Origin of the sequence: Winslowiella arboricola (assembly GCF_025527015.1) — a bacterium.
Taxonomy (GTDB): domain Bacteria; phylum Pseudomonadota; class Gammaproteobacteria; order Enterobacterales; family Enterobacteriaceae; genus Erwinia; species Erwinia arboricola.
In genome coordinates, this window is the sequence record NZ_JAODIM010000039.1 from 1 (window position 1) to 53,438 (window position 53,438).

Genomic DNA, 53,438 nt, shown 5'->3' on the forward strand with positions numbered 1-53,438 from the left:
ATCCGGAGATGGTTTGCGATATCAACCCTGCGAGTGCCCACACAGATTGTCTGATAAATTGTTAAAGAGCAGTGCAATCAGCGGTTTAACTTGCTGTTGCGAGGTGGCGTATATTACGCTTTCCTCCCTCAGAGTCAACCCCGTTTTCAGAAGTTTTTCTCCGGCGGTTCAGAACTTCCTGAACCTCCTGAGCCGCCGCTGTGTAAGCCGTTGTTCCGTCTCAGTGGTTGCGCATTATAGGGATCCGGATTTAATCCACAAGCCTTTTCTCGATCTTTTATTCTGGTTGCTGAGATTTCAATCTTTTCGCTGCGATCTCGTTCGATCCGCACATTTTTGCCGCACAATAAACGGCTGAAGTTGATAATAAAGCAACAAGCACACTACCCTTCGATCATCACATCTCAGGAGAATGATTTTATGTCCGCGGTATTACGCCCTTATAAGCAACTATTTCCACAGTCAGGTGAGCGCGTCATGGTAGATGCGTCGAGTGTAGTGGTCGGTGACGTGTCGCTGGCCGATGATGTTGGTATCTGGCCACTGGTGGTTATTCGTGGTGATGTTAATAAAGTCGTGATTGGCAAGCGCAGCAATATTCAGGATGGCAGCGTGCTGCATGTTACACACAAGTCATCGTATAACCCGGAAGGCAATCCACTGATCATTGGCGAGGATGTCACGGTGGGACATAAAGCGATGCTGCATGGCTGTACCATTGGCAACCGCGTGCTGGTTGGCATGGGGTCGATTATTCTCGACGGCGCCATTATAGAAGATGATGTGATGATTGGCGCCGGCAGTCTGGTGGCGCCTGGCAAACGTCTTGAGAGTGGTTACCTCTATATAGGTAGCCCGGTCAGGCAGGCGAGACCACTTAGCGAGAAAGAAATTGCCGGGCTGCTCTATTCCGCGAATAACTATGTTGGCTGGAAAGATGACTATTTAGCTCAGGAGATCCAGAGCCAGCCCTGATCGTCCTCTTGCTGTTGAGCGATCAACTGCTCTGCCTGTTCCTCAAGATCCCAGCGATGTGCTCTGAACAGTTCGATCTCAGACATATCGCTACCATAACGCTGTTGCAGGGTGACACCAGAGATGGCACAGGTCAGATTGATGCCATTTACCTGCGCCGGAAAACAGACGGCGTGGCGATCGCTGTCCCATTCTTCACGATCGGGGAACTGGATCGCCTGATTCATGCCGACAGTTCGCGTTTCAGGATCGCAATCACCGGGGTAATGTCTGGCAAGACGCCATGCCACAGGAGGAAGGCATGTGCGGCTTGTCCCACCAGCATGCCTAACCCATCAGCCATCTGCGTAGCGCCCAGCTGCTGACACCATTTCAGGAAAGGCGTCGGCCCGGGCTGGTAAAACATATCGTAGCAACGCACATCAGCACCAATTAACGAAGCCGGTAATGCCGGGATCTCGCCCGCCACACCGCTGGAAGTGGCATTGATAATCAGATCAAACTGCTGACCATCCAGCTGATCGAGAGCCAGCGCATCCACCGCGCCGCTATCACGGAACAGAGTAACCAGTTCTTCAGCACGGCTTAAGGTGCGGTTGGTCAGCGTGATCGCACAGCCCGCCGACAACAACGGCAGGATCACTCCGCGTGCTGCGCCACCAGCGCCGATCAACAGGATCCGGTCGCCGGTACTGATCAAATTGAGACGCTGAAGATCGGTTAACAGGCCGATGCCGTCAGTATTATCCCCTAACAGATGCCCCTGGTTATCAATCTTCAGCGTATTGACCGCGCCTGCTAATGCCGCACGTTCGGTCAGCTGGTCGGCAAGGGCAAACGCTTCCTGCTTAAACGGCAGCGTGATATTGGCGCCATGCGCGCCCCCGGCAAAAAACCGTTTCAGACTCGCAGCAAAACCATCTACAGGTGCACAAACCGTACCATAAGGATGTTCAATACCGGTCTGCTGCGCAAACAGTTGATGAATGCGTGGCGATTTACTGTGACTAATTGGGTTACCAAATACGGCAAACGTTTCCATACTCTTCCTTTACTGCTGATTACCCCTGACGGATCAGTTCGCCAGTTATCACATCACGGATCTCTGACGGATTTAACCGCCCGCCGGTATTGCCCACCAGCAGCGGAAAGTCAGCACCAAACTGCGCCTGCACTTCAGCCGCCGTGCGACATGGCTCCGCACCGGTTAAATTAGCGCTGGTTGATACCAGCGGCTTGCCGAACGCCCGGCATAATCGCTGCACATCCGGATGATCGCTAACGCGCACCGCCAGCGAAGTGAAACGCCCGGTCAGCCAGCGTGGCGTATTCGCCGCTGCCGGCACAATCCAGCTAACCGGCCCCGGCCAGCTGGAAAACATATGCTGGCGTTGTTTATCCGACAGTAGCTCATCCGCCAGATAAGGTTGCAGCTGCTGATAATCCGCGGCAATTAAAATTAGCCCCTTTTCTACCGGGCGCTGTTTCAGCGCCAGTAATTTCAGCACCGCGCTCTCACTGTCCGGATCGCAACCCAGACCAAATACCGCTTCGGTAGGATAGGCGATGACGGCTTGCTGTTGAAGTTGGGCAACACATGACTCGAGCGAGCCAGCTAAAAGATCATTCTTCACTGCTTATTCCTGCGGTAACCGGCTTACTGCACGCCTTGCTGGCGCAAAAACGCTTTAAGCCTTTGGCGGTTTTTTTCTCAATAAGAAGAGGGAAGTGGCAAAACTCACACTCGCCTTCAACCGGGGTAAAGTTCACGGCAAACTGGCAATCAGGATAACGATCGCACGAGTGGAACGTTTTGCCATAACGCGAACGACGCTGCACCAGTTTGCCCTGCTGACATTGCGGACAGGCGATGGTGGTCTCATCCGGCCGGTCGATCACTTCAGTATGTTCGCACTGCGGGTAGTTGCTACAGGCGATAAACATCCCGTAGCGCCCTTGTCGCAATACCAGATCAGACTGACATGCGGGACAGCTTTGCCCCTCAAGGACTTTCACCACATGGCCGTCGGCCTGGCTTTTAAGCGGACGAATATAGTCGCAGGTTGGATAATCTGAGCAACCGAGAAACGCACCGTGTTTCCCGGAGCGGATAACCAGTTCTGCCCCACACTGAGGGCAGGGTTCATTTTTTCGCACAGCGAAAAGCGCTGTTTTATTCATAGCGTTGTGTACACGAAGGCAATCTTCAGTGCAGCATTCCTTCATTGACTTCGAAAAGTAGCTCTTCCATTTGCTGATAGGCGTTTTCACATCCCGGGATGTTAAACAGCACCATCAACACGACCCATTTAAGATCTTCCAGATCGAACTCGAGGGTATCCAAAGCCATAATACGTTCGATAACCATTTCCCGGGTTTCGAGATTAAGTACCTGAATCTGCTCCAGGAACAGGATGAAACCACGGCAATTGGCATCGAGGCGCTGACTCTCTTCCTCGGTGTAGATACGCATTGACAACGGATCGCTTGCCAGCTGGATCGGTGCGGTTAACCCGTCCTGATAATCAGCCAGTTTTTCCAACCAGTTCAACGCATTATAAATATCTTCACGATGAAACCCTGCATCGGTTAAGTCATCAGTCAATCTATCCTGGTCAACGCGCATTTCTGCTTCGTTGTGGATATAGGTTTCAAATAAGTACATTAATACGTCGAACATGGCATGCCCTCCTCAATCGGACATAGCCGCCGGGTACAGCTGCGATCCACCCTGCTAACTCCAGCTCAAGCAGCTTAGCTACGATGGCTGGCACAGGTTGGCCGGCACGTGCAGCGACGACGTCAACAGGTGTAACCTCATCTCCTACGTTAGCCAACACATCAGCAAATGGCAATGAAACATCAGCATTGTCTGAAGAATATATTGCCTCCGGCGCTAAAAAAGGCAGCCAGTTAAAGTCGCTGGTGATTTGTTCGATAATATTGTTGGGGTGCGCCACTAATAATGCCCCCTGCTGGATCAGCCAGTGTCCTCCCTCGCTGCCGCTATTTCCCAGTGCACCTGGCAGTGCATAAACATCACGGTTTTGCTCCAGCGCATAGCGTGCAGTAACCAGCGAACCGCTACGCAAGGAGGCCTCCACCACCAGTACGCCGCAACTCAGCCCGCTGATAATGCGGTTACGTCGAGGGAAGTGCAGTGCCAGTGGCGCGGCGGATAACAGAAACTCTGACACCAGCGCGCCGCCCGCGGTGATAATTTCGCTTGCGAGAGCGGTATGCTGTCGCGGATAGAGCTTCGTCAGGCCGCTACCTAATACCGCAATAGTCTTACCCTGCACATCCAGCGCCGCGCGATGCGCCACACCATCAATTCCTGACGCCATCCCGCTGGTAATTGTCAGGCCACTCAATGCCAGCGCCTGGGTAAACCAGCTTCCCCACTCACGGCCATAATGGCTGCAACGGCGGCTGCCAACCACCGCCAGCTGCGTTGATGACAATAAAGCAGGATGGCCGGCGACAAATAACAAGGTCGGCGGGCGGGCGATATTTTTCAGCTGCGGCGGGTACAGCGGATGGTCGGCGGTTAACAGATGGTGCTGCGGCTGTTCCAGCCAGTGCAATGTCAGCTCCAGCTCATATGGGTTAAAGCGCAGAAACTGCGCCGCCTGCTCAGCATCCAGTCCGGCGGCCAGCAATGCGTCGGCTGAAAGACTCTGGTTTAAAATCAGCGTGCTGGCGGCCTGTAACAGCCGATTGCCGCGCAGTCCGCGTACGCCAGAGAGCCGAAGCCAGATCTCGGTTGAGGTCACGTTACTTTCCTTGTAAACGTCAGCGTGACAGTACGCTGCTCATCAGCAGGAATGCTGTCAATCAGCGCCTGAAATGTCTACAATAAGAGTAATAATTCTTTTATCCCTTGAACACAGATCTGGAACGATATGTCAGTTTTGCAGGTATTACATTATCCGGACGATCGCCTTCGCATCGTCGCTAAACCCGTTAAAGAAGTGAATGCCAAAATCCAGCGCATCGTGGATGATATGTTTGACACCATGTATGCCGAAGAAGGCATCGGTCTGGCGGCAACTCAGGTTGATATCCATCAGCGTATCATCGTGATTGATGTGTCAGAAGAGCGCGACAAGCGCTTAGTACTGATTAACCCGGAAATGCTGGAAAAAAGTGGTGAAACCGGCATTGAAGAAGGCTGTCTGTCGATCCCGGAACAGCGTGCACTGGTGCCGCGTGCCGAATTTGTCACAGTACGTGCGCTGGACCGTGATGGCAACAGCTTTGAGCTGCAAGCCGATGGCCTGCTGGCGATCTGTATTCAGCATGAAATGGATCACCTGGTCGGTAAACTGTTTATCGACTATCTCTCGCCGCTGAAACGTCAGCGTATCCGCCAGAAACTGGAAAAACTGGCGCGCCTTACCGCGCGTGACTGATAGCTCTGTTTGCGAAGGGAATACTGTGTCCGATTCGTTGAAAATCATATTCGCCGGAACCCCTGACTTTGCCGCGCAGCATCTCGCTGCGCTGTTAACCTCAGAACATCAGGTTGTGGCTGTCTTTACCCAGCCGGATCGTCCGGCGGGTCGCGGTAACAAACTGACGCTCAGCCCGGTAAAAGCGCTGGCGCTGGAGCATGATATTCCGGTGTTTCAACCAAAATCACTGCGTCCTGAAGAGAATCAGCAGCTGGTCGCCGATCTGCATGCCGACCTGATGGTAGTTGTCGCTTACGGACTGATTTTGCCCAAAGCGGTGCTGGATATGCCGCGTCTTGGCTGTATTAACGTGCACGGTTCTCTGCTGCCACGCTGGCGCGGCGCCGCGCCGATTCAGCGTTCACTGTGGGCCGGCGACAGCGAAACCGGCGTTACCATTATGCAGATGGATGTTGGTCTCGATACCGGCGATATGCTGTATAAGCTCTCCTGTCCGATTGAAGCCAGCGATACCAGCGCCACGCTCTATCATAAGCTGGCCCAGCTGGGTCCGACCGGTATGCTCGCCACCATTGAGCAACTGGCTAATGGCAGTGCACAGCCGCAAGTTCAGGATGAAACCGCAGCGAACTATGCAGAGAAGCTAAGTAAAGAAGAGGCTAAGCTCGACTGGTCACTCTCCGCCGCTCAGCTCGAGCGTTGCATTCGCGCCTTTAATCCATGGCCGATGAGCTGGTTCCAGATTGAAGATCAGCCGGTTAAAGTGTGGCAGGCACAAGTGCTGCCACATCAGGCGAACAGCCAGCCAGGCGAAATTCTGCATGCCGACAAAAATGGTATTCAGATCGCCACCGCTGACGGCGTACTGAATATTACCGAACTGCAGCCAGCTGGCAAAAAAGCGATGAAAGCGCAGGATATCCTGAACTCCCGCCGTGAATGGTTCATACAGGGCAATATCCTTGCCTGATTCTTCAGCCCGGCCTCAGGTCGGGCTTTTGTTTATTGATGACTCAAACAATGAAAAAACAGACCAACCTCCGCAGCCTTGCGGCACAAGCTATTGAGCGCGTTGTCGAGCAGGGACAATCATTAAGTAATGTCCTGCCGGCAGCACAGAAATCACTGTCAGAAAAAGACAGCGCTTTGCTGCAGGAACTCTGTTTCGGCGTGCTGCGCACCCTGCCGCAGCTGCAGTGGATTATTAATAAACTGATGTCGCGTCCGATGACCGGCAAACAGCGTACTATCCACTTTCTGATTATGGTCGGCCTGTATCAGTTGATGTATACCCGCATTCCGGCCCATGCCGCCCTGGCAGAAACCGTTGAAGGTGCGGTGGTGCTGAAGCGTCAGGCGCTGAAAGGTTTGATTAACGGCGTACTGCGCCAGTTCCAGCGCCAGCAGGAAGCGCTGATGCTGGAAATGAACGACGGCCCGCATAAATATCTGCATCCGAAGTGGCTGCTGGAACGTCTGCAACGTGCATGGCCAGAGAACTGGCAGCAGATTGTTGAGGCCAATAACCAGCGTCCGCCGATGTGGTTACGCGTTAACCGTCAGCATCACAGCCGCGACGCCTGGCTGGCTCTGCTACAGGCATCGGGTAAAGAAGCTGAAGCACATACTGAACACCTGGACGCGCTGCGCCTTGATGCACCCTGCTCGGTTAATCAGTTGCCCGGTTTCGACCAGGGCTGGGTGACCGTGCAGGATGCCTCAGCACAGGGCTGTATTGCGCTGCTCGATCCGCAGAACGGCGAATCGATCCTCGACCTGTGCGCCGCACCGGGTGGCAAAACCACTCATATTCTTGAAGCCGCGCCACTGGCCAAAGTGATGGCTGTCGATATCGATGAACAGCGTCTGACACGTGTGAATGAGAACCTGGCGCGCCTGGGGATGAGCGCCACGGTGAAAGCCGGCGATGGCCGTTATCCGCAGCAGTGGTGCGAAGGGTTGCAATTTGATCGCATCCTGCTTGATGCGCCCTGCTCCGCAACCGGCGTTATTCGTCGCCATCCGGATATTAAGTGGCTGCGCCGCGACCGCGATATCGCTGAGCTCGCAGCCCTGCAACAGGAAATTCTGGATGCCGTGTGGCCGCAGCTGAAATCAGGCGGCACTCTGCTGTACGCCACCTGCTCGATTCTGCCGGAAGAGAACCATCAGCAGGTTAGCGCGTTTCTCGCCCGCCATGCTGATGCGAAACTGCAGCCGATTGCTGACGACGGTCTGCCAGGTCTGCAAGTTTTCCCGCATCCGCAAGGCGGAGATGGTTTCTTTTACGCAAAGCTGATAAAAAATTGATTACCCGCTCAGGCAATCAGTCACGGGATAAGCTGGAAAGACGATGAAAATAATCATTCTTGGTGCCGGACAGGTTGGCGGAACGCTGGCAGAAAACCTGGTTGGTGAAAACAACGATATAACCGTGGTCGATACTGACGGCGTTCGCCTGCGCCAGCTACAGGACAAATTTGACCTGCGCGTGGTGCAGGGACATGGCTCACATCCGCGTGTATTACGCGAAGCCGGGGCCGAAGATGCCGATATGCTGGTTGCGGTAACCAACTCGGATGAAACCAATATGGTCGCCTGCCAGGTGGCCTATTCGCTGTTCAATACGCCAAACCGTATTGCGCGTATCCGTGCGCCCGACTATATCCGTGACGCCGACAAGCTGTTTATGCCCGAAGCAGTCCCAATCGACCATCTGATCTCCCCCGAACAGCTGGTTATCGACAATCTCTATCGCCTGATCGAATACCCGGGCGCCTTGCAGGTGGTAAACTTTGCCGAAGGGAAAGTCAGCCTGGCGGTGGTGAAAGCCTATTACGGCGGTCCGCTGGTGGGTAATGCCCTGTCAATTATGCGCGAACATATGCCGCATATTGATACACGCGTGGCGGCGATTTTTCGCCAGGATCGTCCGATTCGTCCGCAGGGTTCAACCATCGTTGAAGCTGGTGATGAGGTGTTCTTTATTGCCGCCAGTCAGCATATTCGCGCAGTAATGAGTGAATTGCAGCGACTGGAAAAGCCTTACAAACGTATTATGCTGGTCGGTGGCGGCAATATTGGTTTTGGTCTGGCGCAGAAGCTGGAAAAAAATTACAGCGTGAAACTGATTGAGCGTAATCAGCAACGCGCCGCCGAGCTGGCCGAACATCTACAGGACACCATCGTGTTCTACGGCGATGCTTCGGATCAGGAGTTACTGGCAGAAGAGCATATTGATCAGGTTGATCTGTTTATTGCCGTCACCAATGATGATGAAGCTAACATCATGTCCGCCATGCTGGCGAAGAAGATGGGGGCGAAAAAAGTGATGGTGCTGATCCAGCGTAAAGCCTACGTCGATCTGGTGCAGGGCAGCGTGATTGATATCGCTATTTCCCCCCAACAGGCAACCATCTCCGCCCTGCTGGGTCATGTGCGCAAAGCGGATATCGTCAGCGTATCGTCACTGCGTCGTGGTATCGCCGAAGCGATTGAAGCGATCGCCCATGGCGATGAAACTACCTCGCGCGTGGTTGGCCGCTTAATTGATGATATCAAACTGCCGCCAGGCACCATTATCGGCGCCGTTGTGCGCGGTGATGATGTAATGATCGCCAACGACAATTTGCGTATTGAACAGGGCGACCACGTTATTATGTTCCTGACAGACAAGAAGTTTGTCCCGGATGTCGAGCGCCTGTTCCAGCCCAGCCCGTTCTTCCTTTGATCTCCAGGGGCGGTGCTCTCGCCGCCCGTGCCAATGTTTTACAGGGGAGCTGAAACGGCGCCTCTGCAGGTATTTTCCAGTTATTCCTGTGCAGCGATGGCAAAAGGTGAATCGTTTGTTAGACTTTAGCCATTGGCACAGGAAAGGAGAGAAGAATGAGTTTATTCAAAGAGTTTCGCGAGTTTGCAATGCGCGGCAATGTTGTCGACCTTGCAGTTGGTGTAATTATCGGTGCAGCGTTCGGTAAGATCGTTTCAGCGTTGGTAGCAAATATTATTATGCCGCCGCTGGGGTTACTGATTGGCGGGGTGGATTTCAAACAGTTCGCCTGGGTGCTGAAACCGGCAGAAGGTGAAACTCCCGCAGTGATTATGCAGTACGGCGTCTTTCTGCAGACGGTGTTCGACTTTGTTATCGTCGCCTTTGCCATCTTCCTGGCAATTAAGCTGATGAACAAACTGCATAAAAAGAAAGAAGCGGCTCCGGCAAAAACCCCGGCGCAGGAAGTTCTGCTTACTGAAATCCGTGACCTGCTGAAAGAACAAAACAGCCGTCCTTAACCGCGGCAACGGCGGCGAAAACGGCGCCCGAAACCAGAAGGCCAGTGGTAAATATCCGTTGCGGATACTGACCACTGGCCTCCCAGTTACCTTTCCTTGCGTGTTTGTCTTTACGTCGATAGCTGCCTTTTCCTTTCTGATTGACTTCGATACGCGGTTTAAACAGTGGGTCGTGCAATAGCGCCTCAATGGCGTTGTGCTGTATCTGGCCTTTTTTGTGCTGATAAGCGGTCATCATGATGCTCCTTTGTGATTAACGCGCAGAATATAGACCCGATTGGCGCAATTTTCAATTAGCTTGCGCATTAACGGTGGTCGCACCCTGTTCCAGCGCTTCCAGTATCGAACAGTAAACACTGCTGTGATCGGCGCCACAACAGGCGTCGTTAAGTCGCTGAAGTGAACGCTGCATATGTTGCAACTCCGCAATCATCCCCTCTACTTCATTCAGCCTGTTCTGCACGATGGTTTTAGATTCATGGCAGCTGTGATGCTCTGGATCGACGCGGATCGACAACAGCTCGCGGATCGATTCAAGGGTAAACCCTAGCTGACGACCGTAGCGAATAAATTTAAGTCGCTGCAAATCCTGTTCGGTATACAGGCGGAAGCCGCCTTCGGTTCGCACCTTATGATCCATCATCTGCTGCTTTTCATAGTAACGAATGGTATCTGGCGTCACATCCGCTAGTTTTGCCAGCTGTCCAATGCGAAACATTATTTGTCTCCTGCGAGGCGTTGCTTTACGTGATTACGGTATTCACCGTTAAGAAAAGCGGTACTCAGACCGGCCTGGGTCAGTTTTATTTCCAGCAGCCGCAGACGTTTAACATGCGATTGATAGCGATCGTCGGCAGGATCGAGCGATTGAAGCAGGCAATCCAGCTCGATCGCTTCGCGTTTCATCTCCAGCTCGGGAGGCAGATAGCCGGAGTTCTTCAACAGCCGATATGCTGCACGCAACTCTGGCGCAACATGGCTGTCGTCATCGAGGATAAGCGGCTTTCCCTGACCAGGCAGGTTATCCAGCTCACCACTGGCTTGCGCTTCACGAATGTGTTGTTCAACGAGTTGGTCTATAAACCACATCATCTTCTCCTGTGCGGAAATGAACTATGAATAGTTTAACCAAATGTCAGCGGGGAAGTATGAGGAATTTTGGATATAAAAAAACCGGGCAAGCCCGGTTTTTCTACGTTGCTACAGATTACTCTGCAACAGCTTCTGCTGTCAGCTCTGGACGATCAACCAACTCGATGTAAGCCATCGGAGCGTTGTCACCAGCGCGGAAGCCACACTTCAGAATACGAGTGTAACCACCGGCACGGCTCGCAAAACGCGGGCCCAGCTCGTTAAACAGTTTTGCCACGATCTCGTTATCACGAGTACGGGCGAATGCCAGACGACGATTAGCTACGCTGTCGGTCTTGGCAAGAGTAATCAGCGGCTCAACTACACGACGCAACTCTTTTGCTTTCGGCAGGGTCGTCTTGATGATCTCATGACGAACCAAAGAGCCAGCCATGTTGCGGAACATAGCCTGACGATGGCTGCTGTTGCGGTTCAGTTGACGACCACTCTTACGATGGCGCATGACCTTATCCTTCTCAGTGAAACCTTAACCTGTGATCGGTTTATTCATCAGCAATGCTAGCTGGTGGCCAGTTTTCCAGGCGCATGCCCAGTGACAGACCACGTGACGCCAGCACATCTTTAATCTCGGTAAGAGATTTCTTACCAAGGTTAGGCGTTTTAAGCAGCTCAACCTCGGTACGCTGTACCAGATCACCGATGTAGTGGATAGCTTCTGCCTTAAGGCAGTTAGCAGAGCGGACAGTCAATTCCAGATCGTCAACAGGGCGCAGCAAGATCGGATCGAATTCTGGTTTCTCTTCTTTAACTTCCGGCTGACGTACATCACGTAAGTCAACGAAAGCTTCAAGTTGTTCTGCCAGGATGGTTGCCGCACGGCGGATCGCTTCTTCAGGATCAATAGTGCCGTTGGTTTCCATTTCGATGACCAGCTTGTCCAGGTCGGTACGCTGTTCTACGCGCGCTGCTTCAACATTGTAGGCTATACGGTCTACAGGGCTGTAGCAGGCGTCGACTAACAGACGACCAATCGGGCGCTCATCTTCTTCCGAATGAATTCGGGCAGACGCCGGCACATAACCACGACCGCGCTGAACTTTGATACGCATATTAATAGATGCGTTCTCATCGGTCAGGTGGCAGATCACGTGCTGCGGCTTGACGATTTCGACATCACCATCATGGGTGATATCGGCTGCAGTCACAGGGCCAATGCCAGATTTATTCAAGGTAAGAATAACTTCATCTTTGCCCTGAACTCTTACCGCAAGGCCTTTCAGGTTGAGAAGGATTTCCAGGATATCTTCCTGTACACCCTCTTTGGTGCTGTACTCATGCAGTACACCATCAATTTCAACCTCGGTCACCGCGCAACCCGGCATGGATGAAAGCAGAATACGGCGCAGTGCGTTACCAAGAGTATGGCCAAAGCCACGCTCTAAAGGCTCAAGGGTCACCTTGGCATGCGTCGAACTCACTTGCTCGATATCTACCAGGCGCGGTTTTAGAAACTCTGTCACAGAACCCTGCATTGTGTCCTCTCTTTGGTACTAAGCTTTACTTGGAGTAAAGCTCGACGATCAGGTGTTCGTTAATGTCCGCGGACAGATCAGTACGTTCAGGAATACGCTTGAACACACCTTCCATCTTAGTTGCATCAACTTCCAGCCAGGTTGGCTTTTCACGCTGCTCAGCCAGCTCCAGAGCGGCTTTAACGCGAGACTGCTTTTTGGCTTTCTCGCGGATGCTAACAACGTCATTCGGAGTTACCTGATAAGAAGCGATGCTAACAACGCGACCGTTTACCAGTACAGATTTATGGCTAACTAACTGACGTGATTCTGCACGAGTAGCGCCAAAGCCCATACGATAAACTACGTTATCCAGACGACCTTCCAGCAGGGCCAGCAGGTTTTCACCTGTGTTGCCTTTCAGACGAGCGGCTTCTTTGTAATAGTTACGGAACTGACGCTCCAGAACACCATACATACGGCGAACTTTCTGCTTTTCACGCAACTGCACACCATAGTCAGACAGACGCGGTTTACGCGCACCGTGCTGGCCAGGAGCTTGTTCAATCTTACACTTGGTATCAATCGCGCGAACGCCAGACTTAAGGAACAGGTCTGTACCCTCGCGACGGCTCAGCTTGAGCTTAGGACCCAAATATCTTGCCATTTTCTTTCTCCAACATTCCTAAAAACGAGCGTTATACGCGACGTTTTTTCGGCGGACGACAACCGTTGTGAGGGATCGGAGTCACATCAGTAATATTAGTGATGCGGAAACCAGCAGCGTTCAGAGCACGAATCGTAGATTCGCGGCCTGGACCCGGACCCTTAACCATAACTTCCAGGTTCTTAATACCGTAATCTTTCACGGCTTCTGCGCAACGTTCTGCAGCGACCTGCGCAGCGAACGGCGTAGATTTACGAGAACCACGGAAACCGGAACCACCGGCCGTTGCCCAACCCAGCGCGTTACCCTGACGATCGGTAATAGTCACGATGGTGTTGTTAAAAGATGCATGGACATGAGCCACGCCATCAGAGACTTGTTTTCTTACACGCTTACGTGCACGAACTGGTGCCTTTGCCATTATTCAATCACCCCGATTATTTCTTGATCGGTTTACGCGGACCCTTACGGGTACGTGCGTTAGTCTTGGTACGCTGACCGCGAACCGGAAGACCACGACGATGACGCAAACCACGATAGCAACCAAGGTCCATCAGACGCTTGATGCTCAGGGTGACTTCACGACGCAGATCGCCTTCAACGACGAACTTAGCAACTTCATCACGCAGCGTGTCAATTTGTTCTTCAGACAGCTCACTGATCTTAACATTTTCAGCGATACCCGCAGAGGCGCAGATGGCCTGGGAGCGAGTCTTGCCGATACCGTAGATTGAAGTTAATGCAATCACGGTGTGTTTTTGATCAGGAATGTTAATGCCTGCTATACGGGCCACTATGCACTCCTACTATTTAAATATGCGCCCCATGCCGAAAAGCCCGTTTTCAGGATACTCAAATGGCAGCGCATAGACATACAAAAGATTGGCTGGCTAATCTAGCCAGCTCAACCCGACTTTGCAAGAAAAATATGTGAAAATCAGCCTTGGCGCTGTTTATGCTTTGGCTCGGCACTACAAATCACACGTACAACACCTTCGCGACGTACGATTTTGCAGTTACGACATAATTTCTTGACGGAAGCACGAACTTTCATTTTTTCTCTCCGTAACTTCTTCAAGCGCCTGAATTAACGGCCGTAGCCTTTCAGGTTTGCTTTCTTCAGAGCAGACTCGTACTGACTTGACATCATCAGAGTTTGCACTTGAGCCATAAAGTCCATGATGACCACGACTACGATCAGCAGTGATGTACCGCCGAAGTAGAATGGAACTTTCATCGCATCACGCATGAACTCCGGGATTAGGCAGATGAAAGTAATGTACAAGGCGCCAATTAAGGTCAGTCGAGTCATTACTTTATCGATGTACTTCGCCGTTTGCTCTCCCGGACGAATTCCTGGTACAAATGCACCAGACTTCTTCAGGTTATCTGCTGTTTCACGCGGGTTGAAAACCAACGCCGTATAGAAGAAACAGAAGAAGATGATTGCAGTCGCATAGAGTAACACATACAGCGGCTGACCTGGTTGTAAATACATCGAAATAGTTGTTAACCAGTTCCAACCGGTACCGCCCCCGAACCAGGACGCAATGGTCGCTGGGAACAGGATGATGCTGGAAGCGAAGATTGCCGGGATTACGCCCGCCATATTCACTTTCAACGGCAGATGTGTGCTCTGCGCAGCATAGACACGACGGCCTTGCTGACGTTTCGCATAGTTCACCACAATGCGGCGTTGACCACGCTCAACGAAAACAACGAAGAAGGTCACTGCAAATACGAGAACTGCAACCAACAGCAACAGGAGGAAGTGCAGGTCGCCTTGCCGCGCTTGCTCGATAGTATGGCCAATGGCCGGCGGCAATCCCGCAACAATACCAGCGAAGATAATGATTGAGATACCGTTGCCGATACCTCGCTCAGTAATCTGTTCGCCCAGCCACATCAGGAACATTGTTCCGGTGACCAGACTCACAACAGCGGTAAAGTAGAATGGAAGGCCCGGGTTTAACACCAGGCCCTGCATTCCAGGCATATTCGGTAAACCGGTAGCAATACCGATAGACTGAAATATAGCCAGTACCAGAGTGCCGTAACGGGTGTACTGGCTTATCTTACGACGGCCAGCCTCCCCTTCTTTCTTGATCTCTGCCAGGGCGGGATGAACCACCGTCAGCAGCTGGATAATAATCGATGCCGAAATATACGGCATGATACCCAGAGCAAAAATAGAAGCACGGCTCAGAGCACCACCAGAGAACATGTTAAACATTTCAATGATGGTGCCACGCTGTTGCTCAAGCAGTTTGGCAAGTACAGTGGCATCGATACCAGGGATCGGAATAAAAGAACCAATGCGGAAGACAATCAGCGCACCAATCACAAACAGAAGTCTGCGTTTTAGTTCGCCAAAACCGCCTCTGGCACTTTGAAAATCTAATCCCGGTTGCTTAGCCATCTGCTACTTATTCCTCAATTTTACCGCCAGCAGCTTCGATTGCAGCACGAGCGCCTTTAGTGACACGCAGACCGCGAACCGTTACCGGAGCAGAAACTTCGCCAGACAGAAAGATCTTAGCGAACTCAATCTGAATACCGATAATGTTTGCCGCTTTCAGCGTGTTCAGGTCAACGATTCCGCCTTCAACTTTCGCCAGGTCAGACAGACGAACTTCTGCCGTAACCATTGCTTTGCGAGAGGTGAAACCGAATTTCGGCAGACGACGGTACAGAGGCATCTGACCACCTTCAAATCCGCGACGTACGCCACCGCCAGAACGAGAGTTCTGACCTTTGTGACCACGACCCGCGGTTTTACCGAGGCCAGAACCAATACCACGACCTACACGCTTCGCAGCGTGTTTAGACCCTTCGGCCGGAGACAGAGTATTTAAACGCATCTGTTACTCCTCCACTTTAACCATGTAGGAAATCGCGTTAACCATGCCGCGTACTGCTGGCGTGTCTTCACGCTCTACGGTGTGGTTAATACGACGCAGACCCAGGCCAAGCAGCGTTGCCTTGTGTTTCGGCAAACGACCGATCGAACTGCGGGTTTGAGTAATTTTAATAGTCTTCGCCATGGTCATTACCCCAGAATTTCTTCAACGGATTTACCACGCTTGGCAGCGACCATTTCTGGAGAACTCATATTCGCCAGGCCATCCAGAGTTGCACGAACCACGTTAATCGGGTTGGTGGAACCGTAGGCTTTAGCCAGTACGTTATGAACTCCAGCGACTTCCAGGACGGCGCGCATTGCACCACCGGCAATAATACCGGTACCCTGGGAAGCCGGCTGCATGAACACGCGGGAACCCGTGTGCACACCTTTAACAGGGTGCTGCAGGGTGCCGTTGGTCAGCGCGACGTTAATCATATTGCGACGGGCTTTTTCCATCGCTTTCTGGATTGCTGCCGGAACTTCACGCGCTTTGCCGTAACCAAAACCGATGCGACCGTTACCGTCACCTACCACAGTCAATGCTGTGAAGGAGAAAATACGACCACCTTTAACAGTTTTAGATACACGGTTTACCGCGATCAGCTTTTCCTGCAGTTCGCCAGCTTGTTTCTCGATGTGTGCCATCTTACACCTCTACCTTAGAACTGAAGGCCAGCTTCACGAGCAGCATCTGCCAGTGCCTGGACGCGACCATGATATTGGAAACCGGAACGGTCGAAAGAAACATTTTTAATGCCTTTTTCGATAGCGCGTTCGGCCAGTGCTTTACCCACAGCAGCCGCAGCGTCTTTGTTGCCGGTATACTTCAGTTGTTCAGTGATAGCTTTTTCTACAGTAGAAGCAGCAACCAAAACCTCAGAACCGTTCGGAGCAATGACCTGTGCGTAAATATGACGCGGAGTACGATGTACTACCAGGCGAGTTGCACCCAGCTCTTTGAGCTTGCGACGTGCGCGGGTCGCACGACGGATACGAGCAGATTTCTTATCCATAGTGTTACCTTACTTCTTCTTAGCCTCTTTGGTACGCACGACTTCGTCGGCGTAACGAACACCCTTGCCTTTATAAGGCTCAGGACGACGGTAGGCGCGAATATCCGCTGCTACCTGACCAATCAGCTGTTTATCAGCGCCTTTCAGCACGATCTCAGTCTGAGTTGGACATTCTGCAGTAATACCCGCTGGCAGCGCATGTTCAACAGGATGAGAGAAGCCCAGGGCCAAACTCACCGCGTTGCCTTTAATGGCTGCACGATAACCTACACCAACCAGCTGCAGCTTCTTAGTGAAGCCTTCGGTAACACCGATAACCATTGCGTTAAGCAGCGCGCGAGAAGTACCCGCCTGCGCCCATCCGTCAACAAAACCTTCGCGCGGAGCGAAAGTCAATTTGTTGTCTTCAGATTTAACTTCAACAGCATCATTGATAGTACGAGTCAGCTCGCCGTTTTTACCTTTAATCGAAATTACCTGACCGTTGAGTTTTACCTCTACGCCGGCAGGAATCACGACTGGTGCTTTAGCAACACGAGACATATATTCCTCCGATTAAGCTACGTAGCAGATAATTTCGCCACCAAGACCAGCCTGGCGCGCTGCACGATCAGTCATAACACCTTTAGAGGTAGAAACAACGGCGATACCCAAACCAGCCATAACTTTAGGCAGTTCGTCTTTGCGTTTATAAATACGCAGACCTGGGCGGCTTACACGTTGAATGCTCTCTACCACTGCCTTGCCCTGGAAATACTTAAGAGTCAGTTCCAGTTCTGGCTTGGTGTCGCCTTCGATTTTAAATTCTTCAATATAGCCTTCTTCCTTCAGCACGTTGGCAATTGCCACTTTCAGCTTGGAGGCAGGCATGGTGACCGCAACTTTGTTCGCGGCTTGACCGTTACGGATACGGGTCAGCATATCCGCGATCGGATCTTGCATGCTCATCTGTCTTTACTCCCGTGATTCAATTGGTGACAATTACCAGCTAGCCTTTTTAAGGCCCGGAATTTCACCGCGCATGGCGGCTTCACGGACTTTAATACGGCTCAGACCGAACTTCCGCAGGAAAGCGTGCGGACGACCAGTTTGGCGGCAGCGGTTACGCTGACGGGACGGGCTGGAATCACGCGGCAGAGTCTGCAGCTTGAGAACAGCATCCCAACGTTCTTCGTCGGATGAGTTCACACTAGAGATGATAGCTTTCAATTCTTCGCGTTTTGCGCGAAATTTATCAGCCAGTTTTACGCGAACGACTTCGCGTGCCTTCATCGATTGCTTAGCCATGAAGTAACCCTACCTTACTTGCGGAACGGGAAGTCAAAGGCAGCCAGCAGTGCACGGCCTTCATCGTCAGATTTCGCAGTAGTGGTAATGGTAATATCCAAACCACGAACGCGATCGACTTTGTCATAGTCGATTTCTGGGAAGATGATCTGCTCACGAACGCCCATGCTGTAGTTACCGCGGCCATCGAATGACTTAGCGGACAAGCCACGGAAGTCACGGATACGTGGTACAGCAATAGAAATCAGACGCTCAAAGAACTCCCACATGCGCTCGCCACGCAGAGTCACTTTACAGCCGATCGGATAGCCCTGACGGATTTTGAAGCCTGCAACAGATTTGCGTGCTTTGGTGATCAACGGCTTTTGACCGGAGATTGCTGTCAGGTCAGCTGCTGCGTTATCCAGCAGTTTCTTGTCAGCGATCGCTTCACCCACACCCATATTCAGGGTGATCTTCTCGACCCGAGGGACTTGCATGACAGAATTGTAGCCAAACTCAGTCATGAGTTTTTGGACTACCTCGTCTTTGTAGTAATCATGCAGTTTCGCCATCGTACTACTCCAAATTACTTGATAGTTTCGCTGTTAGACTTGAAGAAACGGACTTTTTTGCCGTCTTCGAATCTAAAGCCTACACGGTCTGCCTTGCCGGTAGCCGTGTTGAAGAGTGCAACGTTAGAAACCTGCAGAGCAGCTTCCTTTTCAACGATGCCACCTGGTTGGTTAGAGGCCGGAACCGGCTTCTGGTGTTTCTTAACCAGGTTGATACCTTCAACAATGACCTTGCCAGAAGACAGGACATTTTTAACTTTACCGCGCTTACCTTTATCTTTACCGGTCAGCACGATAACTTCGTCATCGCGACGGATTTTAGCTGCCATTGCTCGCTCCTTAGAGTACTTCTGGTGCCAGAGAGATAATTTTCATGAACTTTTCATTACGAAGTTCACGAGTTACCGGCCCAAAAATACGCGTACCGATAGGTTGCTCGCTGTTATTGTTTAAAATAACGCATGCATTACCATCGAAGCGAATGACAGAACCGTCCGGGCGACGAACACCCTTCCTGGTGCGCACCACTACCGCCTTCAGCACATCACCCTTCTTAACCTTACCGCGAGGAATTGCTTCCTTGATGGTAATTTTGATGATGTCGCCTACGCCTGCGTAGCGACGGTGCGAGCCACCCAGAACCTTGATACACATTACGCGACGTGCACCGGAGTTGTCGGCGACGGTCAGCATAGTCTGTTCTTGGATCATTTTAGTGCTCCGCTAATGTCAACTACTACTTCGGGACCTGTAAACAGGTCGTTTGAAAGCCCCATAATTGAGGGCGCGGCATTATAACACCGGTTCTCGCATATGGGTAGAAAAAATAAACGGCTCGACTAAGCCGAGCCGTTTATCTTATTTTTTAGAGAGGAGATTCTATTACAGAATCGCTTTCTCTACAACGCGAACCAGCGTCCAGGACTTAGTCTTGGACAGTGGACGGCATTCGCGGATTTCAACCACGTCGCCGATACCACATTCGTTGTTCTCGTCATGTACGTGCAGTTTGGTCGTACGCTTGATGAATTTACCGTAGATAGGGTGTTTCACAAAACGTTCAATCGCCACAACAATGGATTTCTCCATTTTGTCGCTCAGGACACGACCTTGCAGAGTACGGATTTTATCGGTCATTACGCACCCGCCTTCTCAGTCAGTAAAGTCTTAACGCGTGCAACATCACGACGCACTTGCTTCAGAACATGAGTCTGTTGCAACTGGCCAGATGCCGCCTGCATGCGCAGGTTGAACTGCTCACGCAGCAGGTTAAGTAGCTCTGTGTTCAGCTCTTCAACGCTTTTTTCACGCAGCTCTGTTGCTTTCATTACATCACCGTCTTAGTTACAAAGGTGGTTTTGATAGGCAGTTTTGCTGCTGCCAGCTTGAATGCTTCACGGGCCAGCTCTTCTGATACGCCGTCCATTTCATACAGGACTTTACCAGGCTGGATTAAGGCAACCCAATACTCTACGTTACCTTTACCTTTACCCATACGCACTTCCAGCGGCTTCTCGGTGATCGGTTTGTCCGGGAATACTCGGATCCAGATCTTACCTTGACGCTTAACTGCACGGGTCATAGCACGACGTGCTGCTTCGATCTGACGGGCAGTCAGACGACCACGGCCAACAGCTTTCAGACCGAAAGTACCGAAGCTAACATCCGTACCCTGCGCCAGACCACGGTTGCGGCCTTTGTGCACTTTACGGAATTTTGTACGCTTTGGTTGTAACATCAGCGATCTCCTTACTTACGGCCTTTACGCTGCTGCTTTTTAGGTTGAGCAGCCGGTTCCGGTTGTTCAACAGCAGCCATACCACCCAGGATCTCGCCTTTGAAGATCCATACCTTAACGCCGATTACACCATAAGTGGTGTGCGCTTCAGAGGTGTTGTAGTCAATGTCAGCACGCAGGGTGTGCAATGGCACGCGGCCTTCACGGTACCATTCGGTACGCGCGATTTCTGCACCGCCCAGACGGCCACTAACTTCAACTTTAATACCTTTAGCGCCCAGACGCATTGCGTTCTGTACAGCACGCTTCATAGCACGACGGAACATCACACGACGCTCCAGCTGTGAAGTGATGCTGTCAGCAACCAATTTAGCGTCCAGTTCCGGTTTACGGACTTCGGCGATATTGATCTGTGCAGGAACGCCAGCGATATCCGCTACGACCTTGCGCAGTTTTTCTACGTCTTCGCCTTTCTTACCGATCACGATGCCAGGACGAGCGGTGTGAATAGTCACACGGATGCTCTTCGCCGGGCGCTCGATAACGATACGAGATACGGACGCTTTTGCCAGTTCTTTAGTCAGGAACTGACGGACTTTGAAATCGCCGTCCAGGTTGTCAGCGAATTCTTTGGTATTTGCGAACCAGGTAGAGTTCCAGGCTTTAACAATACCCAGTCGAATACCATTAGGATGTACTTTCTGACCCATTGCTAGTCTCCAGAGTCTCAGCGATCGGACACAACCACAGTAATGTGGCTGGTGCGCTTCAGGATGCGATCTGCACGACCTTTTGCACGAGGCATAATGCGCTTCATGCTTGGGCCTTCGTCGACGAAGATTTTCGCGACTTTCAGATCATCAATGTCAGCGCCATCGTTGTGTTCGGCGTTAGCAATGGCAGATTCCAGAACCTTCTTAACCATTACAGCCGCTTTCTTATTGGTGTAGGTCAGAATATCCAGGGCCTGCGACACTTTCTTACCGCGTACAAGGTCAGCCACCAGGCGAACCTTTTGAGCAGAAGAACGAGCGTGGCGATGTTGAGCTATAGTTTCCATCTCTTCCTCCTGCCTTAGCGTTTCTTGGCTTTTTTGTCAGCCGAGTGACCGCGATAAGTACGAGTCGGCGCAAATTCGCCCAGTTTGTGACCAACCATTTCGTCGGAAACAAAGACTGGAACGTGCTGACGACCATTATGGACAGCGATGGTCAAACCGATCATGTTAGGAAAGATCGTTGAACGACGGGACCAAGTGCGCAGGGGCTTCTTGTCACCGCTTTCCACCGCTTTCTCTACCTTCTTCAGCAAGTGCAGGTCAATAAAAGGACCTTTCTTGAGAGAACGTGGCATGGCTTATCCTCTAAAATTATTTGCTACGGCGACGTACGATAAATTTATCAGTACGCTTGTTGCTACGGGTCTTCTTACCTTTGGTCTGAACGCCCCACGGGGTTACCGGGTGCTTACCAAAGTTACGACCTTCACCACCACCGTGCGGGTGATCGACTGGGTTCATCGCAGTACCGCGAACGGTAGGACGAATACCACGCCAACGAGTTGCACCGGCTTTACCCAGAACGCGCAGCATATGCTCAGCGTTGCCGACTTCGCCCAGGGTCGCGCGGCAGTCAAGTTCGACTTTACGCATTTCACCAGAACGCAGACGCAGGGTAACGTAAGAACCTTCACGCGCAACGATCTGCACGTAAGCACCAGCAGAGCGAGCAATCTGACCGCCTTTGCCTGGTTTCATTTCTACGTTGTGTACGGTAGAACCCACTGGAATGTTACGCATCGGCAGGGTGTTACCTGCTTTGATCGCAGCATCAACGCCAGATTGAATCTGGTCGCCAGCTTTCAGGCCTTTAGGGGCCAGGATATAACGGCGTTCACCATCTTTGTACAGAACCAGCGCGATGTTCGCGGAGCGGTTCGGATCGTACTCAAGACGTTCAACAGTAGCAGGGATACCATCTTTGTTGCGTTTGAAGTCAACAATACGGTAAGCCTGCTTGTGACCACCACCGATATGACGGGTAGTGATACGACCATTGTTGTTACGGCCGCCAGACTTGCTGTTTTTTTCAACCAGCGGGGCAAATGGTTTGCCCTTGTGCAGCTCCTGGTTCACCACTTTAACTACGTGACGACGACCCGGAGATGTCGGTTTACATTTAACAATTGCCATTGTTCTTCTCCTCCGACTTACTCAGCGCCGCCTGCGAAGTCCAGATTCTGGCCTTCTTTCAGGGTGACGTAAGCTTTTTTCCAGTCGCTACGACGACCAATACGCTGTCCGTGACGTTTTGATTTACCCTTAACCAGCAGGGTATTCACAACTTCAACTTCAACTTCGAAAAGTTTCTGCACAGCGGCTTTGATTTCTGCTTTGGTCGCGTCTGTCGCAACTTTGAGAACGATGGTGTTAGTTTTTTCCATCGCAGCAGATGCTTTTTCAGATACGTGCGGCGCGCGCAGTACTTTCAGCAGACGTTCTTCACGGATCATGCCAGCATCTCCTCAACTTGCTTAACTGCGTCAGCAGTCATAACGACTTTGTCGAAGGCGATCAGGCTTACTGGATCAATACCCGCTGCATCACGAACGTCAACCTTGTACAGGTTACGCGCGGCCAGGAACAGGTTCTCTTCCAGTTCGCCAGTGATGATCAGCACGTCTTCCAGAGCCATGTCTTTCAGCTTCTCTACCAGCAACTTAGTTTTAGGTGCTTCCAGAGAGAACTGCTCGACAACGATCAGACGTTCTTGACGTACCAGTTCGGACAGGATGCTTTTCAGCGCGCCGCGGTACATCTTTTTGTTAACTTTTTGACTGTGGTCCTGTGGCTTCGCAGCGAAGGTCACACCACCTGAACGCCAGATTGGGCTTTTTACAGTACCCGCACGCGCACGGCCAGTGCCTTTCTGACGAAACGGCTTCTTACCGGAACCAGTTACTTCAGCACGAGTCTTCTGAGCACGGGTACCTTGACGGGCACCTGCTGCGTAAGCAACAACAACCTGGTGTACCAGCGCTTCGTTAAAATCACGACCGAAGGTAGTTTCGGAAACAGTCAGCGCGCTTTGCGCGTCTTTCAATACTAATTCCATAGCTATCCCCTTACGCCTTCACAGCTGGTTTAACGATAAGGTCACAACCGGTAGCACCGGGGACTCCACCTTTAACCAGCAGCAGGTTGCGCTCAGCGTCAACACGCACAACGTCCAGGCTCTGAACGGTTACGCGCTCGTTACCCAGCTGTCCTGCCATTTTCTTGCCTTTGAACACTTTGCCCGGAGTCTGGTTCTGACCGATAGAACCCGGAACGCGGTGAGACAAGGAGTTACCGTGGGTAGCATCCTGAGTACGGAAGTTCCAGCGCTTTACAGTACCGGCAAAACCTTTACCTTTGGACGTACCAGTCACGTCAACTTTTTTCACGTCAGCGAAAATATCGACATTAATGCTCTGACCTACGGTGAATTCTTCGCCTTCGGCGGTACGGAATTCCCACAGACCACGGCCAGCTTCAACACCAGCTTTAGCAAAATGACCTGCTTCAGGCTTAGTTACACGGTTTGCTTTTTTAGCACCGGTAGTTACCTGTACAGCAGTGTAACCGTCGTTTTCCAGGCCTTTGACCTGAGTAACGCGGTTTGCTTCAATTTCGATCACGGTTACTGGGATAGAAACGCCATCTTCAGTGAAGATACGGGTCATACCCACTTTTTTACCGACTAAACCAATCATTGTTTCAACCTCTCAATCGCTCAATGACCTGATTAACCCAGGCTGATCTGCACGTCAACACCAGCAGCCAGATCCAGACGCATCAGAGCATCAACCGTTTTCTCAGTTGGCTCAACGATGTCAACCAGACGCTTGTGAGTGCGAATCTCATACTGATCACGCGCGTCTTTGTTGACGTGCGGGGAGATCAGAATGGTAAAGCGCTCTTTGCGGGTTGGCAGCGGGATTGGACCACGAACCTGCGCACCAGTGCGCTTGGCGGTCTCAACGATTTCCGCAGTTGATTGATCGATTAAACGATGATCAAACGCTTTAAGACGGATACGGATTCTTTGGTTCTGCATGAGACCAGAGCTCCAATTATTTATAAACGACAAAAATTACTACCCACATCCATTACGATTGATGGAGGAGTGTAATCGTTCAGTACATAACTCCCCTATCGGGAGTATTGTGTGGCGAAACGCGTTAGCATCTGGCCATGCGATTCAGATTGAATCGCGCCTGTCGCTGACATCGAGATGACAATGACAAGCCCGCGCATTATACGTAAATCTGTTCAGGAAGCAACCCATAATCCACTTTGCCACGCGGATAACTGGAATCAGCAACACACCTGCCGCTGTAAGCGCGGTAATTCTCATCTGCGGTTGCGTGCTGCTTCCCGGCAGCGTGATCTGACCGCCAGCGCGCGGTGACAAACCAGGGTGTGGCGCTCTATGCTGCTCAACAGTTTACCGGGAGGCATTATGGATAACTGGCTGATAGTCGTACCCGCGCTAATGTTCGGCGCTCTGTTGGGAAGCTTTCTTGGTCTGGCGATTGAACGCTTCCCTGCCTGCGCCACCGGCCACTGCTGGCTGCAACGACTCTGCCGGCCCGCCTCCCACTGCGTGCACTGTGGACATCCCCTCCGGCTGGCGGATCTGCTGCCGCTTATCAGCTGGCTATGGCTGCGCGGTCGCTGCCGCTATTGTCAGCAGGCGATTAGCATTTATCCCTGCTATATCGAATTGCTCACCGCGCTGTTGCTGGCACTGCTGGCGGTTGGCTGCCAGCGCCCTGCCCTGTTTGCGTGGCTGACACTCTTCAGCTGCGCGGCTGTAGTGCTCAGCGAAATCGATCGGCGCCATTTGCTGTTACCTGATGTCCTGACATTGCCACTGCTATGGTGCGGCCTGCTATTTAACCTGCAACGCTCCAGCCAGCATTTGCAACACGCCGTCAGCGGCGCACTCTGCGGCTACCTCAGTTTCTGGTTACTCTACTGGCTATACCGCGTCGCACGTAAACGTGAAGGATTGGGCCGCGGCGACACGAAATATTTTGCGGCTATTGGCGCATGGACAGGTATGTCCGCGCTGCCGATGGTGGCGACACTGGCGGCCGCGACTGGCATCATTATCTGGCTGGGGAAAAAAGTGCGACGGGAGAAAACCATCCTGCAACCTTTTGGGCCATGCCTGTCTGTTGCCGGATGGTTGGTGCTTATTGCTCAACAAAATGGGGAACCTTACGGGTTTAACTGGCTGCTTTAATTTGTGACTGCAGGTAATTCTGAACGCCGATTTTACCGATCAGTTCGAGTTCAGTTTCGAGAAAGTCGATATGGTGCTCTTCATCCGCAAGGATTTCGATCATCATATCGCGACTGACATAATCGTAAACCTTATCTGCGTAAGCAATGGCTTCGCGCAGATCCTTCGCCCCTTCCAGCTCAAGCACCAGATCGGACTTCAGTATCTCTTCAACATCCTCACCAATGCGTAATCTGCCAAGATCCTGCAAGTTGGGAATGCCTTCAAGAAAAAGGATACGTTCAATGTACTTGTCGGCATGCTTCATTTCATCGATTGATTCGTGGTACTCAACATCATTCAGGCGCATCAGTCCCCAATTTTTGAACATTCGCGCATGCAGGAAATACTGGTTAATCGCCACCAGTTCATTGCCTAACAATTTGTTGAGATGATTTATGATTTTAGTATCGCCCTTCATTTTGCTTCCTCCGCTTCCAGTTAATATCAGCGTAGATGCGGTTTGAAAGAAGTCAAAAATCCATGACAAAAAGCAGGGTTATTGTCAGGCGATCTCTTTGTACTGCGGGGAGTGTTGCAACTCTTCATCCATAATTTCACGCGCGGCGCGAATGCATTTACCACACTGCTTGCCTACCGGGACGAGCTGGCGAAGATGCTGAATGGATTTGGGCTGGTAACGGCGAACCGCTTCACGAATGGCTTTATCACTGACGGCATTACACAAACAGACGTACATTTATTCACTCCAGTACAATTTCTGATCAATAGTGTAAATGCGAATCGTTTTTATTTCAATCACTATACAAACAGCGCCGAAAACGCCGCCCATCTTAAAGGCAAAAAAAAAGAGCACCGAAGTGCTCTTTTTTACTGCAAAGTTATCCGCGATTAAGCGATAACTTTAGCAACAACGCCCGCACCTACAGTACGGCCGCCTTCACGGATTGCGAAACGCAGACCGTCATCCATCGCGATTGGGTGGATCAGGGTCACTTTCATGTTCACGTTGTCGCCTGGCATTACCATCTCAACGCCTTCTGGCAGTTCGATGGTACCGGTCACGTCAGTTGTACGGAAGTAGAACTGTGGACGGTAGCCTTTGAAGAACGGAGTATGACGGCCGCCTTCTTCTTTCGACAGGATGTAAACTTCTGAATCGAACTGAGTGTGAGGTTTGATTGAACCTGGTTTAGCCAGAACCTGACCACGTTCGATATCTTCACGTTTGATACCACGCAGCAGAACACCAACGTTCTCACCCGCACGACCTTCGTCCAGCAGTTTGCGGAACATTTCAACGCCGGTACAAGTAGATTTCACGGTATCTTTGATACCAACGATTTCAACTTCTTCACCAACTTTAACGATACCGCGCTCTACACGACCGGTAACAACAGTACCACGGCCGGAGATAGAGAATACGTCTTCGATAGGCAGCAGGAACGGCTTATCAATCGCACGCTCTGGCTCTGGGATGTAAGAATCCAGGTAACCAGCCAGTTCAACGATCTTAGCTTCCCACTCAGCTTCACCTTCCAGTGCTTTCAGCGCTGAACCGTGAACGATAGGAGTGTCATCGCCTGGGAAGTCGTACTGTGACAGCAGGTCACGTACTTCCATCTCAACCAGTTCCAGCAGCTCTTCATCATCAACCATGTCACATTTGTTCAGGAACACGATGATGTAAGGAACGCCAACCTGGCGACCCAGCAGGATGTGCTCACGGGTCTGAGGCATAGGGCCGTCAGTCGCAGCAACAACCAGGATAGCGCCGTCCATCTGAGCAGCACCGGTGATCATGTTTTTGACGTAGTCGGCGTGTCCCGGGCAGTCAACGTGCGCGTAGTGACGAGCAGGGGTGTCATATTCAACGTGTGAAGTGTTGATGGTGATACCACGAGCTTTTTCTTCTGGCGCGTTATCGATCTGATCGAATGCACGTGCAGAACCGCCGTAGGTTTTAGCCAGTACGGTAGTGATTGCTGCAGTCAGAGTGGTTTTACCGTGGTCAACGTGGCCGATAGTACCAACGTTGACGTGCGGTTTGTTACGTTCAAATTTTTCTTTAGCCACGGCGATATTCCTTACTTTAATGCTCTCACCCATGGTGAGAGCATATGATCAATATGTTAAAACTGTAGCTTATTTACTACGAGCTTCAATAACGGCCTGAGCGACGTTGTTTGGCGCATCATCATACTTCAGGAACTCCATGGAGTATGAAGCACGGCCTTTGGTCAGAGAACGCAACTGAGTCGCGTATCCGAACATTTCAGACAGCGGAACTTCAGCGTGAATCTGAACGCCAGTAGCGTTAGATTCCTGTCCTTTGAGCATACCACGACGACGGCTAAGGTCACCGATAACGTCACCGGTATTCTCTTCTGGAGTCTCTACTTCAACCTTCATGATTGGCTCAAGCAGTACCGGAGTCGCTTTCCTGAAGCCATCTTTGAACGCGATAGAAGCCGCCAGTTTAAACGCCAGTTCTGAGGAGTCAACGTCATGGTAAGAACCGAAGTGCAGACGAACACCCAGATCAACAACTGGATAACCAGCCAGAGGACCTGATTTCAGCTGCTCCTGGATACCTTTATCAACCGCAGGGATGTATTCACCAGGAATCACACCACCTTTGATATCGTTGACGAACTCGTAACCTTTAGGGTTAACGCCTGGCTCCAGTGGGTACATGTCGATAACAACATGACCGTACTGACCACGACCACCAGACTGCTTGGCGTGTTTACCTTCGATATCGGTAACTTTCGCGCGAATTGCTTCACGGTAAGCAACCTGAGGTTTACCCACGTTAGCTTCAACGTTGAATTCACGCTTCATGCGGTCAACGATGATGTCGAGGTGCAGCTCACCCATACCAGCGATGATAGTCTGGTTAGTTTCTTCGTCAGTCCATACGCGGAATGACGGGTCTTCTTTAGCCAGACGGCCCAGAGCCAGACCCATTTTTTCCTGGTCAGCTTTGGTTTTCGGTTCTACGGCGATAGAAATTACCGGCTCAGGGAATTCCATACGCTCCAGAATGATGACGTTATCCGGGTCACACAGGGTGTCACCAGTAGTCACTTCTTTCAGACCGATAGCAGCAGCGATGTCGCCTGCGCGAACTTCTTTGATCTCTTCACGTTTGTTAGCGTGCATCTGTACGATACGGCCCAGACGCTCACGCTGAGATTTGACCGGGTTGTACACGGTGTCACCGGAGTTAACTACGCCAGAGTACACACGGAAGAAGGTCAGGTTACCTACAAACGGGTCGGTAGCAATTTTGAACGCCAGTGCAGCAAACGGCTCTTCATCATCGGAGTGACGAACGGCCGGAGTATCTTTACCGTCGTCCAGGATACCGTTGATCGCGGTAACGTCAGTCGGTGCTGGCAGGTATTCAATAACCGCATCCAGCATCGCCTGCACACCTTTGTTCTTAAATGCAGAACCACAGGTTACCAGGATGATTTCGTTATTCAGTACGCGCTTACGCAGGGCAGTTTTGATCTCTTCTTCGGTCAGCTCTTCGCCACCAAAGAATTTCTCCATCAGCTCATCAGAAGCTTCAGCAGCCGCTTCGATCAGTTTCTGGCGCCATTCTTCAGCCAGTTCCTGCATATCAGCCGGGATCTCTTCGTAAACGAAGGTCACGCCTGCGTCAGCGTCGTTCCAGTTGATGGCTTTCATCTTGATCAGGTCAACAACGCCGGTGAAATGCTCTTCAGCGCCGATAGCCAGCTGCAGAGGAACCGGAGTCGCTGCCAGACGTGATTCAATCTGACCAACAACTTTCAGGAAGTTAGCACCCATACGGTCCATTTTGTTAACGAACGCGATGCGTGGAACTTTATATTTGTTCGCCTGACGCCATACGGTTTCAGACTGTGGCTGAACGCCACCAACTGCACAGTAAACCATTACTGCGCCGTCGAGAACACGCATGGAACGTTCTACTTCGATGGTGAAGTCAACGTGTCCAGGGGTGTCGATAATATTTACGCGGTGTGGCTCGAACTGCTTCGCCATACCTGACCAGAATGCAGTGGTCGCTGCGGAGGTGATGGTAATACCACGCTCCTGCTCCTGTGCCATCCAGTCCATGGTGGCTGCGCCATCATGAACTTCACCGATTTTGTGGTTTACACCGGTGTAGAACAGAATACGTTCGGTAGTAGTGGTCTTACCGGCGTCGATATGTGCACTGATACCAATGTTACGATAGCGTGCAATAGGTGTTGTACGAGCCATTTGATTCCTCTGATTCTCGGACGTTCAAGGTTAGTTAACCCAGGCGGGTTAGCTGAAAGCGCCCGCCTGGTTAGCTTAACTACTACGTGGCTATTACCAGCGGTAGTGCGCGAACGCCTTGTTGGCTTCAGCCATACGGTGAACGTCTTCACGTTTCTTAACTGCAGTACCTTTGTTCTCTGCAGCGTCAGAAAGTTCGTTCGCCAGGCGCAAAGCCATAGATTTATCACCGCGTTTACGAGCAGCTTCAACGATCCAACGCATTGCCAGAGCATTACGACGAACCGGACGGACTTCAACTGGTACCTGATAAGTAGAACCACCAACGCGGCGCGACTTAACTTCTACGGTCGGACGCACGTTGTCGAGAGCGACTTCGAAAGCTTCCAGTTCGTTTTTACCAGAACGCTGAGCCAGGGTCTCCAGCGCGGTATAGACGATTGCTTCAGCAGTAGATTTTTTACCGTCTACCATCAGGATATTTACAAATTTAGCCAGCAGTTCTGATCCGAACTTAGGATCCGGCAGAATTTTACGCTGACCAATAACGCGACGACGTGGCATGGAAATACTCCGTTGTTAATTCAGGATTGTCCAAAACTCTACGAGTTTATTTTGACATTTAGTTTAAAACGTTTGGCCTTACTTAACGGAGAACCATTAAGCCTTTGGCTTCTTCACACCATACTTGGAGCGAGATTGCTTACGGTCTTTAACACCTGAGCAGTCCAGCGCGCCACGAACGGTGTGGTAACGCACACCTGGCAAGTCTTTAACACGACCGCCACGGATCAGGATCACGGAGTGTTCCTGCAGGTTATGACCTTCACCACCGATGTAGGAGGTAACTTCAAAACCATTGGTTAAGCGAACACGACATACTTTACGCAGTGCGGAGTTCGGTTTTTTAGGAGTAGTAGTATATACGCGAGTACATACACCACGTTTTTGCGGGCAGGCTTCCAGCGCAGGCACGTTGCTCTTTGCAACTTTGCGTACGCGTGGTTTGCGAACCAGCTGGTTAACTGTTGCCATTAAATAGCTCCTGGGGTTTGCTTTTGCTTCGTAAACACGTGATAAATCGCCTCGCAGTATCACGAGGACGCAGAATTTTAGGGCTGAGCTTAAAAGGTGTCAAGAAATAACCAGGATTTCGTGTTTTACCAGGTCATTTGCTGAGGATGTTTCACCGCCAGCGCAACGAACTCAGTATAGCTTACTGGCGTCACCTTGGCGGAAATTTGAGCAGAAAGTCCGCGCGCGTCAACGTCCTCCTGCAAAACAGAGATCGTAATTGGCGCCGTTAATAGCGCCGTTAACGCCTGACTGCCTTCCAGCGCCGCTAACACACCATCCTGCAGTAATAACAGCTCATCGCCGCGTTTTAACATCCGCAGCAGTAGCGCGAAGTCGCACTGAAAGGGAGAATTCATCAGCGTATGCAGCATGGTGCTTCCTAAAACGTCACAATACGGTCGAACTGATCAAGCCGCTGGCGCAATGCCTCAGCGCTTAATACCTCGACGGGCAGCACGCGTGGATCTTCAGCCGTTAATCCGCGTTCGGCCAGCGAGTCAGCGCAAATATAGCACTGTTCCACCTCGTACAACGGCAACACGCCAAAGGTGGCGATATAATTACGCGCGAGAATTTTCTCCGGCTGCTGACCGGCAGTAAGCTGTAACACGCCGTCGCCGATAAAAAACAGCGCAAGGTTTTCACTCAATGCGGAAGTCGCCAGCACCGCATCCAGCCCTTCACGTCCGGCACTGGTGCCATGGGGCGCGCGGGTAAAGATAAACGCGATTGAATTCATCAGAACTGCACCAGTCGTTCACAGCTTAACGCCGCTTCCGCCAGAGAACCTAAGCCAGTCAGCTGAAAACCCGGCTGCAAATTAGCGGCAGGCAGCGCCAGGCTCTGCGCCTGCTGCTGATCGGTAACACCACGTCGCAACGCCGCCGCCACACAGATATGCAGCGCCGTGCCGTGTTCCGCCTGCAACTGCTGCCAGGCGCGCACCAGGTCAAACTCATCGCTGGCTGGCGCCGTCAGCTGGTTGGCGTTCAGCACCCCTTCACGATAGAAGAACACGCTGCTTAGCGTATGCCCCGCAGCGATTAAGGCTTTGGCAAACAGCCAGGCGCTGCTTGCCTGTTGCGTACCATAGGCCGGGCCGGTGACCAACAGGGTAAACTGCATTAACGATCCTGGCCCTGGAAATCACCGCTTTTAAACTGGCGAATATAGAGATACACAGTGTGCTTGGAGATATTCAGACGGTCCGCCACCTGATTAATCGCATCTTTGATATCGAAAATGCCCTTCTCATACAGATTGAGCACAATCTGGCGATTCTTGGCATTGTTCGATACATTGCGATCGGCGCTTACCTCTTCAATCGTAAACTCCAGCGTCTGCGTCACCAGATCTTCCACCGAAGACGCGAAGTTAACGGATGAAGCCACCTCTTTGATTTCTGGCGGCATAAAGGTCGACATAATCTGTGAGAACGGCACGTCCAGATTCATATTGATGCACAGCAGCCCGATCACCCGCTCCTCACGATTGCGAATCGCGATAGTCACTGACTTCATCAGCACCCCGCTTTTAGCGCGGGTAAAATAGGCTTTTGACACATTACTGTCAGCGCCGGTCATATCGTGCAGCATACGCAGGGCGAGGTCGGTAATTGGCGAGCCGACTTTGCGGCCGGTATGCTCGCCGTTAGCGATGCGCACAGCCGAACATTTCAAATCCTCCAGCGAATGCAGGACGATTTCACAATGTGAGCCGATCAGCATCGCCAGACCATCAACCACCGCTTCATACGACTGCAGAATATCGTGGTCGGTCTGAATAAATGGCCGTTGCTCCAGTAAGTCTGATTCGATCAACTCACCGGGACTGAATGGATTAGACATGGAAGAGACACCCTAATATTGGCTGGAGCCTGTCTCAGCGCGGCCTGGGCAGACTCAACATACAGAATTTTGCGCGACTGATAGTTTAGCAAATCAGGGAAAGCTGTGTCCTGGCCTTTGTTGCTAATTGCGCAGAATCACTCAAACTGTGCGCGTCAGGGCATAAAAACAGAACCGCCGCAGCGATTGCGGCGGTTTTTACAGACACGAAACGACTGGTCAGAAATTACTGAGCAGCAGGTTTCTCTGCCGGAGCTGGCGCCTGAGCGTCGACTTTAGGTGCTGGTTTGATATCCAGCAGCTCTACGTCAAACACCAGCGTGGAGTTAGCCGGAATACCCGGAACGCCATTTTTACCGTAAGCCAGGTTTGGTGGGATCACCAGCTTGATTTTGCCGCCTTTCTTGACATGCTTCAGGCCTTCGGTCCAGCCAGGGATCACGCCGTCAAGACGGAAAGAGAGCGGCTCACCACGGGTGTAAGAGTTATCGAATTCGGTACCGTCGGTCAGCGTACCTTTATAATTCACTACAACGGTATCGCTGTCTTTTGGCGCATCACCGCTGCCTTCTTTCTCAACCTGATACAGCAGGCCGGACTCAGTTTTCTTCACGCCTTTCTCTTTGGCGAATTTAGCCGCATAAGCTTCGCCTTTACCGGCGTTCTCTTTCGCGTCTTTTTCCATCTTCGCCTGAGCGGCGCCCTTCACACGGCCTTCAAAAGATTGCAGGGTTTGCTCAATCTCTTTATCGGTGAGTTTGCTTTTACCGGAAAACGCATCCTGGACACCGGAGATCAGCTGATCTTTATCCAGTGCAATGCCCAGTTTCTCTTGTTCTTTCAGAGAGTTTTCCATGTAGCGACCCAGCGATGCACCCAGTGCATAAGCGGACTGCTGGTCTTCATTTTTAAACGCAGCATTCTTCGGAGCCTGAGGCGCGGCCTGTTGAGCAGGTGCAGTTTCTTGAGCAGGTGCAGTTTCTGCAGCCATTGCCAGCGGTGCATTCAGCGCTACGGCCATGGTGGTGGCTAACAATGTGACTTTAAACAGTGATTTCATCCATTTCTCCAAAACCGAAGCCTCTCACCTCGGGAATAATTTTTAACCTTTCGGTCAGTACTATAACTGTGCGCGAAGAAACTACCTACTCTCGCAACAAAATTACTAAGTTAACCTACGACTGTTGTAATGCCGTTAAGTTTCAAAGAGTACGTATAGACGACATCCATCTTTTTCAATCGTTATGGCGAAATTAGCTGCTTTTACCTGGTGAAAGCCATGCTTTTGCCGTTAGAATCAGACGATTCGCCGCCATGTGATTCGCATGCGGTAACAAGAGGAAATAGTATGCAACAATCATTGTTTGAACAGCGGCTGGAGATGCTGGAAAGCAAACTGGCTTTTCAGGAGCACACCATTGATGAGCTGAATCAGACGGTGGTGCAGCATGAGCTGGAGATGGCGAAGATGCGTGAACAGTTACGTCTGATGCTGGATAAGCTGAAGGCGGCGGCACCATCGATGATTGCCTCGCAATCCGAAGAAGTGCCACCACCGCATTATTAACCGGCACGGGCGGCGAGAACGCCGCCCGTGTTGAAGATTATCATCGGCGGCAGCACCGCCGTTTTCGCCGCCCAAATAAAAAAGGCCGCCGAAGCGACCATTTTTATTAGTGGCTACAGCCACAACCGCCGGTACCGCAACCGCCGTTACCGTGATCATGGTCGTGATCATGGTCATGGTCGTGATGATGACCACCTTCGCCGTGAACATGGCCATGAGCCAGCTCATCCGCAGTTGCTTCGCGAATCGCCATCACTTCAACGTTGAAGTTCAGGTTCTGACCCGCCAGCATATGGTTACCATCAACCACCACATGCTCATCTTCAACTTCAGTGATTTCTACGGGTACCGGGCCCTGATCGGTTTCCGCCAGGAAGCGCATGCCAACCTGCAGCTCGTCGACGCCCATGAACACGTCTTTTGGTACACGCTGCACCAGATTGTCATCGTACTGGCCGTAAGCATCGTTTGACGCGATATGCACATCAAATTTATCGCCAACCACGTGATCTTCCAGTGCTTTTTCCAGACCAGAAATCAGGGAACCATGACCGTGCAGATAGTCCAGCGGTGCGCTCACCGGAGACTCGTCAACCAATACACCGTCTTCTGTACGAACTTGATAGGCCAGGCTTACCACCAGGTCTTTTGCTACTTTCATGATATCTCCTAACCGTTGAGAACGTTGATCCTGCCTCATTGGTCTATTTTTGCGTGCAATAATACCAACCAGAGAGGTTCTTAATTGCGCCGATTGTAACGGAATTCAATCCCGCTGTACGCTTAAGCTTAAAAAAAGCTGGGGTATTACGCTACTCTGGATGAAAAATACCGATCACTTGCTCATTAGTGCGAACCTGATCGCGTACCTGCTTATCCGCTTCACGCATCTGATGGCCGCACTTTACACATTCAACGACATCAACATTGTTTTCGCGCCACAATGCGAGAGTATCTTTTTCCTGGCAGTGCGGACAAACCGCACCGGCAATAAAACGTTTACGCATGTTTATTCCTACTCGAATTCGTCCCAGCCATCATACTGTCGCCGCTCATGCTGCATCTCGGTCTGGAAAATATCCTCCAGTTCACGCCGGGCTTCTTTCACCCGCGAAATTTGCGCGCTGTCGCCGTGATTTGGCATCAGCTCACGCAGCATACGCATATCCAGACGGCGGAAGTGCTGCTGAGCACGAAGCGCCTGATGCGGATGCATGCCGACGGTCATTAACGCTTTGCGACCCAGCTCCAGCGCACTGGAGAAGGTTTCACGCGAGAATTGCGTCACACCCGCCTGCAACAGTTCATGCGCCTCAACACGGCCCCGGGCGCGGGCGATAATCTGCAGTTGCGGAAAATGCTGATGGCACAAATGGACGATAGTCATCGCGTCTTCAGGCTCATTGCAGGTAATCACAATCGACTGCGCGCTTTCCGCACCCGCGGCACGCAGCAGCTCCAGCTCGGTTGCATCACCATAGTATACTTTATAGCCGTACTTACGCATCAGACTGACGGCACTGATATCGCGCTCCAGCACGGTGATGCGTTTTTTATTCGCCATCAGCAAGCGCCCCACCACCTGTCCGACGCGGCCAAAGCCCACCACAATCACCTGGGGTTTATCGTCTTCGACAAAAGGTTTTTCATCGTGGTCGTCCGCCTCATTAAAGCGGCGCGTCAGGATTCTGTCGATGCCCTGCATCAGCAGCGGCGTAGTCATCATCGACAGTGTCACCGTCACCAGCAGTAATGGCAGTTGATCGCCGCTAAACATTTTCGCCGAGGACGCGGCAGAAAACAGCACAAAAGCAAACTCGCCGCCCTGGCTAAGCACACCGGCGAACTGGAGGCGTTCAGAACTGCGCAGGCCGTAGATACGTGATAACACATACAGCACGGCGATCTTCACCGCCACCAGCGCGACCACACCGATCAGGATTTCAATAATATGGGTGTAAAGCACCCCGAGATTCAGCGCCATCCCGACTGAAATAAAGAACAAACCGAGCAGCAGGCCTTTAAAAGGCTCAATGGCGATCTCCAGCTCATGGCGATACTCACTCTCCGCCAGCAGGATCCCGGCGATAAAGGTGCCCAGCGCCATTGAGACGCCGAGCAGATCCATAAACAGCGCCGAACCCAGCACCAGCAGCAGCGCCGCGGCAGTAAATACTTCACGCACGCCAGAAGCGGCAATAAAGCGGAAAATCGGCCGCAGCAAAAAGCGTCCGCCAATCAGCATGCCGACAAACGCCAGCACCTTCATACCGACCTTCAGCCAGTCAATATGGCCGCTATCGCCGCCAGCCAGCAGCGGCACCAGCGCCAGCGCCGGGATCACCGCGATATCCTGGAACAGCAGCACGGAGAACCCCAGCTGCCCGGATTCGTTGCGGTTCATACCCTTATCGCGCATCAGCTGCAGCGCCATGGCGGTGGAAGACATCGCCAGGCCAATACCGCCGATCATTGCCGCCTGCCAGGAGAAATCAGTCAGCCACAGCAAACCGCCCAGCACCGCGGCGCTGAAAATCACCTGCGCCGCCCCGACGCCAAAGATTGAACGGCGTAACTGCCAAAGCTTGGAAGGATTAAGCTCAAGGCCGATAATAAACATCAGGAACACCACGCCGAGTTCAGAGAAGTGCAGAATCTCCTCAACGTCGCTGATAAAACCTAATCCCCATGGTCCAATCGCGATGCCGGCCAGCAAATAGCCGAGTACCGCACCAATGCCCAGTCGCGCGGCAATCGGCACCGCAACCACTGCGGCAAAAAGATAGAGTACTCCGGCAGTCAGAAGGGTTTGTCCTTCCATTTATAAACCTCCATGCGGCAACGGCGACGCCAGCCAGTCACTGTAAGCCCGCGCATAATTCTTCATCACTTCCGGGGTCTGACGACGCGCCCAATAGATAAACATCGGCGTCATCCAGTGCATACGGCACATCTGCGCCGTCAGCTCAAAGGGACGCATAATCTCTGACATCGGATAGCGATTAAGGCCCTCCTGATGGTAGGCGGCTTCTGGCTCACCGGTAGTCACCACGCTGCGCCAGTATTTTCCTTCCAGCACGTTGCCATCCACGCCGCTGGCAAAACCGCGCGATAACACGCGATCCAGCCACTCTTTCAGCAGCGCCGGACAGCTATAGGTATAGAGCGGGTGCTGAAACACCACCACCTGATGTTCGCGCAGCAGCTCCTGTTCGTAATTCACATCAATAAAAAAATCAGGATAGTGCGCATAAAGATCGTGCACGGTGACATTGGCTAACTGCCCGGCCGGCTGCAACAAAACGCGATTAGCGATCGAATCTTGTGATTCCGGGTGGGCATAAAGCAGCAAAACTTTAACGGGCTGCGACATCTATTCCCCTCCAGCCGTCGTCATAGTGCGTGTTTTCCGCTACCATGCACGACGCAACGGAATTGGTCATTCCGTAATTATGATTATGATGCAATAAATTAACATATTCTGACGATACGGCGCTTATGATTGTATTCTCCTCGTTACAAATTCGTCGCGGCATCCGCGTGCTGCTGGACAATGCTACTGCCACCATCAATCCGGGACAAAAAGTCGGGCTGGTGGGTAAAAACGGCTGCGGAAAATCCACCCTGCTGTCGCTGCTAAAGAATGAGATAAGCGCCGACGCGGGTAATTTCAGCTTTCCGGCAGGCTGGGCGCTGGCCTGGGTTAACCAGGAAACGCCGGCGCTGAATATGCCCGCCATTGAGTATGTTATCGATGGCGATCGTGAATTTCGTCAGCTGGAAGCTGAATTACAGCACGCCAATGACATCAACGACGGCCATGCTATCGCCACCCTGCATGGCAAGCTGGATGCGATTCAGGCGTGGACCATCCAGTCGCGCGCTTCCAGCCTGCTGCATGGTTTAGGTTTTAGCCAGGAACAGCTGCAACGCCCGGTCAGCGATTTCTCCGGTGGCTGGCGTATGCGCCTCAATCTGGCACAGGCGCTGCTGTGCCGCTCCGATCTGCTGTTGCTTGATGAACCGACCAACCACCTCGATCTCGACGCGGTGATCTGGCTCGAGCGCTGGCTGAAAAGCTATCCCGGCACCCTGATCCTGATTTCGCATGACCGTGACTTCCTCGATCCGGTGGTGGATAAAATTCTGCATATCGAACAGCAGAGCCTGTACGAGTACACCGGCAACTACAGCTCGTTTGAACGTCAGCGTGCCACCAAGCTGGCGCAACAGCAGTCGCTGTTTGAGCATCAGCAAGAGAAAGTGGCGCATTTACAGAGCTATATTGACCGTTTCCGCGCCCAGGCCACCAAGGCGAAACAGGCGCAGAGTCGTATCAAGATGCTGGAACGTATGGAGCTGATTGCCCCGGCGCATGTTGATAACCCCTTCACCTTCAGCTTCCGCGAACCGGAAAGCCTGCCTAATCCGTTACTGAAGATGGAGAAGGTCAGCGCTGGCTACGGCGATCGGGTGATCCTTAACTCCATCAAGCTGAACCTGGTGCCGGGTTCGCGCATTGGCCTGCTGGGCCGCAACGGCGCGGGCAAATCGACGCTAATCAAAATGCTGGCCGGTGAACTGGCGCCGTTGCAGGGTGATATCGGGCTGGCGAAAGGCATCAAGCTCGGCTACTTCGCTCAGCATCAGCTGGAATTCTTACGCGCAGATGAATCACCGTTACAACATTTGTCACGTCTGGCGCCGAAAGTGCTGGAACAACAGCTGCGTGACTACCTTGGCGGCTTCGGCTTCCGTGGCGATCAGGTAACGGAAATTACTGAGCGCTTCTCCGGTGGTGAAAAAGCGCGGCTGGTGCTGGCGCTGATTGTCTGGCAGCGCCCTAACCTGCTGCTGCTTGATGAACCGACCAACCACCTTGATCTGGATATGCGTCAGGCGCTGACCGAAGCGCTGATCGACTTTGAAGGCGCACTGGTCGTGGTTTCGCATGACCGCCATCTGCTGCGCTCCACTACCGACGACCTCTATCTGGTGCATGACGGTAAAGTCGAAACCTTCGAAGGTGATCTCGAAGATTATCAGCAGTGGCTGAGCGACCTGCAGAAACAGCAAGCACAGCAGGATGCCGCGCCGAAGCTGGAGAATGGCAACAGCGCCCAGTCACGTAAAGATCAGAAGCGACGCGAAGCGGAACTGCGCACCCAGACTCAGCCGCTGCGTAAACAGATCACACAGCTGGAAAAGCAGATGGAGAAGCTGAACGCCCAGCTGGCCGCCGCTGAAGAGAAGCTCGCCGACTCAGCGATCTATGAACAGAGCCGCAAAGCGGATTTAACCGCTGCGCTGCAAAGTCAGGCAGAGAGCAAGTCGGCGCTGGAAGAGTGTGAAATGGCATGGCTGGATGCCCAGGAGCAGCTGGAGCAGATGCTGGCGGAGTAATTAATGGTTTAACGGGCGGCGATAACGCCGCCCCTACATCAATTGAGCGTAGGGGCGGCGTTATCGCCGCCCGTGTTAATGATTTGCACCTGCCGTAATGACGGCGTTCTCGCCGCCCTCTGCTTCAATCCGCGCGGTAATAAGGCTTATCACCGAGAATAGTCGCACGATGCATAATACGTCGCTGCGGCATATAATCCGCATTGGCATAATGCTGGGTTACCCGGTTGTCCCAGATAGCCACATCATCCTGCTGCCAGCGCCAGCGCACCTGAAACTCCGGTTTGGTGATATGCGCGAACAGGAAGCCCAGCAGCGCATCACTCTCCTTCTGGCTCAAATCCACAATTCGCGTGGTAAAGCCTTCGTTAACAAACAGCGCCTGTTTGCCACTGACCGGATGCGTACGCACCACCGGATGCAGCAGCGGCGGATTACTGGCCACCGCTTTTCTCCAGCGCGCATGCTCCTCTTCACTGCCGCGATGTTTAAACTCCTGGAACGATTTGGTGAAGTCATGCTCCGCCTGCAACCCGCTTAACAGGGTCTTAATCGGCGCCGACAGCGCCTGATACGCCGCAATCCCACTGGCCCACAGCGTATCGCCACCGGTTTCCGGCAAATGCTTCGCCGCCAGAATCGCACCCGCCGGCGGGGTTTCGATAAAGGTCACATCGGTATGCCAGTTATCGTTATCCGGCGGATTATTGTCATGAGTATCCAGCACAATAATCTCTTCGACATCTTCGGCATGCGGATAAACCGGGTGGATATGCAGATCGCCAAAACGCGCGGCCAGCGCCCGTTGCTGGTGTGGCGTTAATGGCTGATCGCGGAAAAACAGCACCTGATGGCGGATCAGCGCATGATAAAGCTGCTCAAACTGACCATCGCTCAGCGGACGACTCAGATTAAGATTCTCAACCAGCGCGCCGATATGGGGGCCAAGTGCGGTAATAGTCAGACGTTCATTCATTGTGTCACTCCATGCCAGGGTGTCAGACGACGCTGTAACGCGCGCAGACCCAGTTCTAAAGTAAAAGCGATTACGGCGATCACCGCGATGCCTGCCAGCACCACATCAGTGGCCAGAAACTCACCGGCGGATTGCACCATAAAGCCCAGTCCGCGCGTGGCGGCAATCAGCTCAGCCGCCACCAGCGTCGACCAGCCAACGCCGAGGCCAATACGTAATCCGGTGAGAATTTCCGGCAGCGCGCCCGGCAGTACCACATACCACAACACCTGCCAGCGGCTGGCGCCAAGTGAACGCGCGGCACGCAGTCGCACCTGTTGTGCGCTTTTAACCCCGGCCAGCGCTGAGAGCGCCACCGGCGCAAAAATCGCCAGATAGATCAGTAAAATTTTCGAGGTCTCGCCGATACCAAACCAGATCACCATCAGCGGCAGATAGGCCAGTGGCGGCACAGGACGATAGAGTTCAATTAGCGGGTCAAGAATGCCGCGCACCGTGGCATTCAGTCCCATGGCGATACCCACCGGAATGCCAATCAGCGCCGCAGCAAACAGCGCAATCAGAATACGTGTCAGGCTGGCGCCAAGATGCTGCCACAAGGTGGCATCCATAAAGCCCTGCGCGCTGGCGACGGTCAGCAGCTGATGCAGCACCTGCTGCGGCGCCGGCAGAAACAGCGGACTAATCAGCTTCAGCGCGGTCACGCCCCACCAGACAGCTAACAGCACCAGCAGGGTAATTATGCTCAGCGTCAGTTGATGCGACAGCGGCCAGCGCCTGCGCGATCGCTGGCTGGCAAGTTTGTCATTAATCAGCGAACTCATAAGAATACCTCACGCTGCTGAAATACCTGGCTGAGCACATATTCGCGCCGGGCGATAAATTCGGGATCGGACTTAATCGCCCGGCAGGATTCGCCTGCCGCATAGCGACGACCAAAATCCAGCGACAGACGTTCGATAATGCGTCCCGGCCCCGGTGATAACAGCACCAGTTCGCTGGCGAGAAACACCGCTTCTTCAATATCATGGGTAATCAGCAGCACCTGCTTACCACTATCGCGCCACAGCGTCAGCAGCAGCTCCTGCATCTGTTCACGGGTAAAGGCATCCAGCGCGCCAAACGGTTCGTCGAGCAGCAGCAATTGCGGATCGGCAGCCAGTGCGCGTGCTATTCCGACACGCTGGCGCATACCGCCGGAAAGCTGCCAGATAAAGCGTTTCTCCGCCCCTTCCAGCCCGACCTTCTTCAGCATGCGCTGCGCAATGGCGCGCCGTTCGTTTTTCGCCACGCCAGCCAGTTGCAGACCAAACGCCACGTTATCGAGCACATTACGCCATGGCAGTAAGCCTTCATGCTGGAACACCACACCGCGTTCAGCACCCGGACCGTTAATCGGCTGGCCATCCAGCGTGATACTGCCGGATTCCGCCGGTAAAAAACCGGCGATAAGATTCAGTAGCGTGGTTTTGCCACAGCCGGATGGCCCCAGCACCACCAGCAGCTCACCGGAATCAATCGACAAATTGATATCCTGCAACGCCAGCTGGCCGTCGTAACGGGCATGCAAATTAGAGACGGATAACACGGGCGCGCCTTACTGTTCAGCCAGTGGTTTAACAAAGCGATCGGTGACGTAATCACGATAATCGCTGGCGACCTGCGGTACTTTGCCCTGCTCTTTCAAAAACTGCGCGGTGTCGAGAATCGCTTTATCCACCGGCTGCGCCAGCTGAGTAACCTGCTGGGCGGCGGTCAGATAGGTATTGCCTTTCACCAGCCCCGGCACCTGCTCATCAGGCACGCCACTCAGACGCGACAGCTTGCTGAGGTTTTCTGGCTGCTTCAGCCACTGCTCCGGGTTATCCAGATAGGCTTTCTGCGCCGCCAGCGCGCTGCGGGCAAAGGCCGTCACCACCTCAGGATGCTGTTGGGCGAAATCTTTGCGCACCACCCAGACGTCGAGCGTTGGCGAACCCCACTGCCCCACCTGCGCCGAATCGGTCAGCACATGGCCCTCTTTTTCCAGTTCGTTTACCGCTGGTGCCCAGACATAGGCACCATCAATATCACCACGCTGCCAGGCGGCGGCGATCGCCGGAGGCTGCAGGTTCAGAATCTGCACCTGACCAGGTTTGATCCCCCAGTGTTTCAGCGCTGCCAGCAAGCTATAGTGGGTAGTGGAGATAAAAGGCACCGCAATGCGCTTGCCGATCAGGTCCTGCGGTTTGGTGATGCTTTTTTTCACCACCAGCGCTTCGGAGTTACCAAGCTGGGAAGCCAGCAGGAAGACCTCGATCGGCACCTGCTGACTGGCGGCCACCGCCAGCGGGCTGGAGCCGATATTGCCAATCTGCACATCGCCGGACGCCAGCGCTCGTACTACGCTGGAACCGCTGTCGAATTTACGCCAGTCAACTTTTGCCCCACTCTCTTTGGCAAAAGTATTGTCAGCCTGCGCGACTTTCGCCGGTTCAGCCGATGTCTGGTAAGCGATAGTGACATCAACGGCCTGCGCATTCAGCGCTGCCAGTGACAATGCTGCCGCAACCAATGATAAACGCCATTTTCCCGCCATGTTTCACTCCGCTTATTGTGATTTTCTGCTAACTGTCTGCCATTTTTAACCGACAGTGGGCAAAGCTAAAAGTAATTAAAAATTATTTTTAATCACAAAATCGCATTAGGAGCTTTTCTGCTTTGCATATGCACCAGGTGAAATAAGCGGGTAGCCAAATAATTTGCAAAATCTCAGGCGTTATCTGGCCGCTTGTGGTACTGCTAGTCGCTTCAGCACGGTAATTATTTCAGGGTATAAGGTCTGGCATGTCGATTGATAAAGTTGCCCGTCTCGCCGGGGTTTCCACGGCTACCGTTTCACGCGTGTTAAATCAGCATCCCGGCGTCAAACCCGAAACCCGTGAAAAAGTGCTCTCCGCTATTGCCTTATCTAACTACCAGCCTAATTTGCTGGCGCGTCAGCTACGTACGTCCCGGAGCCGCATGCTGCTGGTGCTGGTTCCCGGCATTACTAATCCGTTTTGTTCGCTGGTGGTGCGCGGCATTGAAGAAGAGGCCGAACTACACGGCTATCATATTTTGCTGTGCAACTCCGAGTCGCGCCCCACGCGTGAGTCTGCCTATCTTGCCCTGCTAAGCGGTAAAGTAGTGGATGGAGTGATTACCATGGATGCGATTAGCTGTCTGCCCGGCTTAACCGCGCTGATTGGCGATTCGCCGTGGGTACAGTGCGCCGAGGGTGATCCGGCTTACAACGGCTCATCTGTCACTATCGATAATCGCGCGGCGGCGGCGGCGGTGGTACGCCATCTGGCAGCGAAAGGGCGTCGCCGCATTGCCCTGATTAATACCGATATGCGCTATCTCTACTCCCACCAGCGTGAAGCGGGCTATCGCGAGACACTGGAAGGGCTGGGGTTGAGCTGGTGTCATGTCGAATATGTGGATGAAGTGGACTATAACGCTGGCTGTGCGGCGATGACGCGGCTGCTGCAACTGCCGCAGCCGCCGGATGCGATCTTTGCCGTATCCGATGTGCTGGCCGGTGGCGCCCTGCACTCTGCGCGTCGGGCCGGTTTAACCGTGCCGCAGGATCTGGCAGTGATGGGTTTCGATGGCGTGCCCTTTAGCGCTGTGACCTCGCCGCCGCTGACCACCATTGAACAGCCGATGCATCAGCTGGGGGTGCGCAGTGTGCAGCTGCTGCTGGCGCGCATAAAAAACCACCGCGTGGCGGTGGTTCATGAAGTGCTGGACTGGAAGCTGGTGGAACGCGGTTCCGCCTGAATTAATGCCAGATCAACAGCACACAGGCGGCGGTCAGCATCCCCATTGAGATATTAAATATCGCCCAGGCGCGGCGGCTGCGTAAAATGCGGCCAATAAGGGTGCCGAAACCCAGCCAGATCACCCCGGAGATAAGATTCACCGACACGATGCCAATACTGATGGCAATCACCGAGCTGCGATAAGCGTCACCCGCCAGGCTAAAACTGGCTACAGCGCCCAACGCCATCAGCCACGCCTTCGGGTTAATCAGCTGCAACAGCCCACCCTGCCAGAACGGCATCGGCGCCGCCGGACCATCGCCGGTTTCCAGCTTTTCATAGCTTGCAGTGCCGATTTTCCACGCCAGCCATAACAGATAAAGGCTACCGGCGATTTTCAGGATAAGATGCAGCGATGGATAGAGCAGCAGCAAGCCACCCACGCCAAACGCCACCAGCAGCAGCATCGCCTGCATGCCCAGCATAATGCCAATCATCAGCGGCAGAGAACGCAGGAAACCGAAATTGGCGCCGGAAGCGGTAAGTAACATATTATTAGGGCCTGGGGTAATCGCGGCGACCCACAAAAAACCCAGCATCGACAGAAAAAGACTCAGTTCCATGAAACGGGTGCTCCTCACCCCCAAACAGTTGCCAACGCATCGAAGCTAACAGTGTGATATGGATCGTACAAGCCTTCTGAAGATAAATATTCCTCCCGCCGGTAATGATGCCTTTGTGCCTATCTCCGGCTTCGGCAACCCGCATCTGCAGACTCTGTTGCCGCGCCTGATTCGGCGACGTATTACTCTGCAACCGCACTGGCAGCGGCTGGAGTTGCCTGATGGCGATTTTATTGATTTAGCCTGGAGCGAAGACCCGGCACAGGCGCAGGATAAGCCACGCGTGGTGCTGTTTCATGGTCTGGAAGGCAGTTTTCACAGCCCGTATGCCCACGGTTTATTACAGACATGGAAAGATCGCGGCTGGCTCGGGGTGGTAATGCATTTTCGCGGTTGCAGCGGAGAACCTAACCGTCTGCGTCGGATCTATCACTCGGGTGAAACCAGCGATGCCAGCTACTTTTTGCAATGGCTGCGCGACAGCTGGGGCAAGGCTCCCACCGCTGCCGTGGGTATTTCGCTGGGCGGCAATATGCTGGCCTGTTTGCTGGGTGAACAGGGCGAGAACTGTTTGCTGGATGCAGCAGTGGTGGTATCAGCGCCACTGATGCTGGAACCTTGCAGTATCCGGCTGGAGCAGGGATTCTCGCGGGTTTATCAGCGCTACCTGCTTAATCTGCTAAAGCAGAACGCCGAACGTAAGCTGCTGCGCTGGCCAGGCACCCTGCCGGTGGATTTACCGCAACTCAAAGCGCTAAGAAAATTACGCGATTTCGACGATGCGATTACCGCACGCGCGCATGGTTTTAGCGACGCCACCGACTACTACCGGCGCTGTAGCGCGCTGCCGTTGTTACCCGCAGTGTGTAAGCCGCTGTTAATCATCCATGCCAAAGACGATCCGTTTATGACTGGCGAAGTGATCCCCGATCTCGCCACGCTACCTGCTAATATTGAGTATCAACTAACGGAAAACGGCGGCCACGTCGGCTTTGTCGCCGGTACGCTGCGCAAACCCGAAATGTGGCTGGAACAACGCATTCCACACTGGCTCTCTTACTACCTGGATAACTAAGCTGTGATTATTCCCTGGCAACAACTGACGCCCGAGGCGCTGGAAAATCTGATTGAATCCTTTGTGCTGCGTGAAGGCACCGATTACGGCGAGCAGGAGCGCTCACTGGCCGGAAAAGTGGAAGATGTGCGCCGCCAGCTGAAAAACGGTGAAATTGTGCTGGTCTGGTCCGAACTGCATGAAACCGTCAATATCATGCCCCGCACTCAGCTACGCGATTAAGCGGCCTGATGACTTTACGGTGCAAATCGTGTTAACAATGCACATCGCCCGCATCTTCACAGGGAGCTAACTATGTCAGCCAGGCATCCGGTTATTGCCGTTACGGGTTCGAGTGGAGCAGGCACCACCACCACCAGCCTCGCCTTCCGTAAAATTTTTCAGCAGTTAAACTTGCACGCCGCCGAACTTGAAGGTGACAGCTTTCACCGTTATACCCGGCCAGAAATGGATATGGCGATTCGTAAAGCACGTGATCTGGGGCGCCATATCAGCTACTTCGGCCCGGAAGCCAATGACTTCGGCCTGCTGGAGCAGACGTTTATCGAATACGGCCTGAACGGCAGCGGCAAATCACGCAAATATCTGCATACCTACGATGAAGCAGTGCCATGGAACCAGGTTCCGGGAACCTTTACGCCGTGGCAGCCGTTGCCGGAACCCACCGACGTGCTGTTTTATGAAGGACTGCATGGCGGCGTTGTCACCCAGCAGCATAACGTCGCTGAAAAGGTGGACCTGCTGGTTGGCGTGGTGCCGATTGTTAACCTGGAGTGGATTCAGAAGCTGGTGCGCGATACCAGCGAGCGCGGCCATTCGCGTGAAGCAGTGATGGATTCAGTGGTGCGTTCAATGGAAGACTATATCAACTTTATTACACCACAGTTTTCCCGTACCCATATCAACTTCCAGCGCGTACCGACGGTAGACACCTCCAACCCGTTTGCCGCCCGCGATATTCCGTCGCTGGATGAGAGCTTTGTGGTGATTCATTTCCGTGGACTGGAAGATATCGACTTCCCTTATCTGCTGGCGATGCTGCAGGGATCGTTTATTTCGCATATTAATACCCTGGTGGTGCCGGGCGGTAAAATGGGGCTGGCGATGGAATTAATTATGGCACCGCTGGTAAAAAGGCTGATGGAAGGTAAAAAGATCGAGTAAATTATTCTGCTATGAGGTGGAAACTTCTGCCTCAATCGGATTTATATAATATGCAAACAATACAATGATAATAAACTTCAACCTGTGAAACCGATCGACTATTTTTTATTTAAGCTGGTTCTATTTATAAAAACTTGCAGATATACTTCTGCCAAATAAGGGAACAGCACATAATAACAGGATGTTATTGATGAATACCGCTACCGGAAAGCGACCTGCCACCCCGGCACTGATTTTACCTGCTTTTATTTATCAAACCCAACGCAAGATGGATGATACTGGCGCAGCCGATATGCGCTGTGGCGATCTTTCGCAGAACTGCCTGCAACATCATTTTGCTTTACGAGATATTTCCACCCGGGTTAATCCTTTTACTTACCCGGATCGCCAACAGAGCGCGCGTCTGCTATTCGATGAGTTCCGTTCTCTTTCTGATACGTTTTCCTTTGTCGGTGAATATAAGCCAATAATGCGTAAATTGATTACCCATATGCAAATCAATAATGGCGAAAAATTTACTGATAAAGCACTGGACAAAGCGCTGGCTGAGCATAGTTCGATGGAGAGTAGCCAGCAAGCTATTCGCGAAGCGGTAGTAAAAATAATGAACAGCAAAAACAGTCGCTCTCATGCTCAGCAAATTGAAACATTTAAATCTACGATTGGGGGATCTTCGCTACCCAGATTTAACAATGCTAAAGATCGTATCAATGGACTCGGTATTAGCGTACATGATACATGGGCCACGCATATCACGCTTAAGTCACTTAAGATTTCCGGAAATCGTTACAAGGCAGAGATCCATTACCGCGTACAGGATCATTTTGGTCTTGATGATGATGATATTAAGGACTGGTTCTATCGACAGTTTCGCATTTTCCGTATCTGGTTTACTCTGCAACGTTGGGAGGGGTATGGCTTCCGCCCCTTTATCACCGAAATGAATGCAACTAAGTTTCTTGAAGGTAACTGGTTTGACAAAATATAAATTACTATTAATAGCCATTATTATAATTTTCGCCGGGTTCGGTATAAAATTATTACTACCTACAAAGATAGTTGATGTTCATTCTTTGGAAGGTTATAAAAAAAGATATTACATAATAGTCAAAAACTTTCCAATAACTGACCGCGGAAAAAAAAACTGGTGGTATAATAACAAAAATACACTAGCAAAAAAATATGAAATTCCAGTTGACAAAGAAGATTTTGATATTACTTTCTGGGTTTCTGAATATCAGGATGGCAGCATTCAAAACAGAGGCAATGGCTATCTAATCTGTTTTGATGATATGAAAGTAAAGGCCAACTGTATTGATAAAGAAAACAGGCCACTGCAAATCAGCTACAACTATCATCAGCGCGAAACCATGTTTCATTATAATCAAGAAAACATCCTTCACGTTGAAAACAATCAAACCGGGGAAAGCTATAAACTCAAATTCTGAGAAGATACATAGTTATCAGCAAAGCCACTATAACTAAACTCAAACGCTAAGGAGCAAGGATGAATAGCGATATCTATATGAAAATCCAGGGCATCGAGGGAGAATCACAGGATGCGAACCATAAAGGCTGGATCGCCATCAGTTCATTTGACTGGGGCGCTACCCAACCGGCAAATAACCAGGGCGGCAGCACTGGTCGCGTGGAGTATCAGGATCTGCATGTGCATACCATGGTAGATAAGGCTACACCAGCGATAATGCGCTATATGTCGAATGGTAAACCGATTAAAAAAGTTGAAATTTCTACCTGCCTGGCCAGTGAAGGCCAACTTGAATATCTGCGTATCACTCTGGAGGATGTTTTAATCACCGCAGCTAACTACCAGGGTAATGGGCATGGCGCCAAAGTTGCGATAGATTATAAATTCCAGGCTGGAAAGGTGAGGCAGCAATACTGGGAAACGGCAAGTAACGGCAGCAAAGGCGCTGAATCCGCTTCCGGCTGGGATATCAGAAAACAGTGTGATTACGATATACGATAAATAAAATAAAGCAGGACCAGGTCAGAGTCCTGCCAACGACGCGAATAACTTATAGCTCAATCACTTCATAGCTATGCGTCATTTCCACCCCTTTACCCAGCATAATTGCTACCGAGCAGTACTTCTCTGCCGACAGATCAACCGCACGCGCTACCGCTTTGTCGCTCAGGGCCTTGCCGCTAACAATAAAGTGCAGGTTGATATGGGTAAAAATACGCGGCGCTTCTTCACGACGTTCGGAAGTCAGTTTAACTTCACAGTCGGTCACATCGTTGCGCCCTTTTTGCAGGATCGAGACAACATCAATCGCGCTGCATCCTCCTGCCGACATCAATACCATTTCCATTGGACTTGGCGCTTTATCGCCCGCATTGCCATCCATCAGCACCTGATGGCCTGATGCGGATTCTCCTAAAAATGTCAGCCCTTCTACCCACTTGACTCGTGCCTGCATAACATTATCCCCTAATTCATTCAGTTACCTTCAGAGTACGCCGGAAGCGGAAAAACGGCAACGAGAGCGACGCAGGTCATGCTGAAACGAGACAACAGGAGACACTTGTTGAAAGCTGTGCTACAAACAAAGCTGTAATATTTTCGTCGGCATCTGTCTGCACGACGAAAGCGGGACGACATTATGAGCTATGCTCTGAACAGAAGCCCGGACAACTTTCCTGATGGGAAAACGCTTGAATATTTCAACGCCTGCAGGGAACGAATCCCCCTGTTATTAGGGCACGATTACAACAGAGGATGAAAGCGAATGGTTCTCGGCAAACCGCAAACAGACCCTACACTCGAATGGTTCCTGTCACATTGCCATATTCACAAATATCCATCCAAAAGCACGCTGATTCACCAAGGTGAAAAGGCAGAAACACTCTACTACATCGTTAAAGGCGCTGTAGCTGTGTTGATCAAGGATGAAGAAGGCAAAGAGATGATCCTCTCCTATCTTAACCAGGGAGATTTCATCGGCGAGCTTGGCCTGTTTGAAGAAGGTCAGGAGCGTAGCGCCTGGGTTCGGGCAAAAACCGCCTGCGAAGTGGCTGAAATTTCCTATAAAAAATTCCGTCAGCTGATTCAGGTAAACCCGGATATTTTGATGCGCCTCTCGTCTCAGATGGCTCGCCGTCTGCAGGTGACATCAGAGAAAGTGGGCAATTTAGCTTTCCTTGATGTGACGGGCCGCATTGCACAAACGCTGCTTAATCTGGCGAAACAACCAGATGCGATGACTCACCCGGACGGGATGCAAATCAAAATCACCCGTCAGGAGATTGGCCAGATCGTTGGCTGTTCACGTGAAACTGTTGGCCGTATTTTAAAAATGCTGGAAGATCAGAATCTGATCTCCGCACACGGCAAAACCATCGTCGTGTATGGCACACGTTAAGTCAAACTGACCCCCACGGCGTGATGCACTCGCGATCGCGCCGTTTTTTTATGTTGTGATTACCTGATGTGGCGGAGAATTATCTATCACCCGGAAGTAAACTACGCGCTGCGGCAAACGCTGGTGCTGTGCTTACCTGTGGCGATCGGTCTGCTGTTCGGCGGATTACAACAGGGTCTGCTGTTCTCGTTAGTTCCCGCCTGTTGCAATATTGCTGGTCTTGATACGCCTCATAAACGCTTTTTCAAGCGCCTGATTATTGGCGGCGGCCTGTTTGCCCTCAGCAGCTTTCTGATCCAGTGGATGACGCAAGACAGTATTCCGCTGCCAGCAATTCTGTTCGCCATGGCGATGCTGCTTGGTTTCCTCGGTGAAATCAGCCCGTTACACGCCCGCCTGCTGCCCGCCTCACTGATCGCCGGGATTTTCACCCTTAGCCTGACAGGCCATATGCCCATCTGGCAGCCGCCGTTGCTGTATATTCTCGGCACCATCTGGTATGGCGCATTTAACTGGTTGTGGTTCTGGCTGTGGAAAGAGCAGCCGATGCGTGAATCCCTTAGCCTGCTATATCGCGAACTGGCGGATTACTGCGACGCCAAGTACAGCATGCTGACCAAACTGACCGATCCGGAAAAAGCGCTTCCGCCTTTGCTGGCGCGCCAGCAGAAAGCCGTCGATCTGATCACCATCTGCTATCAGCAGATGCATATGCTGTCAGCGAATCGTGATAACCACCATAAGCGCCTGACGCGCGCTTTCCAGGTGGCGCTGGATCTGCAGGAGCATATTGCCGTCAGCCTGCATCAGCCGGAAGAGGTACAGAAACTGGTGGAGCAGAGCCATGCCGAAGCGGTTATCCGCTGGAACGCACAGGTGATTGCCGCGCGCCTGCGTCAGCTGGCCGATGATATCCTTTACCATAAGCTGCCCGATCGCTTCACCATGGATAAACAGTTGCAGGCGCTGGAGAAAATCGCGCGCCAGCACAGCGAAAATCCGGTGGGCAATTTCTGTTATTACCACTTCAGCCGTATCGCGCGTGTGTTACGCACCCAGCGGCCGCTTTATCAACGCGATCTGATGGCCGATCGCCAGCGCCGGCTGCCGGTGTTCCCGGCGCTGAAAAGCTATTTGTCGCTGAAGTCATCGGCGCTGCGCACCGCGGCACGCTTTGCGGTAATGCTGATGTTTGGCAGCTCAATGGCGCTGTTTTTTAATATTCCCAAACCCTACTGGATCCTGATGACCATTATGTTTGTCAGCCAGAATGGTTACAGCGCCACGCGGGTACGTATCCAGCACCGTGCGTTGGGCACGCTGGCGGGACTGATTATCGCGGCGGCCACGCTGCGCTTTCATGTGGCAGAAGGCTGGGTGTTGCTGGCAATGCTGGTGATTACGCTGGTGAGCTATCTGTTTATTCGCAAATACTATGGCTGGGCCACCATCGGTTTTACCGTCACCGCGGTGTACTCGTTGCAATTACTGACTCTTGCCGGTTCACAATTCCTGTTGCCGCGTTTGCTGGATACCGTGATGGGTTGTCTGATCGCCTTTGGCGGCATGGTCTGGCTGTGGCCGCAGTGGCAGAGCGGCTTAATGCGACGCAATGCCCACGACGCGCTCGGCGCCTATCAGGATGCCCTGCAGATGCTGCTGGGCAGCGAACAGAGCGCTGATAAACTGGCTTACCAGCGTATGCGCGTCAATCAGGCGCACAATGCGCTATTTAACTCGCTTAATCAGGCGATGCAGGAACCCGGCTTTAACGACCGTTACCTGTCGGATATGAAGTTATGGGTGACGCATAGCCAGTTTATTGTTGAACATATCAATGCCATGACGATTCTGGCGCGCGAACATACTATGCTGACGCCAGCGCTGGCCGAGCGCTATCTGCAATCCTGCGAGATTGCGTTGCAACGCTGTCAGCAACGGCTGGAGTATGACGGCCCGGGATCGGATAGCAATATTCTGGAAGCGCCTGAGAATGCGGAGCAGGGACCAACGACAATTATGGAACGCCATGTGAAGCGTATACTCGGCCATCTGGGTGTGATGCATACCATCTCATCTCTGGCGTGGAGCCAGCGACCTCATCATGGCCAGTGGCTGGTAAGGAAATTGCGTAAATCATAAGATAGTGCCGATGATAAGCGGCGAGAACGCCGCCATGAAGGCCGTTGCAAATTATCAACACGGGCGGCGAGAACGCCGTCATGAAGGCCGTTGCAAATTATCAACACGGGCGGCGAGAACGCCGCCCCTACAGGAACCGATGATCATTTTGCCAGGGCGGGGTTATCGCCGCCCTGTGCAATCCATTACTTACCCAACACCTTCTCCACCGCCAGAGCAAAGCGCGCCATACCTTCAGTGATATCGGTCGGCTCAATCACCAGTGACGGCGCAAAACGGATCACGTCAGTTCCGGCATTCAGGATCATCACCCCTTCTGCCGCCGCGGCATTCAGGATATCGCGCGCTTTACCGGCATGCTGTGGTTTCAGCTCGGCACCAATCAACAG

General features: G+C 52.3%; 77 protein-coding genes (1 of these 77 running past the window's edge). 18 read left to right on the top strand and 59 right to left on the bottom strand.

Going from position 1 to position 53,438, the window contains the following annotated elements:
* Positions 1–420 precede the first annotated feature (420 nt).
* Positions 421–975, top strand: a complete 555-nt coding sequence (locus tag N5923_RS07825) for a gamma carbonic anhydrase family protein (protein ID WP_267140850.1) — start codon at positions 421–423, stop codon at positions 973–975.
* Here N5923_RS07825 and N5923_RS07830 read toward each other — a convergent pair.
* From N5923_RS07830 to dprA, 6 genes are read right to left on the bottom strand one after another with little or no spacing between them, the layout of a single operon-like run.
* Complete coding sequence (locus tag N5923_RS07830; protein WP_267140851.1) at positions 951–1,202, bottom strand: DUF1488 family protein; 252 nt, start codon at positions 1,200–1,202, stop codon at positions 951–953. The genes N5923_RS07825 and N5923_RS07830 overlap by 25 nt on opposite strands.
* Complete coding sequence (gene aroE, locus N5923_RS07835) at positions 1,199–2,017, bottom strand: shikimate dehydrogenase (protein ID WP_267140852.1); 819 nt, start codon at positions 2,015–2,017, stop codon at positions 1,199–1,201. Before aroE ends, N5923_RS07830 begins: the two co-directional genes overlap by 4 nt.
* Positions 2,018–2,036: 19 nt before the next feature.
* Positions 2,037–2,609, bottom strand: a complete 573-nt coding sequence (gene tsaC / locus N5923_RS07840; protein ID WP_267140853.1) for an L-threonylcarbamoyladenylate synthase type 1 TsaC — start codon at positions 2,607–2,609, stop codon at positions 2,037–2,039.
* Positions 2,599–3,156, bottom strand: coding sequence for a DNA topoisomerase family protein (locus N5923_RS07845; RefSeq protein ID WP_267140854.1), 558 nt, complete (start codon positions 3,154–3,156; stop codon positions 2,599–2,601). The genes tsaC and N5923_RS07845 overlap by 11 nt, the downstream gene beginning before the upstream one ends.
* 25 nt (positions 3,157–3,181) lie before the next feature.
* Positions 3,182–3,655 (bottom strand): DUF494 family protein Smg, encoded by a 474-nt coding sequence (smg, locus tag N5923_RS07850; protein WP_026112067.1) that lies wholly within the window; start codon positions 3,653–3,655, stop codon positions 3,182–3,184.
* On the bottom strand, positions 3,627–4,751 hold the full coding sequence (gene dprA / locus N5923_RS07855) for a DNA-protecting protein DprA (protein ID WP_267140855.1): 1,125 nt from the start codon (positions 4,749–4,751) through the stop codon (positions 3,627–3,629). The genes smg and dprA overlap by 29 nt, the downstream gene beginning before the upstream one ends.
* 129 nt (positions 4,752–4,880) lie before the next feature.
* Between dprA and def the strand changes: the two genes are divergently transcribed.
* From def to mscL, 5 genes are all read left to right on the top strand, one after another.
* On the top strand, positions 4,881–5,390 hold the full coding sequence (gene def / locus N5923_RS07860) for a peptide deformylase (protein WP_267140856.1): 510 nt from the start codon (positions 4,881–4,883) through the stop codon (positions 5,388–5,390).
* Positions 5,391–5,415: 25 nt separating this feature from the next.
* Positions 5,416–6,363, top strand: coding sequence for a methionyl-tRNA formyltransferase (fmt, locus tag N5923_RS07865; protein ID WP_267140857.1), 948 nt, complete (start codon positions 5,416–5,418; stop codon positions 6,361–6,363).
* A 50-nt stretch (positions 6,364–6,413) separates the two neighbouring features.
* Positions 6,414–7,703, top strand: a complete 1,290-nt coding sequence (rsmB, locus tag N5923_RS07870; RefSeq protein WP_267140858.1) for a 16S rRNA (cytosine(967)-C(5))-methyltransferase RsmB — start codon at positions 6,414–6,416, stop codon at positions 7,701–7,703.
* Positions 7,704–7,746: 43 nt separating this feature from the next.
* Positions 7,747–9,123, top strand: coding sequence for a Trk system potassium transporter TrkA (gene trkA / locus N5923_RS07875; protein WP_017803686.1), 1,377 nt, complete (start codon positions 7,747–7,749; stop codon positions 9,121–9,123).
* A gap of 155 nt (positions 9,124–9,278) precedes the next feature.
* Complete coding sequence (gene mscL, locus N5923_RS07880) at positions 9,279–9,683, top strand: large-conductance mechanosensitive channel protein MscL (RefSeq protein ID WP_267140859.1); 405 nt, start codon at positions 9,279–9,281, stop codon at positions 9,681–9,683.
* Here the strand turns inward: mscL and N5923_RS07885 are convergent.
* The 31 genes from N5923_RS07885 to rpsJ form a co-directional block, all read right to left on the bottom strand.
* Entirely contained in the window at positions 9,637–9,918 is a 282-nt protein-coding gene (locus N5923_RS07885; protein ID WP_267140860.1) for an alternative ribosome-rescue factor A, read from the bottom strand. The genes mscL and N5923_RS07885 overlap by 47 nt on opposite strands.
* A gap of 54 nt (positions 9,919–9,972) precedes the next feature.
* Positions 9,973–10,401 (bottom strand): Zn(2+)-responsive transcriptional regulator, encoded by a 429-nt coding sequence (zntR, locus tag N5923_RS07890; RefSeq protein ID WP_267140861.1) that lies wholly within the window; start codon positions 10,399–10,401, stop codon positions 9,973–9,975.
* A complete protein-coding gene (locus N5923_RS07895) occupies positions 10,401–10,772 on the bottom strand; it encodes a DnaJ family domain-containing protein (RefSeq protein ID WP_267140880.1) in 372 nt (123 codons plus the stop codon). Before N5923_RS07895 ends, zntR begins: the two co-directional genes overlap by 1 nt.
* A gap of 118 nt (positions 10,773–10,890) precedes the next feature.
* Positions 10,891–11,277 (bottom strand): 50S ribosomal protein L17, encoded by a 387-nt coding sequence (rplQ, locus tag N5923_RS07900; protein WP_267140862.1) that lies wholly within the window; start codon positions 11,275–11,277, stop codon positions 10,891–10,893.
* 40 nt (positions 11,278–11,317) lie between these two features.
* Complete coding sequence (locus tag N5923_RS07905; protein WP_232761535.1) at positions 11,318–12,307, bottom strand: DNA-directed RNA polymerase subunit alpha; 990 nt, start codon at positions 12,305–12,307, stop codon at positions 11,318–11,320.
* 25 nt (positions 12,308–12,332) lie between these two features.
* Positions 12,333–12,953 carry a 30S ribosomal protein S4 gene (gene rpsD, locus N5923_RS07910; protein ID WP_017799036.1) on the bottom strand — a complete coding sequence of 207 codons (621 nt, stop codon included), beginning with the start codon at positions 12,951–12,953 and terminating at the stop codon, positions 12,333–12,335.
* A 31-nt stretch (positions 12,954–12,984) separates the two neighbouring features.
* Positions 12,985–13,374 (bottom strand): 30S ribosomal protein S11, encoded by a 390-nt coding sequence (gene rpsK, locus N5923_RS07915; RefSeq protein ID WP_004160563.1) that lies wholly within the window; start codon positions 13,372–13,374, stop codon positions 12,985–12,987.
* Between the two features lie 16 nt (positions 13,375–13,390).
* Positions 13,391–13,747 (bottom strand): 30S ribosomal protein S13, encoded by a 357-nt coding sequence (rpsM, locus tag N5923_RS07920; protein ID WP_267140863.1) that lies wholly within the window; start codon positions 13,745–13,747, stop codon positions 13,391–13,393.
* A gap of 143 nt (positions 13,748–13,890) precedes the next feature.
* Positions 13,891–14,007 carry a 50S ribosomal protein L36 gene (rpmJ, locus tag N5923_RS07925; RefSeq protein WP_013204118.1) on the bottom strand — a complete coding sequence of 39 codons (117 nt, stop codon included), beginning with the start codon at positions 14,005–14,007 and terminating at the stop codon, positions 13,891–13,893.
* Positions 14,008–14,040: 33 nt separating this feature from the next.
* On the bottom strand, positions 14,041–15,372 hold the full coding sequence (gene secY / locus N5923_RS07930) for a preprotein translocase subunit SecY (RefSeq protein ID WP_017799038.1): 1,332 nt from the start codon (positions 15,370–15,372) through the stop codon (positions 14,041–14,043).
* A gap of 7 nt (positions 15,373–15,379) precedes the next feature.
* A complete protein-coding gene (gene rplO / locus N5923_RS07935) occupies positions 15,380–15,814 on the bottom strand; it encodes a 50S ribosomal protein L15 (protein WP_267140864.1) in 435 nt (144 codons plus the stop codon).
* 3 nt (positions 15,815–15,817) lie between these two features.
* The gene (gene rpmD / locus N5923_RS07940) at positions 15,818–15,997 is read right to left on the bottom strand and encodes a 50S ribosomal protein L30 (protein WP_004160569.1); all 180 of its coding nucleotides are present in this window, start codon (positions 15,995–15,997) and stop codon (positions 15,818–15,820) included.
* Positions 15,998–16,002: 5 nt separating this feature from the next.
* Complete coding sequence (rpsE, locus tag N5923_RS07945) at positions 16,003–16,503, bottom strand: 30S ribosomal protein S5 (RefSeq protein WP_017799041.1); 501 nt, start codon at positions 16,501–16,503, stop codon at positions 16,003–16,005.
* 14 nt (positions 16,504–16,517) lie between these two features.
* A complete protein-coding gene (rplR, locus tag N5923_RS07950; protein ID WP_017799042.1) occupies positions 16,518–16,871 on the bottom strand; it encodes a 50S ribosomal protein L18 in 354 nt (117 codons plus the stop codon).
* Positions 16,872–16,880: 9 nt separating this feature from the next.
* Positions 16,881–17,414 carry a 50S ribosomal protein L6 gene (rplF, locus tag N5923_RS07955; protein WP_017799043.1) on the bottom strand — a complete coding sequence of 178 codons (534 nt, stop codon included), beginning with the start codon at positions 17,412–17,414 and terminating at the stop codon, positions 16,881–16,883.
* Between the two features lie 12 nt (positions 17,415–17,426).
* Positions 17,427–17,819, bottom strand: a complete 393-nt coding sequence (gene rpsH / locus N5923_RS07960; RefSeq protein WP_017799044.1) for a 30S ribosomal protein S8 — start codon at positions 17,817–17,819, stop codon at positions 17,427–17,429.
* Positions 17,820–17,852: 33 nt separating this feature from the next.
* On the bottom strand, positions 17,853–18,158 hold the full coding sequence (gene rpsN, locus N5923_RS07965) for a 30S ribosomal protein S14 (protein WP_026111426.1): 306 nt from the start codon (positions 18,156–18,158) through the stop codon (positions 17,853–17,855).
* Between the two features lie 14 nt (positions 18,159–18,172).
* A complete protein-coding gene (rplE, locus tag N5923_RS07970; RefSeq protein WP_017799046.1) occupies positions 18,173–18,712 on the bottom strand; it encodes a 50S ribosomal protein L5 in 540 nt (179 codons plus the stop codon).
* A 14-nt stretch (positions 18,713–18,726) separates the two neighbouring features.
* The gene (gene rplX, locus N5923_RS07975; RefSeq protein WP_267140865.1) at positions 18,727–19,041 is read right to left on the bottom strand and encodes a 50S ribosomal protein L24; all 315 of its coding nucleotides are present in this window, start codon (positions 19,039–19,041) and stop codon (positions 18,727–18,729) included.
* 10 nt (positions 19,042–19,051) lie between these two features.
* A complete protein-coding gene (gene rplN / locus N5923_RS07980; protein ID WP_002438705.1) occupies positions 19,052–19,423 on the bottom strand; it encodes a 50S ribosomal protein L14 in 372 nt (123 codons plus the stop codon).
* A gap of 171 nt (positions 19,424–19,594) precedes the next feature.
* Positions 19,595–19,849 (bottom strand): 30S ribosomal protein S17, encoded by a 255-nt coding sequence (rpsQ, locus tag N5923_RS07985; RefSeq protein WP_017799048.1) that lies wholly within the window; start codon positions 19,847–19,849, stop codon positions 19,595–19,597.
* On the bottom strand, positions 19,849–20,040 hold the full coding sequence (rpmC, locus tag N5923_RS07990; protein WP_004160585.1) for a 50S ribosomal protein L29: 192 nt from the start codon (positions 20,038–20,040) through the stop codon (positions 19,849–19,851). The genes rpsQ and rpmC overlap by 1 nt, the downstream gene beginning before the upstream one ends.
* The gene (gene rplP / locus N5923_RS07995; RefSeq protein ID WP_015962145.1) at positions 20,040–20,450 is read right to left on the bottom strand and encodes a 50S ribosomal protein L16; all 411 of its coding nucleotides are present in this window, start codon (positions 20,448–20,450) and stop codon (positions 20,040–20,042) included. Before rplP ends, rpmC begins: the two co-directional genes overlap by 1 nt.
* An 11-nt stretch (positions 20,451–20,461) precedes the next feature.
* Positions 20,462–21,160 carry a 30S ribosomal protein S3 gene (gene rpsC, locus N5923_RS08000; protein WP_017799049.1) on the bottom strand — a complete coding sequence of 233 codons (699 nt, stop codon included), beginning with the start codon at positions 21,158–21,160 and terminating at the stop codon, positions 20,462–20,464.
* A 17-nt stretch (positions 21,161–21,177) separates the two neighbouring features.
* Positions 21,178–21,510 (bottom strand): 50S ribosomal protein L22, encoded by a 333-nt coding sequence (gene rplV, locus N5923_RS08005; RefSeq protein ID WP_017799050.1) that lies wholly within the window; start codon positions 21,508–21,510, stop codon positions 21,178–21,180.
* A gap of 14 nt (positions 21,511–21,524) precedes the next feature.
* Entirely contained in the window at positions 21,525–21,803 is a 279-nt protein-coding gene (rpsS, locus tag N5923_RS08010) for a 30S ribosomal protein S19 (protein ID WP_017799051.1), read from the bottom strand.
* A gap of 16 nt (positions 21,804–21,819) precedes the next feature.
* The gene (rplB, locus tag N5923_RS08015) at positions 21,820–22,641 is read right to left on the bottom strand and encodes a 50S ribosomal protein L2 (RefSeq protein WP_017799052.1); all 822 of its coding nucleotides are present in this window, start codon (positions 22,639–22,641) and stop codon (positions 21,820–21,822) included.
* 17 nt (positions 22,642–22,658) lie between these two features.
* Complete coding sequence (rplW, locus tag N5923_RS08020; RefSeq protein WP_267140866.1) at positions 22,659–22,961, bottom strand: 50S ribosomal protein L23; 303 nt, start codon at positions 22,959–22,961, stop codon at positions 22,659–22,661.
* On the bottom strand, positions 22,958–23,563 hold the full coding sequence (gene rplD / locus N5923_RS08025; protein ID WP_017799054.1) for a 50S ribosomal protein L4: 606 nt from the start codon (positions 23,561–23,563) through the stop codon (positions 22,958–22,960). Before rplD ends, rplW begins: the two co-directional genes overlap by 4 nt.
* Before the next feature lie 10 nt (positions 23,564–23,573).
* Entirely contained in the window at positions 23,574–24,203 is a 630-nt protein-coding gene (gene rplC / locus N5923_RS08030) for a 50S ribosomal protein L3 (protein WP_017799055.1), read from the bottom strand.
* A 32-nt stretch (positions 24,204–24,235) separates the two neighbouring features.
* On the bottom strand, positions 24,236–24,547 hold the full coding sequence (gene rpsJ, locus N5923_RS08035; protein WP_009639175.1) for a 30S ribosomal protein S10: 312 nt from the start codon (positions 24,545–24,547) through the stop codon (positions 24,236–24,238).
* Between the two features lie 405 nt (positions 24,548–24,952).
* Here rpsJ and N5923_RS08040 point away from each other — a divergent pair, with 405 nt between their 5' ends.
* Positions 24,953–25,741: a prepilin peptidase gene (locus tag N5923_RS08040; protein WP_267140867.1), complete on the top strand. Its 789-nt coding sequence runs from the start codon at positions 24,953–24,955 to the stop codon at positions 25,739–25,741.
* Here N5923_RS08040 and bfr read toward each other — a convergent pair.
* The 11 genes from bfr to fkpA all read right to left on the bottom strand — a co-directional run bounded on the left by bfr (position 25,725) and on the right by fkpA (position 33,985).
* Entirely contained in the window at positions 25,725–26,201 is a 477-nt protein-coding gene (gene bfr, locus N5923_RS08045; protein WP_267140868.1) for a bacterioferritin, read from the bottom strand. The two genes, N5923_RS08040 and bfr, sit on opposite strands and share 17 nt — an antisense overlap.
* Positions 26,202–26,285: 84 nt before the next feature.
* Entirely contained in the window at positions 26,286–26,480 is a 195-nt protein-coding gene (gene bfd / locus N5923_RS08050; RefSeq protein ID WP_267140869.1) for a bacterioferritin-associated ferredoxin, read from the bottom strand.
* 152 nt (positions 26,481–26,632) lie between these two features.
* A complete protein-coding gene (gene tuf, locus N5923_RS08055; RefSeq protein ID WP_267140870.1) occupies positions 26,633–27,817 on the bottom strand; it encodes an elongation factor Tu in 1,185 nt (394 codons plus the stop codon).
* 69 nt (positions 27,818–27,886) lie between these two features.
* On the bottom strand, positions 27,887–30,001 hold the full coding sequence (gene fusA, locus N5923_RS08060; RefSeq protein ID WP_267140871.1) for an elongation factor G: 2,115 nt from the start codon (positions 29,999–30,001) through the stop codon (positions 27,887–27,889).
* A 93-nt stretch (positions 30,002–30,094) separates the two neighbouring features.
* Positions 30,095–30,565 (bottom strand): 30S ribosomal protein S7, encoded by a 471-nt coding sequence (rpsG, locus tag N5923_RS08065; RefSeq protein WP_017803037.1) that lies wholly within the window; start codon positions 30,563–30,565, stop codon positions 30,095–30,097.
* A 96-nt stretch (positions 30,566–30,661) separates the two neighbouring features.
* On the bottom strand, positions 30,662–31,036 hold the full coding sequence (gene rpsL / locus N5923_RS08070; RefSeq protein ID WP_006120575.1) for a 30S ribosomal protein S12: 375 nt from the start codon (positions 31,034–31,036) through the stop codon (positions 30,662–30,664).
* Between the two features lie 125 nt (positions 31,037–31,161).
* Positions 31,162–31,449 carry a sulfurtransferase complex subunit TusB gene (gene tusB, locus N5923_RS08075; protein WP_267140872.1) on the bottom strand — a complete coding sequence of 96 codons (288 nt, stop codon included), beginning with the start codon at positions 31,447–31,449 and terminating at the stop codon, positions 31,162–31,164.
* An 8-nt stretch (positions 31,450–31,457) separates the two neighbouring features.
* On the bottom strand, positions 31,458–31,817 hold the full coding sequence (gene tusC, locus N5923_RS08080; RefSeq protein ID WP_267140873.1) for a sulfurtransferase complex subunit TusC: 360 nt from the start codon (positions 31,815–31,817) through the stop codon (positions 31,458–31,460).
* Complete coding sequence (gene tusD / locus N5923_RS08085) at positions 31,817–32,203, bottom strand: sulfurtransferase complex subunit TusD (RefSeq protein WP_267140874.1); 387 nt, start codon at positions 32,201–32,203, stop codon at positions 31,817–31,819. The genes tusC and tusD overlap by 1 nt, the downstream gene beginning before the upstream one ends.
* Complete coding sequence (locus N5923_RS08090) at positions 32,203–32,925, bottom strand: helix-turn-helix transcriptional regulator (RefSeq protein WP_017803033.1); 723 nt, start codon at positions 32,923–32,925, stop codon at positions 32,203–32,205. The genes tusD and N5923_RS08090 overlap by 1 nt, the downstream gene beginning before the upstream one ends.
* Positions 32,926–33,151: 226 nt before the next feature.
* The gene (gene fkpA / locus N5923_RS08095; RefSeq protein ID WP_267140875.1) at positions 33,152–33,985 is read right to left on the bottom strand and encodes an FKBP-type peptidyl-prolyl cis-trans isomerase; all 834 of its coding nucleotides are present in this window, start codon (positions 33,983–33,985) and stop codon (positions 33,152–33,154) included.
* Between the two features lie 288 nt (positions 33,986–34,273).
* Between fkpA and N5923_RS08100 the strand changes: the two genes are divergently transcribed.
* Positions 34,274–34,492 (top strand): protein SlyX, encoded by a 219-nt coding sequence (locus N5923_RS08100; protein ID WP_017803031.1) that lies wholly within the window; start codon positions 34,274–34,276, stop codon positions 34,490–34,492.
* Between the two features lie 106 nt (positions 34,493–34,598).
* On the opposite strand, the gene slyD is transcribed toward N5923_RS08100, so the two are convergent.
* From slyD to kefG, 4 genes are all read right to left on the bottom strand, one after another.
* Positions 34,599–35,153: a peptidylprolyl isomerase gene (gene slyD / locus N5923_RS08105; protein ID WP_267140876.1), complete on the bottom strand. Its 555-nt coding sequence runs from the start codon at positions 35,151–35,153 to the stop codon at positions 34,599–34,601.
* 151 nt (positions 35,154–35,304) lie between these two features.
* Positions 35,305–35,505, bottom strand: a complete 201-nt coding sequence (locus tag N5923_RS08110; protein WP_267140881.1) for a YheV family putative zinc ribbon protein — start codon at positions 35,503–35,505, stop codon at positions 35,305–35,307.
* Positions 35,506–35,507: 2 nt separating this feature from the next.
* Complete coding sequence (gene kefB, locus N5923_RS08115) at positions 35,508–37,313, bottom strand: glutathione-regulated potassium-efflux system protein KefB (RefSeq protein WP_267140877.1); 1,806 nt, start codon at positions 37,311–37,313, stop codon at positions 35,508–35,510.
* Positions 37,314–37,865, bottom strand: a complete 552-nt coding sequence (gene kefG, locus N5923_RS08120) for a glutathione-regulated potassium-efflux system ancillary protein KefG (RefSeq protein WP_267140878.1) — start codon at positions 37,863–37,865, stop codon at positions 37,314–37,316. It lies immediately after the preceding gene.
* Positions 37,866–37,990: 125 nt separating this feature from the next.
* Between kefG and N5923_RS08125 the strand changes: the two genes are divergently transcribed.
* Positions 37,991–39,895 carry an ABC transporter ATP-binding protein gene (locus N5923_RS08125; protein ID WP_267140879.1) on the top strand — a complete coding sequence of 635 codons (1,905 nt, stop codon included), beginning with the start codon at positions 37,991–37,993 and terminating at the stop codon, positions 39,893–39,895.
* Positions 39,896–40,019: 124 nt separating this feature from the next.
* Here N5923_RS08125 and tauD read toward each other — a convergent pair whose 3' ends face one another.
* The 4 genes from tauD to tauA are packed head-to-tail and all read right to left on the bottom strand — an operon-like array spanning position 40,020 to position 43,449.
* Positions 40,020–40,871, bottom strand: coding sequence for a taurine dioxygenase (gene tauD, locus N5923_RS08130; RefSeq protein WP_267141259.1), 852 nt, complete (start codon positions 40,869–40,871; stop codon positions 40,020–40,022).
* Complete coding sequence (gene tauC, locus N5923_RS08135) at positions 40,868–41,695, bottom strand: taurine ABC transporter permease TauC (protein ID WP_267141260.1); 828 nt, start codon at positions 41,693–41,695, stop codon at positions 40,868–40,870. Before tauC ends, tauD begins: the two co-directional genes overlap by 4 nt.
* The gene (gene tauB / locus N5923_RS08140) at positions 41,692–42,459 is read right to left on the bottom strand and encodes a taurine ABC transporter ATP-binding subunit (RefSeq protein WP_267141261.1); all 768 of its coding nucleotides are present in this window, start codon (positions 42,457–42,459) and stop codon (positions 41,692–41,694) included. The genes tauC and tauB overlap by 4 nt, the downstream gene beginning before the upstream one ends.
* Before the next feature lie 9 nt (positions 42,460–42,468).
* Positions 42,469–43,449 (bottom strand): taurine ABC transporter substrate-binding protein, encoded by a 981-nt coding sequence (gene tauA / locus N5923_RS08145; RefSeq protein WP_267141262.1) that lies wholly within the window; start codon positions 43,447–43,449, stop codon positions 42,469–42,471.
* A gap of 248 nt (positions 43,450–43,697) precedes the next feature.
* On the opposite strand from tauA, the gene N5923_RS08150 reads away from it, so the two are divergent.
* Positions 43,698–44,678 (top strand): LacI family DNA-binding transcriptional regulator, encoded by a 981-nt coding sequence (locus N5923_RS08150; RefSeq protein ID WP_267141263.1) that lies wholly within the window; start codon positions 43,698–43,700, stop codon positions 44,676–44,678.
* Between the two features lies 1 nt (position 44,679).
* On the opposite strand, the gene N5923_RS08155 is transcribed toward N5923_RS08150, so the two are convergent.
* The gene (locus tag N5923_RS08155; RefSeq protein WP_267141264.1) at positions 44,680–45,282 is read right to left on the bottom strand and encodes a LysE family translocator; all 603 of its coding nucleotides are present in this window, start codon (positions 45,280–45,282) and stop codon (positions 44,680–44,682) included.
* A gap of 58 nt (positions 45,283–45,340) precedes the next feature.
* On the opposite strand from N5923_RS08155, the gene N5923_RS08160 reads away from it, so the two are divergent.
* The 6 genes from N5923_RS08160 (at position 45,341) to N5923_RS08185 (ending at position 49,511) form a co-directional block, all read left to right on the top strand.
* The gene (locus N5923_RS08160; protein ID WP_267141265.1) at positions 45,341–46,357 is read left to right on the top strand and encodes a hydrolase; all 1,017 of its coding nucleotides are present in this window, start codon (positions 45,341–45,343) and stop codon (positions 46,355–46,357) included.
* Between the two features lie 3 nt (positions 46,358–46,360).
* Positions 46,361–46,579, top strand: coding sequence for a YheU family protein (locus tag N5923_RS08165; RefSeq protein ID WP_267141266.1), 219 nt, complete (start codon positions 46,361–46,363; stop codon positions 46,577–46,579).
* A 72-nt stretch (positions 46,580–46,651) separates the two neighbouring features.
* Positions 46,652–47,521, top strand: a complete 870-nt coding sequence (locus N5923_RS08170) for a phosphoribulokinase (RefSeq protein WP_267141267.1) — start codon at positions 46,652–46,654, stop codon at positions 47,519–47,521.
* Between the two features lie 190 nt (positions 47,522–47,711).
* Positions 47,712–48,509, top strand: coding sequence for a DUF3289 family protein (locus N5923_RS08175; protein WP_267141268.1), 798 nt, complete (start codon positions 47,712–47,714; stop codon positions 48,507–48,509).
* On the top strand, positions 48,496–48,969 hold the full coding sequence (locus tag N5923_RS08180) for a DUF943 family protein (protein ID WP_267141269.1): 474 nt from the start codon (positions 48,496–48,498) through the stop codon (positions 48,967–48,969). Before N5923_RS08175 ends, N5923_RS08180 begins: the two co-directional genes overlap by 14 nt.
* Before the next feature lie 59 nt (positions 48,970–49,028).
* The gene (locus N5923_RS08185) at positions 49,029–49,511 is read left to right on the top strand and encodes an Hcp family type VI secretion system effector (protein ID WP_267141270.1); all 483 of its coding nucleotides are present in this window, start codon (positions 49,029–49,031) and stop codon (positions 49,509–49,511) included.
* A 49-nt stretch (positions 49,512–49,560) separates the two neighbouring features.
* Here N5923_RS08185 and N5923_RS08190 read toward each other — a convergent pair whose 3' ends face one another.
* Positions 49,561–49,965 (bottom strand): OsmC family protein, encoded by a 405-nt coding sequence (locus tag N5923_RS08190; RefSeq protein ID WP_267141271.1) that lies wholly within the window; start codon positions 49,963–49,965, stop codon positions 49,561–49,563.
* A 309-nt stretch (positions 49,966–50,274) separates the two neighbouring features.
* On the opposite strand from N5923_RS08190, the gene crp reads away from it, so the two are divergent.
* Positions 50,275–50,907, top strand: coding sequence for a cAMP-activated global transcriptional regulator CRP (gene crp / locus N5923_RS08195; RefSeq protein ID WP_017803012.1), 633 nt, complete (start codon positions 50,275–50,277; stop codon positions 50,905–50,907).
* A 66-nt stretch (positions 50,908–50,973) separates the two neighbouring features.
* Positions 50,974–53,049: a YccS/YhfK family putative transporter gene (locus N5923_RS08200; protein ID WP_267141272.1), complete on the top strand. Its 2,076-nt coding sequence runs from the start codon at positions 50,974–50,976 to the stop codon at positions 53,047–53,049.
* A gap of 185 nt (positions 53,050–53,234) precedes the next feature.
* On the opposite strand, the gene argD is transcribed toward N5923_RS08200, so the two are convergent.
* Positions 53,235–53,438, bottom strand: partial view of a bifunctional acetylornithine/succinyldiaminopimelate transaminase gene (gene argD, locus N5923_RS08205; RefSeq protein WP_267141273.1) — the final stretch only. It continues 1,017 nt past the right edge of the window; 204 of the gene's 1,221 nt are visible here — the last part of the coding sequence; its start codon lies beyond the right edge, outside the window — the gene reads right to left on this strand; the stop codon is at positions 53,235–53,237.

Bases quoted from the DNA above. Each gene is read 5' to 3' on its own strand.
- N5923_RS07825 (WP_267140850.1), top strand. From the start codon at position 421: ATGTCCGCGGTATTACGCCCTTATAAGCAACTATTTCCACAGTCAGGT.
- N5923_RS07830 (WP_267140851.1), bottom strand. From the start codon at position 1,202: ATGAATCAGGCGATCCAGTTCCCCGATCGTGAAGAATGGGACAGCGAT.
- aroE (WP_267140852.1), bottom strand. From the start codon at position 2,017: ATGGAAACGTTTGCCGTATTTGGTAACCCAATTAGTCACAGTAAATCG.
- N5923_RS07845 (WP_267140854.1), bottom strand. From the start codon at position 3,156: ATGAATAAAACAGCGCTTTTCGCTGTGCGAAAAAATGAACCCTGCCCT.
- smg (WP_026112067.1), bottom strand. From the start codon at position 3,655: ATGTTCGACGTATTAATGTACTTATTTGAAACCTATATCCACAACGAA.
- def (WP_267140856.1), top strand. From the start codon at position 4,881: ATGTCAGTTTTGCAGGTATTACATTATCCGGACGATCGCCTTCGCATC.
- rsmB (WP_267140858.1), top strand. From the start codon at position 6,414: ATGAAAAAACAGACCAACCTCCGCAGCCTTGCGGCACAAGCTATTGAG.
- trkA (WP_017803686.1), top strand. From the start codon at position 7,747: ATGAAAATAATCATTCTTGGTGCCGGACAGGTTGGCGGAACGCTGGCA.
- mscL (WP_267140859.1), top strand. From the start codon at position 9,279: ATGAGTTTATTCAAAGAGTTTCGCGAGTTTGCAATGCGCGGCAATGTT.
- N5923_RS07885 (WP_267140860.1), bottom strand. From the start codon at position 9,918: ATGACCGCTTATCAGCACAAAAAAGGCCAGATACAGCACAACGCCATT.
- zntR (WP_267140861.1), bottom strand. From the start codon at position 10,401: ATGTTTCGCATTGGACAGCTGGCAAAACTAGCGGATGTGACGCCAGAT.
- N5923_RS07895 (WP_267140880.1), bottom strand. From the start codon at position 10,772: ATGTGGTTTATAGACCAACTCGTTGAACAACACATTCGTGAAGCGCAA.
- rplQ (WP_267140862.1), bottom strand. From the start codon at position 11,277: ATGCGCCATCGTAAGAGTGGTCGTCAACTGAACCGCAACAGCAGCCAT.
- N5923_RS07905 (WP_232761535.1), bottom strand. From the start codon at position 12,307: ATGCAGGGTTCTGTGACAGAGTTTCTAAAACCGCGCCTGGTAGATATC.
- rpsD (WP_017799036.1), bottom strand. From the start codon at position 12,953: ATGGCAAGATATTTGGGTCCTAAGCTCAAGCTGAGCCGTCGCGAGGGT.
- rpsK (WP_004160563.1), bottom strand. From the start codon at position 13,374: ATGGCAAAGGCACCAGTTCGTGCACGTAAGCGTGTAAGAAAACAAGTC.
- rpmJ (WP_013204118.1), bottom strand. From the start codon at position 14,007: ATGAAAGTTCGTGCTTCCGTCAAGAAATTATGTCGTAACTGCAAAATC.
- secY (WP_017799038.1), bottom strand. From the start codon at position 15,372: ATGGCTAAGCAACCGGGATTAGATTTTCAAAGTGCCAGAGGCGGTTTT.
- rplO (WP_267140864.1), bottom strand. From the start codon at position 15,814: ATGCGTTTAAATACTCTGTCTCCGGCCGAAGGGTCTAAACACGCTGCG.
- rpmD (WP_004160569.1), bottom strand. From the start codon at position 15,997: ATGGCGAAGACTATTAAAATTACTCAAACCCGCAGTTCGATCGGTCGT.
- rpsE (WP_017799041.1), bottom strand. From the start codon at position 16,503: ATGGCACACATCGAGAAACAAGCTGGCGAACTGCAGGAAAAGCTGATC.
- rplR (WP_017799042.1), bottom strand. From the start codon at position 16,871: ATGGATAAGAAATCTGCTCGTATCCGTCGTGCGACCCGCGCACGTCGC.
- rplF (WP_017799043.1), bottom strand. From the start codon at position 17,414: ATGTCTCGTGTTGCTAAAGCACCAGTCGTGATTCCTGCCGGCGTAGAG.
- rpsH (WP_017799044.1), bottom strand. From the start codon at position 17,819: ATGAGCATGCAAGATCCGATCGCGGATATGCTGACCCGTATCCGTAAC.
- rpsN (WP_026111426.1), bottom strand. From the start codon at position 18,158: ATGGCTAAGCAATCGATGAAGGCACGCGAAGTCGTTCGCGTAAAACTG.
- rplE (WP_017799046.1), bottom strand. From the start codon at position 18,712: ATGGCGAAACTGCATGATTACTACAAAGACGAGGTAGTCCAAAAACTC.
- rplX (WP_267140865.1), bottom strand. From the start codon at position 19,041: ATGGCAGCTAAAATCCGTCGCGATGACGAAGTTATCGTGCTGACCGGT.
- rplN (WP_002438705.1), bottom strand. From the start codon at position 19,423: ATGATCCAAGAACAGACTATGCTGACCGTCGCCGACAACTCCGGTGCA.
- rpsQ (WP_017799048.1), bottom strand. From the start codon at position 19,849: ATGACCGATAAAATCCGTACTCTGCAAGGTCGTGTCCTGAGCGACAAA.
- rpmC (WP_004160585.1), bottom strand. From the start codon at position 20,040: ATGAAAGCAACAGAGCTGCGTGAAAAAAGCGTTGAAGAGCTGAACACA.
- rplP (WP_015962145.1), bottom strand. From the start codon at position 20,450: ATGTTACAACCAAAGCGTACAAAATTCCGTAAAGTGCACAAAGGCCGC.
- rpsC (WP_017799049.1), bottom strand. From the start codon at position 21,160: ATGGGTCAGAAAGTACATCCTAATGGTATTCGACTGGGTATTGTTAAA.
- rplV (WP_017799050.1), bottom strand. From the start codon at position 21,510: ATGGAAACTATAGCTCAACATCGCCACGCTCGTTCTTCTGCTCAAAAG.
- rpsS (WP_017799051.1), bottom strand. From the start codon at position 21,803: ATGCCACGTTCTCTCAAGAAAGGTCCTTTTATTGACCTGCACTTGCTG.
- rplB (WP_017799052.1), bottom strand. From the start codon at position 22,641: ATGGCAATTGTTAAATGTAAACCGACATCTCCGGGTCGTCGTCACGTA.
- rplW (WP_267140866.1), bottom strand. From the start codon at position 22,961: ATGATCCGTGAAGAACGTCTGCTGAAAGTACTGCGCGCGCCGCACGTA.
- rplD (WP_017799054.1), bottom strand. From the start codon at position 23,563: ATGGAATTAGTATTGAAAGACGCGCAAAGCGCGCTGACTGTTTCCGAA.
- rplC (WP_017799055.1), bottom strand. From the start codon at position 24,203: ATGATTGGTTTAGTCGGTAAAAAAGTGGGTATGACCCGTATCTTCACT.
- rpsJ (WP_009639175.1), bottom strand. From the start codon at position 24,547: ATGCAGAACCAAAGAATCCGTATCCGTCTTAAAGCGTTTGATCATCGT.
- N5923_RS08040 (WP_267140867.1), top strand. From the start codon at position 24,953: ATGGATAACTGGCTGATAGTCGTACCCGCGCTAATGTTCGGCGCTCTG.
- bfr (WP_267140868.1), bottom strand. From the start codon at position 26,201: ATGAAGGGCGATACTAAAATCATAAATCATCTCAACAAATTGTTAGGC.
- bfd (WP_267140869.1), bottom strand. From the start codon at position 26,480: ATGTACGTCTGTTTGTGTAATGCCGTCAGTGATAAAGCCATTCGTGAA.
- fusA (WP_267140871.1), bottom strand. From the start codon at position 30,001: ATGGCTCGTACAACACCTATTGCACGCTATCGTAACATTGGTATCAGT.
- rpsG (WP_017803037.1), bottom strand. From the start codon at position 30,565: ATGCCACGTCGTCGCGTTATTGGTCAGCGTAAAATTCTGCCGGATCCT.
- rpsL (WP_006120575.1), bottom strand. From the start codon at position 31,036: ATGGCAACAGTTAACCAGCTGGTTCGCAAACCACGCGTACGCAAAGTT.
- tusB (WP_267140872.1), bottom strand. From the start codon at position 31,449: ATGCTGCATACGCTGATGAATTCTCCCTTTCAGTGCGACTTCGCGCTA.
- tusC (WP_267140873.1), bottom strand. From the start codon at position 31,817: ATGAATTCAATCGCGTTTATCTTTACCCGCGCGCCCCATGGCACCAGT.
- tusD (WP_267140874.1), bottom strand. From the start codon at position 32,203: ATGCAGTTTACCCTGTTGGTCACCGGCCCGGCCTATGGTACGCAACAG.
- N5923_RS08090 (WP_017803033.1), bottom strand. From the start codon at position 32,925: ATGTCTAATCCATTCAGTCCCGGTGAGTTGATCGAATCAGACTTACTG.
- fkpA (WP_267140875.1), bottom strand. From the start codon at position 33,985: ATGAAATCACTGTTTAAAGTCACATTGTTAGCCACCACCATGGCCGTA.
- N5923_RS08100 (WP_017803031.1), top strand. From the start codon at position 34,274: ATGCAACAATCATTGTTTGAACAGCGGCTGGAGATGCTGGAAAGCAAA.
- slyD (WP_267140876.1), bottom strand. From the start codon at position 35,153: ATGAAAGTAGCAAAAGACCTGGTGGTAAGCCTGGCCTATCAAGTTCGT.
- kefB (WP_267140877.1), bottom strand. From the start codon at position 37,313: ATGGAAGGACAAACCCTTCTGACTGCCGGAGTACTCTATCTTTTTGCC.
- kefG (WP_267140878.1), bottom strand. From the start codon at position 37,865: ATGTCGCAGCCCGTTAAAGTTTTGCTGCTTTATGCCCACCCGGAATCA.
- N5923_RS08125 (WP_267140879.1), top strand. From the start codon at position 37,991: ATGATTGTATTCTCCTCGTTACAAATTCGTCGCGGCATCCGCGTGCTG.
- tauD (WP_267141259.1), bottom strand. From the start codon at position 40,871: ATGAATGAACGTCTGACTATTACCGCACTTGGCCCCCATATCGGCGCG.
- tauC (WP_267141260.1), bottom strand. From the start codon at position 41,695: ATGAGTTCGCTGATTAATGACAAACTTGCCAGCCAGCGATCGCGCAGG.
- tauA (WP_267141262.1), bottom strand. From the start codon at position 43,449: ATGGCGGGAAAATGGCGTTTATCATTGGTTGCGGCAGCATTGTCACTG.
- N5923_RS08150 (WP_267141263.1), top strand. From the start codon at position 43,698: ATGTCGATTGATAAAGTTGCCCGTCTCGCCGGGGTTTCCACGGCTACC.
- N5923_RS08155 (WP_267141264.1), bottom strand. From the start codon at position 45,282: ATGGAACTGAGTCTTTTTCTGTCGATGCTGGGTTTTTTGTGGGTCGCC.
- N5923_RS08160 (WP_267141265.1), top strand. From the start codon at position 45,341: ATGGATCGTACAAGCCTTCTGAAGATAAATATTCCTCCCGCCGGTAAT.
- N5923_RS08170 (WP_267141267.1), top strand. From the start codon at position 46,652: ATGTCAGCCAGGCATCCGGTTATTGCCGTTACGGGTTCGAGTGGAGCA.
- N5923_RS08175 (WP_267141268.1), top strand. From the start codon at position 47,712: ATGAATACCGCTACCGGAAAGCGACCTGCCACCCCGGCACTGATTTTA.
- N5923_RS08185 (WP_267141270.1), top strand. From the start codon at position 49,029: ATGAATAGCGATATCTATATGAAAATCCAGGGCATCGAGGGAGAATCA.
- N5923_RS08190 (WP_267141271.1), bottom strand. From the start codon at position 49,965: ATGCAGGCACGAGTCAAGTGGGTAGAAGGGCTGACATTTTTAGGAGAA.
- crp (WP_017803012.1), top strand. From the start codon at position 50,275: ATGGTTCTCGGCAAACCGCAAACAGACCCTACACTCGAATGGTTCCTG.
- N5923_RS08200 (WP_267141272.1), top strand. From the start codon at position 50,974: ATGTGGCGGAGAATTATCTATCACCCGGAAGTAAACTACGCGCTGCGG.